Origin of the sequence: Streptomyces viridiviolaceus (assembly GCF_014650995.1) — a bacterium.
Lineage (GTDB): Bacteria > Actinomycetota > Actinomycetes > Streptomycetales > Streptomycetaceae > Streptomyces > Streptomyces viridiviolaceus.
Genome location: NZ_BMWA01000005.1, coordinates 314,681 through 363,599, shown reverse-complemented (window position 1 = coordinate 363,599; position 48,919 = coordinate 314,681). Strand labels below are relative to the sequence as shown.

Annotated in this window: 45 protein-coding genes and 1 pseudogene (1 of these 46 only partly in view); 28 read left to right on the top strand and 18 right to left on the bottom strand. The window is 72.9% G+C overall.

Translation table 11 applies throughout. The features are described 5' to 3' along the window. From IE260_RS09430 to IE260_RS09420, 3 genes and pseudogenes are all read right to left on the bottom strand, one after another. Positions 1-530, bottom strand: a 530-nt coding sequence (locus IE260_RS09430; protein ID WP_189870034.1) for an electron transfer flavoprotein subunit beta/FixA family protein, incomplete at its 3' end; no start/stop codon positions are given. Between the two features lie 220 nt (positions 531-750). Then, complete coding sequence (locus IE260_RS09425; protein ID WP_189870033.1) at positions 751-1,260, bottom strand: flavin reductase family protein; 510 nt, start codon at positions 1,258-1,260, stop codon at positions 751-753. A 144-nt stretch (positions 1,261-1,404) separates the two neighbouring features. Next, positions 1,405-1,763: pseudogene (locus tag IE260_RS09420) on the bottom strand (thioredoxin family protein). Positions 1,764-2,030: 267 nt separating this feature from the next. Between IE260_RS09420 and IE260_RS09415 the strand changes: the two are divergent. Beyond that, a complete protein-coding gene (locus IE260_RS09415) occupies positions 2,031-2,759 on the top strand; it encodes a lysophospholipid acyltransferase family protein (protein ID WP_189870032.1) in 729 nt (242 codons plus the stop codon). A 249-nt stretch (positions 2,760-3,008) separates the two neighbouring features. On the opposite strand, the gene IE260_RS09410 is transcribed toward IE260_RS09415, so the two are convergent. The 4 genes from IE260_RS09410 to IE260_RS09395 all read right to left on the bottom strand — a co-directional run bounded on the left by IE260_RS09410 (position 3,009) and on the right by IE260_RS09395 (position 6,920). Then, positions 3,009-3,581 carry a transglutaminase domain-containing protein gene (locus tag IE260_RS09410; protein ID WP_189870031.1) on the bottom strand — a complete coding sequence of 191 codons (573 nt, stop codon included), beginning with the start codon at positions 3,579-3,581 and terminating at the stop codon, positions 3,009-3,011. A gap of 83 nt (positions 3,582-3,664) precedes the next feature. After that, entirely contained in the window at positions 3,665-4,735 is a 1,071-nt protein-coding gene (locus IE260_RS09405) for a threonine aldolase family protein (protein WP_189870030.1), read from the bottom strand. Continuing rightward, a complete protein-coding gene (locus tag IE260_RS09400) occupies positions 4,732-5,478 on the bottom strand; it encodes an SDR family NAD(P)-dependent oxidoreductase (protein ID WP_189870060.1) in 747 nt (248 codons plus the stop codon). Before IE260_RS09400 ends, IE260_RS09405 begins: the two co-directional genes overlap by 4 nt. Positions 5,479-5,522: 44 nt before the next feature. After that, positions 5,523-6,920, bottom strand: coding sequence for a DUF6421 family protein (locus IE260_RS09395; RefSeq protein WP_189870029.1), 1,398 nt, complete (start codon positions 6,918-6,920; stop codon positions 5,523-5,525). Positions 6,921-7,181: 261 nt separating this feature from the next. Here IE260_RS09395 and IE260_RS09390 point away from each other — a divergent pair, with 261 nt between their 5' ends. Beyond that, on the top strand, positions 7,182-7,865 hold the full coding sequence (locus IE260_RS09390) for a glycerophosphodiester phosphodiesterase (protein ID WP_189870028.1): 684 nt from the start codon (positions 7,182-7,184) through the stop codon (positions 7,863-7,865). A gap of 3 nt (positions 7,866-7,868) precedes the next feature. On the opposite strand, the gene IE260_RS09385 is transcribed toward IE260_RS09390, so the two are convergent. Continuing rightward, positions 7,869-8,405 carry a GNAT family N-acetyltransferase gene (locus IE260_RS09385; protein ID WP_189870027.1) on the bottom strand — a complete coding sequence of 179 codons (537 nt, stop codon included), beginning with the start codon at positions 8,403-8,405 and terminating at the stop codon, positions 7,869-7,871. A gap of 78 nt (positions 8,406-8,483) precedes the next feature. Here IE260_RS09385 and IE260_RS09380 point away from each other — a divergent pair, with 78 nt between their 5' ends. Beyond that, entirely contained in the window at positions 8,484-8,876 is a 393-nt protein-coding gene (locus tag IE260_RS09380; RefSeq protein ID WP_189870026.1) for a VOC family protein, read from the top strand. A gap of 276 nt (positions 8,877-9,152) precedes the next feature. After that, on the top strand, positions 9,153-9,917 hold the full coding sequence (locus IE260_RS09375; protein ID WP_189870025.1) for a VOC family protein: 765 nt from the start codon (positions 9,153-9,155) through the stop codon (positions 9,915-9,917). 21 nt (positions 9,918-9,938) lie between these two features. On the opposite strand, the gene IE260_RS09370 is transcribed toward IE260_RS09375, so the two are convergent. Then, positions 9,939-10,496, bottom strand: a complete 558-nt coding sequence (locus tag IE260_RS09370; RefSeq protein WP_189870024.1) for a MarR family winged helix-turn-helix transcriptional regulator — start codon at positions 10,494-10,496, stop codon at positions 9,939-9,941. Then, entirely contained in the window at positions 10,493-12,196 is a 1,704-nt protein-coding gene (locus tag IE260_RS09365; RefSeq protein ID WP_189870023.1) for an FUSC family protein, read from the bottom strand. The genes IE260_RS09370 and IE260_RS09365 overlap by 4 nt, the downstream gene beginning before the upstream one ends. A 180-nt stretch (positions 12,197-12,376) precedes the next feature. On the opposite strand from IE260_RS09365, the gene IE260_RS09360 reads away from it, so the two are divergent. From IE260_RS09360 to IE260_RS09340, 5 genes are all read left to right on the top strand, one after another. Beyond that, positions 12,377-12,925, top strand: a complete 549-nt coding sequence (locus IE260_RS09360; protein ID WP_189870022.1) for a DUF5134 domain-containing protein — start codon at positions 12,377-12,379, stop codon at positions 12,923-12,925. A 103-nt stretch (positions 12,926-13,028) separates the two neighbouring features. Next, positions 13,029-13,964, top strand: a complete 936-nt coding sequence (locus IE260_RS09355) for a M56 family metallopeptidase (protein WP_189870021.1) — start codon at positions 13,029-13,031, stop codon at positions 13,962-13,964. A gap of 66 nt (positions 13,965-14,030) precedes the next feature. Next, positions 14,031-14,702 carry a phosphatase PAP2 family protein gene (locus IE260_RS09350; protein ID WP_189870020.1) on the top strand — a complete coding sequence of 224 codons (672 nt, stop codon included), beginning with the start codon at positions 14,031-14,033 and terminating at the stop codon, positions 14,700-14,702. Between the two features lie 104 nt (positions 14,703-14,806). Further along, positions 14,807-15,535 (top strand): HAD family hydrolase, encoded by a 729-nt coding sequence (locus IE260_RS09345; RefSeq protein ID WP_189870019.1) that lies wholly within the window; start codon positions 14,807-14,809, stop codon positions 15,533-15,535. A 147-nt stretch (positions 15,536-15,682) separates the two neighbouring features. Further along, positions 15,683-16,387 carry a TetR/AcrR family transcriptional regulator gene (locus tag IE260_RS09340; protein WP_189870018.1) on the top strand — a complete coding sequence of 235 codons (705 nt, stop codon included), beginning with the start codon at positions 15,683-15,685 and terminating at the stop codon, positions 16,385-16,387. Here IE260_RS09340 and IE260_RS09335 read toward each other — a convergent pair. Continuing rightward, positions 16,375-17,877 (bottom strand): LVIVD repeat-containing protein, encoded by a 1,503-nt coding sequence (locus tag IE260_RS09335; RefSeq protein WP_189870017.1) that lies wholly within the window; start codon positions 17,875-17,877, stop codon positions 16,375-16,377. The genes IE260_RS09340 and IE260_RS09335 overlap by 13 nt on opposite strands. A gap of 192 nt (positions 17,878-18,069) precedes the next feature. On the opposite strand from IE260_RS09335, the gene IE260_RS09330 reads away from it, so the two are divergent. Then, a complete protein-coding gene (locus tag IE260_RS09330; RefSeq protein WP_189870016.1) occupies positions 18,070-18,723 on the top strand; it encodes a DUF305 domain-containing protein in 654 nt (217 codons plus the stop codon). Positions 18,724-18,762: 39 nt separating this feature from the next. Here IE260_RS09330 and IE260_RS09325 read toward each other — a convergent pair whose 3' ends face one another. Then, positions 18,763-19,236: a DUF6214 family protein gene (locus IE260_RS09325; RefSeq protein ID WP_189870059.1), complete on the bottom strand. Its 474-nt coding sequence runs from the start codon at positions 19,234-19,236 to the stop codon at positions 18,763-18,765. A 222-nt stretch (positions 19,237-19,458) separates the two neighbouring features. Here IE260_RS09325 and IE260_RS09320 point away from each other — a divergent pair, with 222 nt between their 5' ends. Continuing rightward, positions 19,459-20,802: an FAD-dependent oxidoreductase gene (locus IE260_RS09320; protein WP_189870015.1), complete on the top strand. Its 1,344-nt coding sequence runs from the start codon at positions 19,459-19,461 to the stop codon at positions 20,800-20,802. Positions 20,803-20,841: 39 nt separating this feature from the next. On the opposite strand, the gene IE260_RS09315 is transcribed toward IE260_RS09320, so the two are convergent. After that, on the bottom strand, positions 20,842-21,204 hold the full coding sequence (locus IE260_RS09315; protein WP_189870014.1) for an ArsR/SmtB family transcription factor: 363 nt from the start codon (positions 21,202-21,204) through the stop codon (positions 20,842-20,844). 120 nt (positions 21,205-21,324) lie between these two features. Here IE260_RS09315 and IE260_RS09310 point away from each other — a divergent pair, with 120 nt between their 5' ends. After that, a complete protein-coding gene (locus IE260_RS09310; protein ID WP_189870013.1) occupies positions 21,325-22,404 on the top strand; it encodes an NADH:flavin oxidoreductase/NADH oxidase in 1,080 nt (359 codons plus the stop codon). Positions 22,405-22,701: 297 nt separating this feature from the next. On the opposite strand, the gene IE260_RS09305 is transcribed toward IE260_RS09310, so the two are convergent. Beyond that, positions 22,702-23,460 (bottom strand): PaaX family transcriptional regulator C-terminal domain-containing protein, encoded by a 759-nt coding sequence (locus IE260_RS09305; protein ID WP_189870012.1) that lies wholly within the window; start codon positions 23,458-23,460, stop codon positions 22,702-22,704. A gap of 74 nt (positions 23,461-23,534) precedes the next feature. Between IE260_RS09305 and IE260_RS09300 the strand changes: the two genes are divergently transcribed. From IE260_RS09300 to IE260_RS09270, 7 genes are all read left to right on the top strand, one after another. Then, a complete protein-coding gene (locus IE260_RS09300; protein ID WP_189870011.1) occupies positions 23,535-25,217 on the top strand; it encodes a DNA alkylation response protein in 1,683 nt (560 codons plus the stop codon). Positions 25,218-25,558: 341 nt separating this feature from the next. Continuing rightward, complete coding sequence (locus IE260_RS09295) at positions 25,559-26,713, top strand: WD40/YVTN/BNR-like repeat-containing protein (RefSeq protein WP_189870010.1); 1,155 nt, start codon at positions 25,559-25,561, stop codon at positions 26,711-26,713. 286 nt (positions 26,714-26,999) lie between these two features. After that, on the top strand, positions 27,000-28,157 hold the full coding sequence (locus IE260_RS09290; RefSeq protein WP_189870009.1) for an acyl-CoA dehydrogenase family protein: 1,158 nt from the start codon (positions 27,000-27,002) through the stop codon (positions 28,155-28,157). After that, entirely contained in the window at positions 28,157-29,854 is a 1,698-nt protein-coding gene (locus IE260_RS09285; protein ID WP_189870008.1) for a 5-guanidino-2-oxopentanoate decarboxylase, read from the top strand. The genes IE260_RS09290 and IE260_RS09285 overlap by 1 nt, the downstream gene beginning before the upstream one ends. Next, positions 29,851-31,032: a glutamate dehydrogenase gene (locus tag IE260_RS09280; RefSeq protein WP_189870007.1), complete on the top strand. Its 1,182-nt coding sequence runs from the start codon at positions 29,851-29,853 to the stop codon at positions 31,030-31,032. The genes IE260_RS09285 and IE260_RS09280 overlap by 4 nt, the downstream gene beginning before the upstream one ends. Then, positions 31,029-33,125: an acetate--CoA ligase family protein gene (locus IE260_RS09275; RefSeq protein WP_189870006.1), complete on the top strand. Its 2,097-nt coding sequence runs from the start codon at positions 31,029-31,031 to the stop codon at positions 33,123-33,125. Before IE260_RS09280 ends, IE260_RS09275 begins: the two co-directional genes overlap by 4 nt. After that, positions 33,122-33,919: a glucose 1-dehydrogenase gene (locus IE260_RS09270; RefSeq protein WP_189870005.1), complete on the top strand. Its 798-nt coding sequence runs from the start codon at positions 33,122-33,124 to the stop codon at positions 33,917-33,919. Before IE260_RS09275 ends, IE260_RS09270 begins: the two co-directional genes overlap by 4 nt. Before the next feature lie 135 nt (positions 33,920-34,054). Here IE260_RS09270 and IE260_RS09265 read toward each other — a convergent pair whose 3' ends face one another. Next, positions 34,055-35,614, bottom strand: a complete 1,560-nt coding sequence (locus IE260_RS09265) for an APC family permease (protein ID WP_229880577.1) — start codon at positions 35,612-35,614, stop codon at positions 34,055-34,057. Positions 35,615-35,746: 132 nt separating this feature from the next. On the opposite strand from IE260_RS09265, the gene IE260_RS09260 reads away from it, so the two are divergent. The 4 genes from IE260_RS09260 (at position 35,747) to IE260_RS09245 (ending at position 40,751) form a co-directional block, all read left to right on the top strand. Then, positions 35,747-36,367, top strand: coding sequence for a TetR/AcrR family transcriptional regulator (locus IE260_RS09260; RefSeq protein WP_189870003.1), 621 nt, complete (start codon positions 35,747-35,749; stop codon positions 36,365-36,367). A gap of 76 nt (positions 36,368-36,443) precedes the next feature. Beyond that, positions 36,444-37,838: a flavin monoamine oxidase family protein gene (locus tag IE260_RS09255; protein ID WP_189870002.1), complete on the top strand. Its 1,395-nt coding sequence runs from the start codon at positions 36,444-36,446 to the stop codon at positions 37,836-37,838. 5 nt (positions 37,839-37,843) lie between these two features. After that, on the top strand, positions 37,844-38,707 hold the full coding sequence (locus IE260_RS09250; RefSeq protein WP_229880582.1) for a TetR family transcriptional regulator C-terminal domain-containing protein: 864 nt from the start codon (positions 37,844-37,846) through the stop codon (positions 38,705-38,707). 76 nt (positions 38,708-38,783) lie between these two features. After that, positions 38,784-40,751 carry an oxidoreductase gene (locus IE260_RS09245; protein ID WP_189870000.1) on the top strand — a complete coding sequence of 656 codons (1,968 nt, stop codon included), beginning with the start codon at positions 38,784-38,786 and terminating at the stop codon, positions 40,749-40,751. Positions 40,752-40,893: 142 nt separating this feature from the next. On the opposite strand, the gene IE260_RS09240 is transcribed toward IE260_RS09245, so the two are convergent. Then, positions 40,894-41,571, bottom strand: a complete 678-nt coding sequence (locus tag IE260_RS09240) for a uracil-DNA glycosylase (RefSeq protein WP_189869999.1) — start codon at positions 41,569-41,571, stop codon at positions 40,894-40,896. 212 nt (positions 41,572-41,783) lie between these two features. Between IE260_RS09240 and IE260_RS09235 the strand changes: the two genes are divergently transcribed. Together IE260_RS09235 and IE260_RS09230 are read left to right on the top strand one after the other, a co-directional pair. Further along, a complete protein-coding gene (locus IE260_RS09235) occupies positions 41,784-42,803 on the top strand; it encodes an N-acetylglucosamine kinase (protein WP_373303326.1) in 1,020 nt (339 codons plus the stop codon). Positions 42,804-42,985: 182 nt separating this feature from the next. Continuing rightward, complete coding sequence (locus IE260_RS09230) at positions 42,986-43,909, top strand: sirohydrochlorin chelatase (RefSeq protein ID WP_189869998.1); 924 nt, start codon at positions 42,986-42,988, stop codon at positions 43,907-43,909. 114 nt (positions 43,910-44,023) lie between these two features. Here the strand turns inward: IE260_RS09230 and IE260_RS09225 are convergent, their stop codons facing one another. Both IE260_RS09225 and IE260_RS09220 read right to left on the bottom strand, forming a co-directional pair. Beyond that, on the bottom strand, positions 44,024-45,055 hold the full coding sequence (locus IE260_RS09225; RefSeq protein ID WP_189869997.1) for a lactonase family protein: 1,032 nt from the start codon (positions 45,053-45,055) through the stop codon (positions 44,024-44,026). A 113-nt stretch (positions 45,056-45,168) separates the two neighbouring features. Further along, positions 45,169-46,659 carry an FUSC family protein gene (locus IE260_RS09220; protein WP_189869996.1) on the bottom strand — a complete coding sequence of 497 codons (1,491 nt, stop codon included), beginning with the start codon at positions 46,657-46,659 and terminating at the stop codon, positions 45,169-45,171. Positions 46,660-46,872: 213 nt separating this feature from the next. Here IE260_RS09220 and IE260_RS09215 point away from each other — a divergent pair, with 213 nt between their 5' ends. From IE260_RS09215 to IE260_RS09205, 3 genes are all read left to right on the top strand, one after another. Continuing rightward, positions 46,873-47,349 carry an Lrp/AsnC family transcriptional regulator gene (locus IE260_RS09215; protein WP_189869995.1) on the top strand — a complete coding sequence of 159 codons (477 nt, stop codon included), beginning with the start codon at positions 46,873-46,875 and terminating at the stop codon, positions 47,347-47,349. Positions 47,350-47,368: 19 nt separating this feature from the next. Next, a complete protein-coding gene (locus IE260_RS09210; protein ID WP_189869994.1) occupies positions 47,369-48,064 on the top strand; it encodes an HAD family hydrolase in 696 nt (231 codons plus the stop codon). 373 nt (positions 48,065-48,437) lie between these two features. Then, positions 48,438-48,919: the 5' portion of a DUF4142 domain-containing protein gene (locus tag IE260_RS09205; RefSeq protein ID WP_189869993.1), read on the top strand. 259 nt of this gene lie beyond the right edge of the window; the window shows 482 of its 741 coding nt (coding positions 1-482); its start codon is at positions 48,438-48,440; the stop codon falls past the right edge of the window.

Here is a 48,919-nt window from a genome sequence, read left to right as displayed (position 1 = left end):
ACGGCCGGCAGCGACGCCTCGAGCTGCTCGGAGGCGGCGTCGCCGTCGCGACGGCCCTTGACCGTGCCGTCCTCGACGGACACCTCGGACAGCAGGGTCACCTGCGGCACACCGAGGCGCTCGGCCAGCAGCGCGGGGACGACGCCCATGGTGCCGTCGGTGGAGGCCATACCGGAGATCACCAGGTCGTAGCCGGCCTTCTCGATCGCCTTGGCCAGGACCAGGGAGGTGCCGATGGCGTCCGTGCCGTGCAGATCGTCGTCCTCGACGTGGATCGCCTTGTCCGCACCCATGGACAGCGCCTTGCGCAGCGCGTCCTTGGCGTCCTCCGGGCCCACCGTCAGGACGGTGATCTCCACGTCGTCGTCGGAGTTCTCCGAGATCTGCAGCGCCTGCTCGACCGCGTACTCGTCCAGCTCGGAGAGCAGACCGTCCACGTCGTCACGGTCGACGGTCAGGTCATCGGCGAAGTGCCGGTCGCCAGTGGCGTCGGGCACGTACTTCACAGTGACAACGATCCTCAAGCTCACGCCGGCTCTCCTACTGCATCGTCTTTTTCAGTGCTGCCTGCTTGCAGGCAGCATAGGCGCCCCAAGCGGCCGATCCCGGTCGGGGCGGCCTGCGCTCCGCCCGGAATATTACTCGTCAGTACACCCAGTTCATTCCCGCTAAGCAAGCGCTTTGAACTGTGACCTTTGCAACGCAGCGTAACCGGAACTCGACGGCTTCGCAGGAGGGGCCCGGCGGCGGTCAGTCCCGCAGGCCGTTGAACCGGCCCTGGTGGTACAGCAGAGGCCGGCCGGTGCCCGCGGGGTCCCCGAGAAGGACCTCGGCCAGCACGATGCGGTGGTCTCCGGCGGGGACGCGGCCGACGACCCGGCACACGAGCCAGGCGAGGACGCCGTCCAGGACGGGCACCCCCCGCGGACCCTCGTGCCAGGCCGTGGGCGGGCCGAACCGGTCGGCGCCGCTGCGGGCGAACCTCGCGGCCAGGCCCTCCTGGTGGTCACCGAGTATGTGCACTCCGACGTACTCGGCCGCGGACACCGTGGGCCAACTGGAGGAACCGGTACCGATGCCGAAGGAGAGCAGCGGCGGCTCGGCCGACACGGAGGTGAGGGAGGTGGCGGTGAAGCCGACCGGACCGGCGTCGCCGCGGGCGGTGATCACGGCGACCCCTGCCGCGTGCCGCCGGAAGACGGACCGCAGCAGGTCGGCGGTGGCGAGCCGGGGCGCGCCGAGGTCGGGCGTGGCCGTCATGCGGGTGTCCTTCTGCGTTGCGCCTCCGCCCTGGGGGAAGGGGCCGAAGGCAGGGGTGGGGCCGACGACAGGTGGTACGCACAGTCAACTACGTCCGGTGAGCCGGAAGATGTGGCAAATGCCTCACGGGCGGCGTGGCGGCGGTCACACGGCCTCCCCCAGTGCGGCGATCACGTCCGCCTTGCGCGGCTGTCCGACGGCGCGTCGCACGACCCGGCCGTCGGCGTCGAGGACGAGCACGGTGGGGGTCTTGAGGATGTCCAGTTCCCGGACGAGGCCCAGATGCGCCTCGGCGTCGATCTCGACGTGGGCGACGCCGGGGACCAGCCCGGCCACTTCGCCGAGGATCCGCCGGGTGGCCCGGCAAGGGGCGCAGAAGGCACTGGAGAACTGCACGAGCGTTGCGCGTGCGCCGAGTTCGGTGCCCAGATCGGACGCGCCGAGCCGCTTGCCGTCATCCCGCCCGCGCACTCGCACACCCCGCTCCGCCGCCACCGCGGCACTCCATCGGCGCACTTCGACACGCGCGCCGCCACTTCGGTCGTTCTTTTCTGCAGCGTCCACGAGACGGCGGAGATTCCCGGCTCACCGTGCTGTTTTGGCCACGGCGTGGCCGAAGACGTGATGAGGATCTCGCCTCAGGCGGGCACGAGGGCTGGTTCCCCGGCCGTTATTGGGGCACGATCTGCGACATGCCGTAAACCTACGGCTGCGTAGCTTTCGACTGGGAGTCCCCTTCCCAGGCAGAGCAGGAAGGGTCCGACCCGCCCATGGCAGAACTCGTCTACCGCCCGGTCATCGGTCTCGCCCGCACCATGTTCAAGGTGTGGGATCTCAAGATCGACTGCCGGGGGTCGGAGAACATCCCGCGCTCGGGCGGCGCCGTGCTGGTGAGCAATCACATCAGCTACCTGGACTTCATCTTCAACGGCCTGGCCGCGCTCCCGCAGAAGCGGCTCGTCCGCTTCATGGCGAAGGAGTCGGTCTTCCGGCACCGGATCTCCGGTCCGCTGATGCGCGGGATGAAGCACATCCCGGTCGACCGCAAGCAGGGCGAGGCGGCATACGCGCACGCCCTGGACTCGCTGAGGTCCGGTGAGGTCATCGGGGTCTTCCCGGAGGCCACGATCTCCGAGTCGTTCACACTCAAGAGCTTCAAGTCCGGTGCGGCGCGCCTTGCCCAGGAAGCAGGCGTGCCCCTGGTGCCGATGGCGGTGTGGGGCACGCAGCGGCTGTGGACCAAGGGTCATCCCCGCAACTTCAAGCGCAGCCACACCCCCATCACCATCCGCGTCGGCGAGGCGATGGAGGCTCCCCGCGAGCAGTACGCGGGCGCCATCACCCGCCGGCTGCGCGAGCGCGTCCAGGAGCTTCTGGAGGCCGCGCAGCGCGCCTACCCGGTGCGGCCCAGGAGTGCCGACGACACCTGGTGGATGCCGGCCCACCTCGGGGGCACGGCCCCCACTCCCGAGCAGGTCCGCACGGCCGAGGCGCACTGAGCCCGGCCGGGTCGGGAGCGTGCACGGTGATGCGCGCTCCCGGACTGAACCTCTCCGGCGGCTCGGCCGGTTCGTGTGCCTCCGCCTCGATGTCGGCGATGGGCACCGGCATCTGACTGCCCGGCAGGGAGACGACGGGGGCCGTCTCGTCGCCGGTCCGGGTGCACGAGCCCTGACGCCGGTTCCGGCGGCGGCAGCTCACCCCCGCGTCGCCGCACCGCCTCGCCCGCCTCGGCCTCGTCGCCGGCCTCAGAGGGCGGTGGGGAGCGTCCTCCACAGGTGCGGCCGGTCCGTGGCCGCTTTCAGCGCCTCGATCACGGCCGGGTGCGGTTCGGCATACAGGACCGGGTGGTCCATCTCGTGGGCCCGGGGGTCCGGCGTGAAGGCCAACTGCTCGCCCTCCAGCGAGAACTGGGCGTTCACGCCCGGCTTGTTGCCACGGGGGTCCTGCCGGTGCCAGGCCCCGTTGAACCGTACGGCGACCAGGCCGTGCACCACGTCGAAGCGCTGGTAGCACAGCGCGGTCGGAATGTCCTCGGCCCGCAGCAGCGCGGCCAGGGCGTGGGCCTTGGCGTAGCAGATGCCGGTGCGCTGCTCCAGGACGTCCGAGGCCCGCCAGGTGACGCGCGGATCGCCGGAATCCTGCGAGTGCGGGATGGTGTCGCGCACGAACTCGTAGGCCAGTCGCGCATAGGCATACGAGTCGTCCGCCTCCTTCGCGAGCCGGGCGGCCGTCTCCCGCACACGGGGATTGTCATGGTCGATGACCTCGTCGGCCGCCAGGTAGGCGGACAGGTCGGGCGTGTTCTGGATCAGCTCCATGCCCGCAGAGCATAGGAACGCGATCACCTGGAGTCAATGACTTTTCAGGTGACCGCATACCTATGCAGACTCTCGACGGCTCGCTAGCGCGCCATCTCCTCCTTCAGCGCCGCCACGAACGTGTCCACGTCGTCCTCGGTCGTGTCGAACGCGCACATCCACCGCACGTCCCCCGCGGCCTCGTCCCAGAAGTAGAAGCGGAACCGCTTCTGCAGTCGCTCGCTCACCTCGTGCGGCAGGCGGGCGAAGACCGCGTTGGCCTGCACCGGGTAGAGGATCTCCACCCCGTGCACCGCACGCACGCCCTCGGCCAGGCGCTGGGCCATCTCGTTGCTGTGCCGGGCGTTGCGCAGCCACAGGTCCTTGGCGAGCAGCGCCTCCAACTGCACCGACACGAAGCGCATCTTGGACGCCAGCTGCATCGACAGCTTGCGCAGGTGCTTCATGTGGCGCACCGCGTCCTGGTTGAGGACCACGACCGCCTCGCCGAACAGGGCACCGTTCTTGGTACCGCCGAGGGAGAGGAGGTCCACGCCGACCGCGTTGGTGAACGTCCGCATGGGCACGTCCAGGGAGGCGGCGGCATTGGCTATCCGGGAGCCGTCCAGGTGCACCTTCATGCCGTGCGCGTGGGCGTGCTCGCAGATGGCGCGGATCTCGTCGGGCGTGTAGAGGGTGCCCAGTTCGGTGCTCTGGGTGATCGAGACGACCTGCGGCATGGCACGGTGCTCGTCGTCCCAGCCGTACGCCTGCCGGTCGATGAGCTCGGGGGTGAGCTTGCCGTCGGGCGTGGGTACGGTCAGCAGCTTCAGGCCGCCCATGCGCTCCGGGGCGCCGCCCTCGTCGACGTTGATGTGCGCGCTCTCGGCGCAGATCACCGCTCCCCAGCGGTCGGTGACCGCCTGGAGCGCGACGACGTTGGCGCCGGTGCCGTTGAAGACCGGGAACGCCTCGGCCGTGGGTCCGAAGTGGCTGCGGATCACGCGCTGGAGGTTCTCGGTGTAGACGTCCTCGCCGTACGCGACCTGGTGACCGCCGTTGGCCAGCGCCAGGGCGGCGAGCACCTCCGGATGCGCCCCGGCGTAGTTGTCACTGGCGAAACCGCGGACCTCGGGGTCGTGATGGCGACGCGCGTCGGTCTTCGGGGGGTTCACGGCTTCTCGGTCAGCCACAGACGTTTTCCGTTCACTTCCGCGGCGGGCTTCTCCCAGACTCCGGCGACGGCCTCGGCGAGGTCACGCACGTCCGTGAAGCCCGCGAACTTCGCGTTGGGGCGCTCGGCGCGCATCGCGTCGTGCACCAACGCCTTGACCACCAGGATCGCAGCCGCGGACGTCGGCTCCTGCCCGGCCCCCGCCTTGCGGAAGTAGTCGGCCATGGCCAGCGTCCAGGCCTCGGCGGCGGCCTTGGCGGCCGAGTAGGCGGCGTTTCCCGCGGTGGGCCTGCTCGCGCCCGCCGCGCTGATCAGCACGTAGCGCCCGCGATCACTGCGCTGCAGCGCCTCGTGGAAGGCGAGGGTGGTGTGCTGGACGGTGCGGATCAGCAGCAGTTCCAGCAGGTCCCAGTCGTCGAGGTTGGTCTTGGTGAAGGTCTCGCTGCCCCGCCAGCCGCCGACGAGGTGGACCAGGCCGTCGACCCGGCCGAACTCCTTCTCGATACGGCCGGCCCAGTCCCGGGTGGAGTCCAGGTCGAGCAGGTCGACGGTCTCGCCGACCACCGTTGCCCCGCCGTGCGCGTAGCGCGCCGCGTCCACGGCCTCCGCCAGCCGCTGCGGGTCGTTGTCCGCGCCGACGACGACCGCGCCGGCCTCGGCGAGCCGCAGCAGCGCGGCCCGGCCGGCGGGTCCGCCCGCGCCGGCCACCGCTACCACCGCACCGTTGAGCGCCCCGTTCCCCATGGTCCTCGCCTCCCGAGCCTGTGCCTGGTTGTCGGTGCCGTCGCTCACGCGGCGGCCCGCTCGGCGCCGTCCGCCGTGATGCCCTTGGTGGAGGCGATCACGTTCTTCAGCTTCTTGGACAGTGCCTCGTAGAACATGCTCAGCGGAAACTCGTCCGGAAGCACGTCATCGACGAGTTTGCGCGGCGGCAGGGTCAGGTCCAGGGCGTCGGGGCCCTTGGCCCACTTCGAGCCCGGGTGCGGGGCGAGGTAGGTGGAGACCAGTTCGTACCCGGCGAACCAGTGGACGAGCTTGGGCCGGTCGATGCCGTCCCGGTAGAGCTTCTCGATCTCGGCGCACAGCTGGTTGGTGACCTGCGGAGCACGCTGCCAGTCGATGAAGAGCTTGTTGTCGGTCCAGCGGACGACGTCGTGCTTGTGCAGGTAGGCGAAGAGGAGCTGGCCGCCGAGGCCGTCGTAGTTGCGGACCCGCTCGCCGGTGACCGGGAAGCGGAACATGCGGTCGAAGAGCACCGCGTACTGCACGTCGCGGGCCTGCGGGACGCCGTCGGCCTCCAGCTTCACGGCCTCCTTGAAGGCGGTGAGGTCGCAGCGCAGCTCCTCCAGGCCGTACATCCAGAACGGCTGGCGCTGCTTGATCATGAACGGGTCGAACGGCAGGTCGCCGTGGCTGTGGGTGCGGTCGTGGACCATGTCCCACAGGACGAACGCCTCCTCGCACCGCTTCTGGTCGTGGACCATGGCGGCGACGTCCTCGGGCAGTTCCAGGCCCAGCAGGCCGACGGCGGCGTCGGTGACCCGGCGGAAGCGGGCGGCCTCGCGGTCGCAGAAGATGCCGCCCCAGCTGAACCGCTCGGGCGCTTCCCGCACGGCGATGGTCTCGGGGAAGAGGACGGCGGAGTTGGTGTCGTAGCCGGCCGTGAAGTCCTCGAAGGTGATGCCGCAGAACAGCGGGTTGTCGTAGCGGGTGCGCTCCAGCTCGGCCAGCCACTCGGGCCAGACCATGCGCAGCACGACCGCTTCGAGGTTGCGGTCCGGGTTGCCGTTCTGCGTGTACATCGGGAAGACGACCAGGTGCTGGAGGCCGTCCTGCCGGTTCGCGGCCGGCTGGAAGGCCAGCAGCGAGTCGAGGAAGTCGGGCACCTGGAAACCGCCGTCGGCCCAGCGGACGAGGTCCGTCACGAGGGCCTCGTGGTAGGCGCGGTCGTGCGGGAGCAGCGGGGACAGCTCCTGGACGGACTCGACGACGCGGCGCACGGCGTCCTCGGCCGCGGCGCGCTCCGGGGCGCCCTCGGCGTCGAAGTCGATCGACCCGTCCTTGGACTGCCATGGCCGGATCCGCTCCACGGCATCCTTGAGCACGGGCCACGCCGGGTGCTCCACCACCCTGCCGACCGGAGAAACCTTCTCCTCCGAACCCACTTGCACAAGAATTTCCGTCATGTCCCATCCTCCACGGGAGAACCTCGCGTCAGGACACCGTATGCGCATGAGGTTCCTCCCAGCAAGGGGCACCTCCGGAAATTATCCTGCCACCCCCCGCCCTTCACCGCATTTTTTCCTGCCTGACCCCAACGGATGGGGTACGCGCCGAAGCGGGATCGGTCAGATCCGTATACCGAGCGCGGCACGGGGGAAACGCTTCCGCAGGGCCGTTAGGCTGCCGCCCTGCCATCGCCGCCGTCGACGGAAGCGAGTCGAGCCTTGAACTTCCTCACCATCGGTCACCGCGGAGTGATGGGTGTCGAACCCGAGAACACCCTGCGTTCCTTCGTCGCCGCCGAGCAGGCCGGCCTCGACGTCGTCGAACTGGACCTGCACCTGAGCAAGGACGGCGCGCTCGTCGTCATGCACGACGCGGACGTGGACCGCACGACCGACGGCTCCGGCGCCATCGCCGAGAAGACGCTCGCCGAGCTGCGTGCCCTGGACGCGGGGCGCGGGGAGCGGGTCCCGGTCTTCGAGGAGGTGCTGGACGCCGTGTCGGTGCCGCTGCAGGCCGAGATCAAGGACGCGGCGGCGGCCCGGACGCTGGCCGAGGTGATGCTCCGGCGGGACGTGGTGGGCCGGGTGGAGGTGATCTCCTTCCACGACGAGGCGATCGTCGAGATCGCCCGCCTGGTGCCGGGGGTGCGCACCGCCCTGGTCGCGCAGTACTACGGCACCGACGTCGTGGACCGGGCGGTCGAGGCCGGCGCGGGCACGCTCTGCCTGGACATCAACCGGATCACCCTGGAGATCGTGGAGCGGGCGCGCAAGGCCGGTCTGCGGGTCTTCTCCTGGGTGGTGAACACCCAGGACCACCTGCGGCTGGTGCGCGCTCTCGGGCTGGACGGCGCGACGACCGACTACCCGGAGATCAAACGCACCGGCCGCTTCACCGCGTGAGCCTCACGCCAGCGGCTTGACCAGCAGCTCGAACTGCAGGTCGTCGCGCTGCGGGATGCCGAAGCGCTCGTCGCCGTACGGGAACGGGGTCGTCCGTCCCGTACGGCGGTAGCCGCGGCGCTCGTACCAGGCGATGAGGTCCTCGCGCACGGAGATCACCGTCATGTGCATCTCCGTCGCGCCCCAGGTCTCGCGCGCCTGCCGTTCCGCCTCCGCGAGGACGGTCTTGCCCAGCCCTGCGCCCTGGAGCGCCGGGCTGACGGCGAACATGCCGAAGTAGGCGTGCTCGCCGCGGTGTTCCAGCTGGCAGCAGGCGACGATCCGTCCCTCCCGCTCGACGGTCAGCAGCCTGCTGTCCGCGGACTTGATGACCTCCAGCACGCCCTCGGGGTCCGTCCGCTGCCCGTGGAGGATGTCCGCCTCGGTGGTCCAGCCGGCCCGGCTGGAGTCCCCCCGGTACGCGGACTCGATGAGTGCGACGAGGTCGTCCACATCGGTGTCGGTGGCGTCGCGGAAGGTCGGGCGGGCGGCGGTGTCCATGGGTGACGTCTCCGGTTCTCGTTCTCGGGCGCGGCGCGGGCACCGACGAGAGTAGCGCTGCCGTTAGGCTCCGGGTGCATGGTGCATGTACTCAGCAGCCGCGTCCTGCTCCGCCCCACCGACCCCGAACGCTCCCGCGCCTTCTACGGCGGACAGCTCGGACTCGCCGTCCACCGCGAGTTCGGCACGGGGCCGGAGCGCGGCACCGTCTACTTCCTCGGCGGCGGCTTCCTGGAGGTGTCGGGCCGCTCCGACGGCCCGCTGGACCCGGCGCTCAGGCTCTGGGTGCAGGTCGAGGACGTGGCGGCCGCCCACGAGGAGCTGCGGGAGAAGGACGTCGAGATCGTCCGGCCGCCGGTGAAGGAGCCGTGGGGCCTGGTGGAGATGTGGATCGCCGACCCGGACGGCACACCGATCGTGCTGGTGGAGGTGCCCGCGGACCATCCGCTGCGCTACCGGCCGGGAATCTGATCCTCCGCAGCGGTGCTCCCGGCCTCGCTCGGTGCGGGTCGGCTCCCGTCAGCCGGTGCCGGTCGGCGCCCGCGACCGCCGAGCGCCGTAGGGTCGGTGTCCGTCCCGTGGGCGTGGGCACGGGGACTTCCGGACGAGCGGTGGAAGGGGCGCCCACGCGAGGCCGCGTCGGCGGGCGCGGCGCACCGCCGGTTCTCCGCCGGATGGCCTGGGCGCCGCCCCGGGCTTAGCGTGCTGGAGGGGGACGGACGCGCTGCGGAAGGAACGCCCCACACCATGAAGCTCGACGCACCGGTGACCGGCGGGCCCTGCTGGGCCGAACTGGGGACCACCGACCTGGAGGCGGCCGAGCGGTTCTACGCGCGGCTGTTCGGCTGGCGGCCCGAGGCGGACCCGCGCGAGCAGGCCGGCGGCTACACGATCGCCCGTCTCGGCGACGCGGCGGTCGCCGCACTGACGCCGCTGTACCAGCAGGAGCAGCCGGTCGCGTGGAACGTGTCGTTCGCCGTGAGCGACGTGGACACCGCCGTGGGGCAGGTGACGGCGGCCGGCGGGGCGGTGCCGCTGGGCCCGCTGGACGTGTTCGACGCGGGGCGGTTCGCGGTGGCCGTGGATCCGGCCGGCGCGGTGTTCCAACTGTGGCAGGCCCGTGCGTTCCCGGGCGCCGGGGTGTTCAACGCACCCGGCGCGCTGGGCTGGGTGGAGCTGCTGACCCGCGAGCCGGAGCGGGCCGTGGACTTCTACACCACCGTGTTCGGCTGGAGCGTCACCGACTCGGACCGCTATCCGCAGTGGCGCGTCGGCGGCGCCGACTTCGGCGGCATGGTGACCATGGACGACAAGTTCCCGCACGAGGTGCCGGCGCACTGGCTGCCGTACTTCGCGGTCGCGGACGTGGACGCCGCCGCGGCCGACGCGACCGGCGGGGGCGGCACCGTGCTGATGGTGCCGACGTCCCTGCCGGACGGACCGCGCATCGCCGTGCTGCGGGATCCGCAGGGGGCGATGTTCGGCGTGTACCGGGCGGGGGACGAGGACTGAGCCACCGGACGGCACGGCGGCTCAGACCCGCAGCGCGTCGAGGCGGCCCTCCAGCTGGCCGAGCAGTTCCCCGAGGAGTGCGGCCAGCTCGCCCCGATCCGGGGCCCGGACACCGGACAGGACCGCGGCCTCGTACGCGAGCTGCTCGGGCAGGAGGCCGTCGACGAGATCGCGTCCGGCGTCCGTGAGGCGCAGGTGCGCGACGCGTCGGTCCCGGGTGTCGCCGCGGCGTTCCACCAGGCCGCGCTCGGTGAGCTGCTTGAGGCGCTTGGTGACGGCGGCGCCCGAGGAGAAGGTCTCGCGGGCCAGCTCGCCGGGGGTCAACTCGTGTCCGGTGCGGCGCAGCGCGCCGAGCAGGTCGAACTCGGGGCGGCTCAGGCCCGCCCGGCGCAGCGGAGCGTCCTCGGCCTGCTGGAGGAGGGCGGCGCAGCGGTTGATGCGGCCGATGATCTCCATGGGGCCGGTGTCGAGGTCGGGGTGGACGGCCCGCCACTGGCGGACGACCGCCGAGACGGTGTCCCCCCTCGCGGCGCCCGTCGCCCCGCTCCCGGTCGCCGAACGCCCGTCGCTTGCGGTCATGGCCGTACGTCCTCCGTCCTCGTGTCCGTGTCCCGGTCCACGCGCGCTGCCTGGCGCCGCACCGTAGCGGCGAGGGTACGGTGCCCTGACTGCTCGGCGAGCACGACCCTCTCCTGGGGCAGGGCCCGCTGCCACCATTCTCCGGCCGCGGCGTCCGCGGTGGCCCGCAGGTCGGCCAGCGCGGCGGCCAGACCGCGGCGGGCGGCCTCCAGGGCGCCGGGGGCCGGCTCGGGCTCCGCCAGGAGGCGGGCGGCACGCTCCCGGGCGCGGTCGGCGGCGGTCACCGCCTGCTCGACACGGTCGCCGGCGCGCCGGTTGGTGACGGCGACGGCGGCCAGGAAGCCGACCAGGGCTCCCACGAGGGTGTCCACGACGCGCTCGGTGATCAGCTCGCCGGACTCCTGGTACCCGGCGAACTCGGTGATCAGCAGCGCCATCGGGGTCACGCAGACGCTGCCGAGCCAGTAGTTGCGGGTGATGAGCGCCTCGGCGCCGAAGTTGAAGGCGAGGCAGAACAGGACGAGGGCGGCCTGCCCGAGGTGGGCGAGCGGCGCGATGGCGGCGAAGAGCAGCACCCCGGCGAGGTTGCCGACGACCCGCTGGACGGTCCGGCTCCAGGTCAGGGTCAGGTTCGCCTGGTAGAGCGCGGCGGCGGTGACCAGCGCCCAGTAGGGGCGGCCGATGCCGAGGGCGAGGGAGGCGTAGCCGGCGAGCGCGCAGCCGAGCGCGGTGCGCACGGCGATCGGGGTCAGCGGGCCGAGCCGCCGCCACAGCGGCGCGGGCCGGGCGTCGAGTTCGGCGTCCACGCCGAGGAGTTCGTCGGCGACGGCACCGGTGGCGTCGGTGTGCGGGTCGCCGGCCCGGGGGACGGTGCCGGTGCCGCGCAGGGCCCGGGCCCAGGCGCGCAGGCGCTCCGGATCGCTGTCGGCGGGCGCGGCGAGGGCCACCTCGGCGCGGACGACGAGCCGTTCCAGGGCCTGCCGGGTGGCGGCCCGGGCACCGCACGCGGGCAGGGACAGCAGCGTCTGCCAGGCGGCCTGTACGGCGGCGTACCCGGCGGCGCGGGTGCGGGCGTGACCGTCGCCGGTGCCGCGGGTGTCGGCGTACGCGGCGGCGGCGTGCAGGGCCTGGGCGGTGGCGCGGCGTTCCGGGCCGTGCGGGCGGACCAGGGCGGGTGCCATGCCGACGAGCCAGGCGAAGGCGCCGGCGGCCGCGGCCAGCGCGAGGTGGCCGGGGATCTGGCCGAGGGTCTGCGGCGTGAACAGGGCGGCGGAACTGACGAAGGTCAGGATCACGTTGCCGGGCGGACCGATGCGGGTGGCGTCGCACAGCGCCTTCTGCACGGCGGCGAGCAGGGCGCCGACGGTCACCAGCACGACCGCGTCGCGGGTGAGCGACGCGGCGACCAGGGAGACGGCGACGCCGCCGAGCATGCCGAGCACCACCCAGGCGAGGGTGCGGGCGCGGGCGGCGTACGGGCGGTTGTGGGCGTAGAGCGCGCACAGGGACCCGGCCATCGTGTACATCGCCAGGTCGAGCCGGCCGAGGGCCAGCAGGATCAGGTTGGGCGGGGCCACGGCGACCACCACGCTCAGCGCGGGCTTGAACCAGATCTCGGAGGGACGCCGTAGGCGGAGCACGCCGGCCAGCGACAGACGTCGGCCGAGCGAGGTGCCGGAGGTGGGGGTCGCACTGCTCATACGAACAACTTTAGCAGGTGTTTTACCTGTAAATGAAATCCCGCGTGCTGTCGCACGCCCGCGCTGAGCAGGGTCTGCGCGCCGTGCTCCGTCGAATGCCCCCCGTGTACTCCCTTGCGCTCGCGTGCGCGCCGCACGCGGCGGGCATCCCTTGACCGACCGCCGAACGGGGAGGTGCGCGTGCACGGACCGGGGTCGTCCGGCTGGCTGCTGGTCGCGCTGTGCGCGGCGACCGGCGCCTACTGCCTGCTGCGCATGCGCAGCAGCGTCGAGGAGCAGCGCCACGCCGCGGGCGGCGAGGCAGTCATGGGTTTCGGCATGGCCGCCATGGCCGTGCCCGCGGCGGTGTTCACCCCGCCGTCCTGGTCCTGGCCCGTCTACGTCGTGGTGTTCGGCGCCACCGGGCTGCGCTCCCTGTGGGCGGCGCGCGCCGGCGGGCACCACCTGCACCATCTCGTCGGTGCCGCGGCCATGGTCTACATGGCGGTGGTGATGGCATCCGCCCCGGCCCACGCGCACGGGCACGGCGGATCGGGCGTCCCCCTGCTGACCGGGGCGCTGCTGCTCTACTTCACCGGGTACGTGCTGCTGACCGGCGTACGCCTGATACCCGTCGCCGCCGTGGCCGGCGGCGGTCCGCCCGCGGGCTGGGGCGACCGGCCGGAGCTGGCGCGGGCGTGCCGGCTCTCCATGGGCATCGCGATGCTCGCCATGCTGCTGACGCTGTGACGAGGGGTGCCCGCCGGTGCCGTACGCCCTCCGCAACCGTTGCCTGCGTCACTTTGCCGCGGCGAGCGGTGTCCCGGCCGCACGGCGCTCATAGGCTGCCCTCATGATCCTCCCCGCGGCCCTGCTGCTGCTCGGCGCCCTGACCGCCGTCGTCGCCCCCCGGCTGCTCGCCCGGGCCGACTGGCCGGACCGGGAACCGGTGGTCGCGCTGTGGGTGTGGCAGTGCGTGGTGGCGGCCGTGCTGCTGTGCTGCGCGCTGTCGATGACGCTCAGCGCGGCGGCCGCCTGGTCGGTTGTGGGCGGTCACGTGTTCGCGACGGCCCCGCGGGCGGTGGTCGAGGCGTACGCCCTCGGCACGGCCGGCCCCTGGGCGGCGACGACCGCGCTCGCGCTGGCCTGCGGCGGTCTGTGGAGCGCGGCGATGCTGGTCCGCGAGGTCGCACGCGCCCGGTCCCGGCGCCGGCTGCGCCGGGCGGAACTCCTCCACCGGGCCCCGCTGCTGCCGGGCGAAGTGCCCGGTTCGGGGAGGGTCGTCGTCCTGGAGGGAGAGCGGCCCGACGCCTGGTGGCTGCCCGGCACTCCCCCGCAACTCGTCGTCACCACCGCCGCGCTGCGGCGTCTGAAGGGCCGGCAGCTGGACGCGGTGCTCGCCCACGAGCAGGAACACGCGCAGGCACGGCACGACTGGCTGCTGCACTGCTCGGCCGCGCTGGCGGACGCCTTCCCGCAGGTGCCGGTGTTCGCCGCGTTCCGCGACGAGATGCACCGCCTGGTCGAACTCGCCGCCGACGACACGGCCTCGCGCCGGTTCGGACGGCTGACCACCGCTCTGGCACTGGTGGAGCTCAACGAGGACAGGGGGGTTTTCGGACCCTGCCCGGCGGCGCAGGCCCACGTCCCGCAACGGGTGCACCGGCTGCTCACGCCGCCGAACCGGCTGACGGCCGCCCGTCGGCTCCGGCTGACGGCGGCGGCCTCGCTGGTGCCGGTCGTTCCGGTGCTGTTGGCGTTCGTACCGGGACTGCGGGCCCTGGGATGACCGTCCCGGCCGGCCCGCTGCCACGGGGATTGGCACCGAGCCCCCCGGGTCGGTGAGTATCGCAGCATGCAGACGCCGCCCGTCGACTCCCCGCCCCGTACCTCTCCGCCGCGTACAGCCCTGCGCGTCACCTGGGTCCTGGCCCTGTGCTCCGCGCTGCTGCTGAGCCTGGTCGCCGCCGAGTGGCGTCCGTTGATCGGCCTGGACGACGACATCTCCACGACCACGCACCGCTGGGCGGTCGACGAACCGGGCATCACGCACGCCATGCGCCTGCTGACCGACTGGGTGTGGGACACCTGGACGATGCGCCTGCTGTGCGCTGTGGTGGTGCTGTGGCTGTGGTGGCGCAAGGCCGACCGGTGGACGGCCGCGTGGCTGGCGGTGGCCTGCATCCTGGGCAGCCTGGTCCAGCAGGGCCTGAAGGCGGCGGTGGGCCGGGCCCGTCCGGTGTGGCCCGACCCCGTGGACTCCGCGCACTACGCGGCCTTCCCCTCGGGCCACTCCATGACCGCCATGTTCGTGTGCGGCCTGCTGGTGTGGCTGCTCCACCACTACGGCGCCGCCCTCGCCGTGCGCCTGACCGCTCTCGCGGCGGCGGTGGTCTCGGTGGCCGGCGTCGGTGTGACCCGGGTGTGGCTGGGCGTCCACTGGACGACGGACGTCGTCGGCGGCTGGCTCCTGGGGGCGTTGGTGGTGGCGCTGGCGGTACTGGCCCACCGGCGCTGGACGCCGTGATCCGGGACGACGCCCACGGCCGGCCCGTGCCGTGAACGGTTCTGGGCCCGCGGCCACTCCCCCGATCGCTGCCGGAGCGGAACGTGGACCCGTAGGATCCGCCCATGGCCGCCGTCCTGTTCGACTTCTCCGGGACCCTTTTCCGTATCGAATCCACCGACGCCTGGCTGAACGCCGTGCTCGCCGCCGCCGGACTCACGCTGCCCGGTCCGGAGCTGGCCGAGACCGCACGGGCGCTGCAGTACGCGGGGGCGCAGCCGGGCGGTGCGCTCCCCCAGAGCGTGCCGGACGACCTCGCCGACGTCTGGGAGCTCCGCGACCGGAGCTCCGCACTGCACCGGGCGGCGTACACCGGGCTCTCCCGCCGGATCCCGCTGCCCGACCCCGGGCTGCACGACGCGCTGTACGAACGGCACATGACACCAGCCGCGTGGAGCCCCTATCCCGACGCCGCCGAGGTGCTGCGGACGCTGCGCGAACGCGGGATCGCGATCGGTGTGGTCAGCAACATCGGCTGGGACCTGCGTCCGGTCTTCCGCGAGCACGGCCTCGACCGGTACGTGGACGCGTACGTGCTCTCGTACGAGCACGGCATCCACAAGCCCGACCCGCGGCTGTTCGCCACCGCCTGCTCGGCGCTCGGGGCCGATCCGCGGCTGACGCTGATGGTGGGCGACGACCGGAAGGCGGACGGCGGCGCGGCGGCGCTGGGATGCGGCGTGCATTTCGTGGACCATCTGCCGGTGACCGAGCGCCCGGACGGGCTGCGTCCGGTACTGGACCTCATCGGCCGGAGCGGGGCGCCGGTGGCACCGGAACGCGAAAGGCAGTAGCCCGAAGCAACCACCAGGCCGTTCACGTCCGCCTCGGACGATCCCCCGTGTCGCCCGAGGCAGACGTTGGGCGGGCCGGGCCCAAGGGGCCCGTCCGCACGCGCTGAGTATAGTTGGCTGCCAACCAGTCAACGCAGGAGTTACAGGATGTCCCCGCGCAGCGCCTCGGTCAATGAAGAGCTGCGAAGGCGTTCGAAGGAACGGCTCCTGCAGGCCGCGGTGGAACTGGTGGGCGAGCGCGGTTACGACGCGACCACGCTCGGCGACATAGCCGACCGGGCCGGCTCGGCCCGTGGCCTGGCCTCGTACTACTTCCCCGGCAAGCGCCAGTTGGTGCAGTCCGCCGTGCACCGGCTGATGCACCGGACGCTGGAGGAGGCCCTGGAGCGGGAGCCGCGCACCGCCGACGGGGCGGAGCGGATGGCACGGGCCATAGACGCGATCCTGGGCCTGGCCCGCGACCGTCCGGTCCTCATGCGCCAGCACATGGCGGGCCTGCTCCAGGCGGAGGGCTTCGTACCGTGCCCCGAGCAGCGGCGCCTGGCCGAGCTGCTGCGGGACACCGTGGCCCGGCACGGCTCCCAGGACGTCGACACCGACTACCCGATGCTGCGCGCGCTGCTGATGGGCGCCGTCTACACCGCGCTGATGCCGGGGGCGCCGATGCCCGTGCCGGTGCTGCGCGCCGAGCTGTTCAAGCGCTACCGGCTGGACTGGGGGCTCGGGGTCCCGCCGGACGCCGAGGCGTCCGGCGGGAGGTGCGACGCGGATCTGTCACGGTTCTTCGCGACAGGCGTGCCGGGTCGACCGGATCGGAGCGACCGGAGGGATCGGTCCGATCAGTCGAAGTAGTCCGGCTGGGTCTGCACGTTGAGCTCGTGCAGGCGGATCCGCTCGGCCGGGTCCGTGCGCCGGTCCTCGAGCTTCAGGACGTCGAAGCCCTTGGCGATGTCGTTCGAGTAGATGTAGCCGTTGTAGTAGTACGCGGACCAGGAACCGCCGGTGACGATCCGGTCGGTGGTCAGCGGGCCGCGCTCGAAGTAGGCGATCTCCTTCGGGCTGGAGGAGTCGGTGAAGTCCCAGACGGAGACGCCGCCCTGGTACCAGGCCTGGACCATCAGGTCCTTGCCCTTGACCGGGATCAGCGAGCCGTTGTGGGCCACGCAGTTCTCGGTGTCCGCCTGGTGGCGGGGGATCTTGAAGTAGCTGCGGAAGACGAGCTTGCGCTTGTCGCCCTTGCCCACGACGTCGTAGATGCCGTCCGCGCCGCGGTTCGGGCCGATGGCCGCGTTGCAGGTGGCCGCGCCGCCGCCGCCCAGCTCGTCGGTGAAGACGACCTTGTTGGCCTTCTGGTTGAAGGTCGCCGAGTGCCAGAAGGCGAAGTTGACGTTGTCCTGCACCCGGTCGATCACCTTCGGACGCTCGGGGTCCTCGATGGAGAACAGGATGCCGTCACCCATGCAGGCGCCCGCCGCCAGGTCCTGCGAGGGCAGGACGGTGATGTCGTGGCAGCCGGTGGTCTTGGACACGCCCGGGTTGGTGGGCGCACCCGGGTTGCCGCCGCCGTCGGGGCCCTCGCCGGGGAACAGCACCGGGAAGCCCACGAGCGCCGCCTTCTCGGGGGCGTTGCGCGGCACCTTGATGACCGAGATGCCGTCGTGCGGCGGCTGGCAGTCGGGGTAGGCGGCGTTCGGCGAGTACGAGGAGACGTAGACGTAGACGTTCTTGCGCTCGGGCACCAGCGTGTGGGTGTGCGAGCCGCAGGCGGTCTCGACGGCGGCGACGTACTTCGGGTTCCGCTTGTCGCTGATGTCGAAGACCTTCATGCCCTCCCACGAGGACTTCTCGGTCGCCGGCTGCGTGGTGCTGTTGCAACTGCTGTCGCTGCGCGAGGAGTCGGTGGACAGGAACAGCAGGTCGCCGGAGACGGAGATGTCGTTCTGCGAGCCGGGACACAGCACCTGCGCGACCGTCTTCGGCGCCTTCGGGTCGCTGATGTCGAAGATGCGGAAGCCGTCGTAGTTGCCGGCGAAGGCGTACTTCCCCTGGAAGGCCAGGTCCGAGTTGGTGCCCGGCAGGGTGTCCTTGGGGATGTTGACGAGGTGTTCGATGTTGGCCGAATGGACGATCTCGTCCTGGCCGGGTATCTCGCCGTCGGCGATGGCGTCGCGCACCTGCGCACGGGCGCTGCCCGACACCTCCTTCGCGGCGGCCGGGCCGTCTCCCGGGTCGGGCGTCGCCGCGGCCGGGATGGCGGTGAGCAGCGCGGACAGGAGTCCGGCGGCGGCTGCCGCAACTCCCAGGCGTCTGCGTCGTGTTCTGGGGCCGTTCAACAGGATCACTGTCTTCCTCCCTGGTTCCGTTCACGTGGGAACGGTTGATGCACCCCCGCAGTATCGTCTTCGCCATGCTCATACCAACAGGGGTCAACAAAGATGCAATGAAGTTTTTTGATCAGTGACGCGCGTAAGCGTGCTAGGACGTTCATGACACTCAAGAGGTGTCCCGCCACCCGCCTGCCACAGGAGGTCGTTGTGCCCTTCCGCTCCGTGCCCCGTGCGTCGCTCGTCACGGCCTCGCTCACCGCCCTGGCCGTGCTCGGACTGGGGGCCTGCGACTCCGGTGCGGACCCGAAGCCGGCCGCGGCGACCGGGCCGTCGGTGATCGCACCGGGCAAGCCGGGCGAGGGGAACCGGACCCTGTCCGCCGAGGAGGCCGAAGCGCGGCGCGCCGACGACGACTCCCCCAACTCCGCGGACGTCTCCTACGCGCGGATGATGATCCAGCACCACGCCCAGGCCCTGGAGATGACCGAACTGGTCCCGGACCAGGCCGAGTCGGCGAAGGTGAAGGCGCTCGCCGACCGGATCTCCGCGGCCCAGGGACCGGAGATCACGGCCATGAAGGGCTGGCTGAAGACGCACGGCAAGAAGGAGACGGCCGGCGGGCACGACCACTCCGCGATGCCCGGGATGGCGACCGAGGCCCAGTTGAAGAAGCTGCGCGCGGCGAAGGGGGCGGCGTTCGACCAGCTCTTCCTCACCCTGATGATCACCCATCACGAGGGCGCGATAGCGATGGCCACGGACGTCAAGGCCCAGGGCAACAACGTGCAGATCGAGGAGATGGCCGACGACGTGGTCGCGCAGCAGACGAGCGAGATCACACGGATGCGGGGGATGCTGTGACGCCGTGACGGACCGCCCGTCACGGCGGTTCCGCGGCTTTCAGCAGGTCTCGGTGGTGCGACGCCGCGCGCGACGCGGCGTCAGGAACCCTTCGTCGCGTGCCTGCCCGATCATCCTGAGCGCCTTCCGGCGGCTGTGCCCGGTCGCACGCATGACCGCGAGAACGGCGTCGGCGCCCTCCTCCTGGGCGGCGCGGTACTCCCGTGCGACGAGCCGGCTCCCCTCCCTGCCGCGCGGCCAGGCCGGGCGGGCCCGTCGCGGCGAAGCCGGTGAGCCGCGGCCCGACGCCGGAACGCACGCCTCGAAGAGCGGGTCCTCCAGCCACTCGGCGAGCACCGCCAGGTCGTCGAGGGAGAGCGCGGGCTCGGCCCGCACGTCCTCGACCCGGACGCCGTCCCCGCAGAACACGGCGAGCGCGTCGACCCGCGCGCCGTCCGCGAACGTCAGCCGGACGTCGAACCACGAGGTGGTGCCGCCGCCCTCCCGCACGGCCCACTTCTGCCGCACGGACACCTCGCCGTCGTCCGGGCAGCGGTCGGAAAGCCGAAGAGAACGATGTACGAAGGATGCTCCGAGCACGCACGCAACGTAACCGCATGATCACACTCCATACGAACGAACACGCCCCCACTGCCGCGCGCGGCACCCTGTCAGCGGAGCGGAAGCGGTGCCATGCTGGAGACCACCAGCGATCTCCTCCGATCCCCCGGGGATCCCCGGACAAGGAGTTCCGCCGTGCTGCGTGTCGCCGTCGTCGGCTCGGGCCCCAGCGGGTGCTACACCGCCCAGAGCCTCGTCCAGCTCAGTCCAGATGCGCACGTCGACGTCCTGGACCGCCTGCCGTGCCCGTACGGGCTGGTGCGGTACGGCGTGGCGCCGGACCACGAAAAGATCAAGTCGTTGCAGAACAACCTGCGGACGGTCCTGGAGCACGAGCGGGTGCGATTCCTCGGCGGCGTCCCGGTCGGCCCCGCGGGAGTTTCGCCCGCGCGGCTGCGTGAGCTGTACGACGCGGTCGTGTACTGCGTCGGCGCCGCCACCGACCGGCGGCTGGGGATTCCCGGTGAGGATCTGCCCGGGAGCTGGTCGGCGACCGAGTTCGTGTCCTGGTACAGCGCCCATCCGGACGCCGTCGACGACGGGTTCCTGCGCGGGGCGCGGTCGGCGGTGGTGATCGGCGTGGGCAACGTCGCCGTGGACGTCACGCGGATGCTGGTGCGCGGCGCGGCGGAGCTGACCGGCACCGACATGCCGCAGGCAGCGCTCGACGCGCTCGCCGCCGGCCGGGTGACCGACGTCCACATGGTGGGCCGGCGGGGTCCCTCGCAGGCCCGCTTCACCACCAAGGAGCTGCGCGAACTGGGCTCCCTGCCGGACACCGCCGTCGTGGTGGATCCCGCGGAACTCGCGCTGGATGCGGCGTACCGGGACCCCTCGGGGCTGCCCGCCCCGCAGCGCCGCAACGTGGAGGTGCTGCGCGGCTGGGCCGAGGGTCCCGCACGGAACGCCGCACGCCGGATCCGGCTGCGCTTCTTCCTGCGCCCGGTCGAACTGCTCGCCGACGGCGCGCGGGTGGGCGCCGTGCGCTTCGAGCGGACGGCTCCGGACGAGCACGGGGGCGTGACGGGCACCGGCCGGTACGAGGAGATCGCGGCCCAGCTGGTGCTGCGCTCGGTGGGTTACCGGGGGGTGCCGCTGGAGGGGCTGCCGTTCGACGCGTCGAGCGGTACCGTGCCGCATCTGGCCGGGCGCGTCCTGCGCGACGGCGTCGTCGCCCCCGGCGAGTACGTGGCCGGCTGGATCAAGCGGGGCCCCACCGGGGTGATCGGCACCAACCGCCCGTGCGCCAAGGAGACGGTCACCTCACTGCTGGCGGACGCCGCCGTCCTCGCACGCGGCGACGCCTCCGCCGATCCCCTCACCGCCCTGCGCGCCGCGGGGATCGAGCCGGTCGAGTGGGCGGGGTGGCGGGCCATCGAGCGGGCCGAGGCGGAGCTGGGCGTCTCGCTGGGGCGAAGCGTGGTGAAGCTGCCGGACTGGGCGTCGCTGCTGACGGCGGCGCGCACAGCGGGTTCCTGAGCGCGAAGCGGCGGCCGCGGTCGGGGCCGCGGTCCGCCGTCAGTCGTTGGCCGGGCGGGCGGCCTGGCGGGTGGCGGCGGCCAGGAGGGCGTCGAGGAGTCCCGGGAAGAGGGCGTCCAGGTCGTCCCTGCGCAGCCCGTTCATCTTGGCCGTGCCCCGGTAGACCTGCCGGATCACACCGCTCTCGCGCAGCACGCGGAAGTGGTGCGTGGTGGTGGACTTGGTGACGGGCAGATCGAAGTACGAGCAGGAGAAGAGCTCGTCGCTGTCGGCGGCGAGAACTCGCACGATGCGCAGCCGCACCGGGTCGGAGAGCGCGTGCAGCACGCCTTCCAGCCGGATCTCCTCGCGCGCCGGGTGCGGCAGGTCACGGCTGCTCCGAGCGGTGGCGGCGGGGGTCACGGTGGCTCCAGTTCGTCCGGGAGGGCTTCATTGTACGAGGGCTGCCGTAGTTTGACACTCGCCGTACTACGATGTCTATCGTACGAGTCGTCCAACGGTCATGCCACGAACGGAGCACCCGTGAGCGCCCTCTTCCAGCCCCTCCGCCTGCGCGAGGTCACCGTCCCGAACCGCGTGTGGATGCCGCCGATGTGCCAGTACTCGGCCGAACCGGAGGGCCCCTCGGCCGGTGTTCCCAGCGACTGGCATTTCGCCCACTACGCCGCGCGCGCGGCCGGCGGCACCGGCCTGATCATCGTCGAGGCCACGGGCGTGTCGCCGGAGGGCCGGATCTCCCCGCGGGACCTCGGACTGTGGAACGACACCCAGGTCGAGGCCTTCCGCCGGATCACGAGCTTCCTCCGCACCCAGGGCACGGTGCCGGCCGTCCAGCTCGCGCACGCGGGCCGCAAGGCGTCGACCGACCGGCCCTGGAAGGGCGGGGCGCCCGTCGGGCCGGACGCCCACGGCTGGCAGCCGGTGGGGCCCAGCGCGCTCGCGTTCGACGCACGGCACCCGGTGCCGACCGAACTGACGGCAGCGCAGATCCGGGAGATTGTGGGGCAGTTCGCCGACGCCGCGCGCCGGGCCCTGGACGCCGGTTTCGAGATCATCGAGATCCACGGCGCCCACGGTTACCTGATCCACGAGTTCCTGTCCCCGCACTCCAACCAGCGCACGGACGCCTACGGCGGCTCGTACGAGAACCGCAGCCGCTTCGCCCTCGAAGTCGTCGACGCCGTGCGGGAGGTGTGGCCCGACGACAAGCCGCTGTTCTTCCGCGTCTCGGCGACCGACTGGCTGGACGAGGGCGGCTGGACGCCCGACGACACCGTCCGCTTCGCCCGCGACCTCCAGGCGCACGGCGTCGACCTCCTCGACGTCTCCACGGGCGGTAACGCCTCCGGCGTCCGCATCCCGACCGGGCCCGGCTACCAGGTCCCCTTCGCCGCACGCGTGAAGGCGGAGACCACGCTGCCGGTCGCCGCCGTCGGCCTGATCACCGACGCCGAGCACGCCGAGAAGATCCTGGCCAACGGGGAGGCGGACGCGGTCCTGCTCGGCCGCGAGCTGCTGCGCAACCCGTCCTGGGCGCAGGCGGCGGCACGCGAGCTGGACGGCGCGGTGCGTATACCGGACCAGTACGCCTGGAGCATATAGCCGAGGTCGTCGACCGACACCCACGAGCGGCCCCGTTGTGCGCGAACGCGCCCGGGGCCGCACTGTCGTGTCCGACCGGGCACATGGCGCGCGGGGCCGTTGACCAGAAAGCGCTCGCACACTACGTTCCGTTCAGAAGTGTGACCCGCCGGCCTGACCAACCCGGACAAGCGCACCGACGGCACCCACTGCAAGTACGCGGCGTCCGACATCACCTACAAGTGACGCTCCCCCGACACCCCCACGGTGAGGGCGGCCGTACGCGGCGACGGGACGCCGCGTACGGCCGTGGTCGCCTCACGCCGGGGCGTCGTGCTCCCGGAGCCGCTCGGCCTGCTCGCTCCGGTAGTCCCGGTAGGCGTCGCGCAGAGCCGCGCCCGGCCAGTCCGCCGGAAGGAGTTCCCCCGGCAGGACGGGGTCGGCGAGCAGATGGCGGACGACGGCCGCGAAGGCCGTGAGGCGGTCGGCCGGCCGCCGGGCGTCGCCCACGTGGGCGAGCAAGGCCCTCGCCGTGGCGGACCAGGCGTCCAGCGGCCACAGGCTCGCGGCCAGCTCACGGTCCGGCAGGCCGGGCCGCGCGGTGTACCGCTGGGCCACCCCGTCGAGGTCGCCGGGCAGCGGGCGGCGCAGATTGGCCGGGCGCAGCCAGACGCCCTCGCGGAGTTCGGCCAGCCGCAGAGCGGTCAGCCGGGCGCGCAGGTCGGCGCGTTCGGCCGGGCCGCGCCCGGTCGCGGTGATCACGACCATCTCCCAGTCGCCGTCCCACGCGCGCGTGTGCGGACGTACGGCCTCGTCCTGGCGCCGCTGGCGCTCCAGCAGCCGCTCGCTGAGGCGGTAGCCGGTGTCCGTGCGCCGCAGGTCGCCGGCGGCCGCCATCCGGCTGAGCGCCGCCCGCACGGCGGAACCGCCGACACCGAAGCGCTCCACGAGCCGCACCAGCTCCTTCACCGGCAGCTCGGGAGGGTGCGCGCCCAGCAGCAGGCTCAGGACGACCGACCGCGCCGACAGCGGGCGCAGCGCCGGCGCGCCGGGGGGCACGGAGTCGTTCATCGGCATGAGCACGTACTGTACGTGCGCCGTGTGTGTTGCACCATTGATGCGGTCGCAGGAATAGTGCAACACTCGTCGTCATGACGACACGCGCGCATGAGCGGTACGAGGAATCCGGGGGCCGCCCCGAGGGCCACGCCACGCACGACGTGACCAACCAGCCCCCTCCCCTGGCCCCGTACGACGCGTCCGAGGACACGGCCCTCCTGGAGGGGCTGCGGCGGGAGGGCGCCGGGTGGGCCGAGGAGGATCTGCGGCGGCTCGGCCGGCGGGCGGGCAGTGCGCAGGCCCAGGAGTGGGGAGACCTCGCCAACCGTCACGAGCCCGTGCTGCGCACGCACGACCGGTACGGCAACCGCGTCGACGAGGTCGAGTACCACCCCAGCTGGCACCACCTCATGCGCGTCGCGGTCGGCGAGGGCCTGGCCGCCGCTCCCTGGGCGGACGACCGGCCAGGCGCCCATGTCGCACGCACCGCGGGCGGGCTGGTGTGGGGGCACACCGAGGCGGGGCACGGCTGTCCGACGTCGATGACGTACGCGGCCGTCCCGGTGCTGCGCAGGCAACCGGAGCTGGCGAAGGTGTACGAGCCCCTGCTCACCAGCCGGGACTACGACCCGGGGCTGCGGACACCCGCCGAGAAGCGCGGAATGCTGGCCGGGATGGGGATGACCGAGAAGCAGGGCGGCTCGGACGTCCGCACGAACACCACGGTGGCGACGCCCACCGGGGAGGCGGGCGTGTACACGCTGCGCGGGCACAAGTGGTTCACGTCGGCGCCGATGTGCGACGTGTTCCTGGTGCTGGCCCAGGCTCCCGGGGGACTGTCCTGCTTCCTGGTCCCCCGTGTGCTGCCCGACGGCAGCCGCAACGCCTTCCGCATCCAGCGGCTGAAGGACAAGCTCGGCAACCGGTCCAACGCCTCCTCGGAGCCCGAGTTCGACGGCACGGTGGCCTGGCTGGTCGGGCCCGAGGGGCAGGGCGTCAAGACGATCATCGAGATGGTCAACTGCACGCGGCTGGACTGCGTGATGTCCTCGGCGACGCTGATGCGCAAGACGCTGGTGGAGGCGGGGCACCATGCGCGGCACCGCAGCGCGTTCGGTGCCCGGCTGGTCGACCAGCCGCTGATGCGCAACGTCCTGGCCGATCTCGCGCTGGAGTCCGAGGCAGCGACGACGCTCACGCTGCGGCTGGCCGGCGCGGCGGACCGCGCGGTGCGCGGGGACGCCGGGGAGGCGGCGTTCCGGCGGATCGCCACGGCCGTCGGCAAGTACTGGGTGACCAAGCGGGGGCCGGCGTTCACCGCGGAGGCTTTGGAGTGCCTGGGCGGCAACGGCTACGTGGAGGAGTCGGGCATGCCCCGGTACTACCGCGAGGCCCCGCTGCTGTCGATCTGGGAGGGCTCGGGCAACGTCAACGCCCTCGACGTGCTGCGGGCGCTCGGCCGTGAGCCCGCCACCGCCCACGCCCTGTTCGACGAACTCGCCCTCGCGCGCGGTGCGGACGCCCGGCTGGACGCGGCCGTTTCCCGGCTGGAGAGCCGGCTGGCCGAGGGGTCGCAGGCAGGTGCCCGCCGGCTGGTGGAGCTGATGGCCCTCACTCTCCAGGGGTCCCTCCTGGTCCGGCACGCCCCGCCCGCGGTCGCCGACGCCTTCTGCGCGACCCGGCTCGGCGGCGACTGGGGGCACGCCTTCGGCACGCTGCCGGACGACGCCGGCCTCGACGGCATCCTGGAGCGCGCGCTCCCGGCCGGGGGCTGAGCGGACGACGGAACCGAGCGCACGGCGAGGTCCGGCGCGAAGGGCGCGGCGCGAGGGCACGGGCGCCGCGCCCGCCGTGGGCGGCCGTCGCCGGTTGCCCACGGGGCCGTTCGGCGCGCCGACTGCCGTGTCGTTCGCGCGGTCGCCGGGCGTCGCTCGGTCGGGTGGAGCCGGCGAGGGCCGATCCGGCCGGGTGTGACGCCGTGTTCCCGACCGGTGCCGCCGCCGCACCACCGGCGGGGAACGCCGCTTCCACGCCGTCCTGGTCCGGCGCGTGCCGGTCCGCGGACCCGCATCACCGCTGCGACCTGCGAGGACGCCCTTTCCGGAGGTGACTGTCAGTGCCGGGGTGCACACTGGCCGGTGTCCGAGACGAAGGCGTCGACGAGGACGCCGCGGAGGTGATCGGCATGACCGAGGTACTGCTCGCCGTGGGCACCCGCAAGGGCCTGTTCATCGGGCGCCGGCGGGGTGGCACCTGGGAGTTCGACGAGAGTCCCTACTTCAACGCGCAGGCCGTGTACTCGGTCGCCCTCGACACGCGCCGCGACACCCCGCGGCTGCTGGCCGGCGGCGACAGCTCGCACTGGGGACCGTCGGTGTTCCACTCCGACGACCTGGGCCGGACCTGGACCGAACCGGCCCGGCCCGCCGTCAAGTTCCCCAAGGACACGGGGGCTTCGCTGGAGCGGGTGTGGCAGCTGCACCCGGCCGCCGCCGAGCCGGACGTGGTGTACGCGGGCACGGAACCGGCCGCGCTCTACCGCTCGGAGGACCGCGGGGAGAGCTTCGAACTGGTCCGCCCCCTCTGGGAGCACCCGACGCGGTCGCAGTGGGTGCCCGGTGGCGGCGGCGAGGGGCTGCACACCGTCATCACCGACAAGCGGGACCCGCAGGCCGTGACGGTCGCCGTCTCTACCGCGGGCGTGTTCCGCACGTCCGACGGCGGCGCGAGCTGGGCACCGTCCAACTCCGGTGTGTCCGCGGTGTTCCTGCCGGATCCCGACCCCGAGTTCGGCCAGTGCGTCCACAAGGTCGCGCAGGACTCGGCGACCCCGGACCGGCTGTACCTGCAGAACCACTGGGGTGTGTACCGCAGCGACGACGCGGGCGCGCACTGGGTGGACATCGGCGAGGGCCTGCCGTCCACGTTCGGGTTCGCGGCGGCGGCCCACCCCCACCGCGGCGACACGGCGTACGTGTTCCCGATCAACGCCGACTCGGACCGGGTGCCGGCGGGCCGGCGATGTCGCGTCTTCCGCACGGCGGACGCGGGCAAGAGCTGGGAGCCGCTCACGGCGGGGCTGCCGCAGGAGGACCACTACGGCACGGTGTTGCGCGACGCGCTGTGCACCGACGACGCGGAGCGGGCGGGCGTCTACTTCGGCAACCGCAACGGCGAGGTGTTCGCCTCGGCCGACGACGGCGACAGCTGGCGGCAGTTGGCCTCCCACCTGCCCGACGTGCTGTGTGTGCGGGCCGCGGTCGTCGGATGAGGCGGACGGGGGGACCTGCCTCGGCCACCGGCTGATCTCCGTCACCCGTACGGCAGTACGGGTGACGGAAGCCCTCGGCGAGCAGCTCGGTGGCCCGGTCCCCCTCCATGAAGGCCACCGTGCCGTCATCCGCGGCGGGCCGCGGCGGCTTCGTCCGCGGCGCCCCGGTGCTCGGTCCCGTTTCTCGGAGTATCGAACCAACTCGTTGACAGCGCTGCTCACGCCTCCGGATACTGACTGATGGTTCAGTCAGTACCCGCTGCAGCCGACCGCATCTGGAGGCACCATGTCCGACCTCCCCACCGAGCTGGTTCCGTTCACTCCCGAGCAGCGTGACATCGTCGAGCTCGCCCGGGCCTTCGCCCGCGAGGAGATCCGCCCCCGGGCGCGAGCCGTGGACGAGGCCGATGTCGAGACGCCCTGGGACCTGTGGCACAAGGCCGCGAAGGTCGGCATCACCGGCTTCATGCTTCCCGAGGAGTACGGAGGCGGCGGGTTCACCGACGTCTTCACGCAGTGCCTGGTGCAGGAGGAGCTGTGCGTCGGCGACCTCGGCATCGGCAATCTGCTCTGCTCCAACGGCTTCTTCGCCGACCCGCTGCTCGAACTCGGCACCGAGGCGCAGAGACGGACCTGGCTCACCCCGCTCACCGGCCCCGAGACCCCGATGACGGCCCTGGCCACCACGGAACCCGGCGCGGGCTCCGACGCCGCGTCCATCGTGACGACGGCGACCCGCACCGACGGGGGATATCTGCTCAACGGCCAGAAGGCATGGATCTCCAACGCCGGGGAGGCCGAGCAGTACGTCGTCTTCGCCAAGACCGACCCGACGCAGCGCTCCCGGGGCGTGACCGCCTTCCTCCTGCGCAAGGACACCCCCGGGGTGACCTTCGGTGAGCCCATGCGGAAGATGGGCCAGCGTGCCATCGTCTGCCGGGAGATCTTCTTCACCGACGCCCCCGTGCCCGAGGAGAACCGGCTCGGTGCGGAGGGGCAGGGCTTCCACGGGCTCATGCGGACCTTCGACATCTCACGTGTCGTCCTGGGCGCGGCGGCGACCGGCGTGGCGAGAGCGGCATACGAGTACGCCCGCGACTACGCGCGGACACGGCAGCAGTTCGGGAAGCCGGTCATCGAGCACCAGGCCGTGGCGTTCCGGCTGGCCGACATGCGGACCCGCGTCGAGCAGGCCCGGCTGATGACCTGGCGCGCGGCCAAGCGCCTCGACGCGGGCCTGAGCGCGACGACCGAGGCCGCCATGGCCAAGCTGACGGCCTCCGAGACGGCCGCGTACTGCACCTGGGCGGCGGTGCAGACGCTCGGAGGCTGGGGCTACTCGCGCGAGTACCCGGTGGAGCAGTGGATGCGGGACGCCAAGCTGGAGGAGATCGAGGAGGGCACCTCGGACATCATGCGGCTCGTCATCTCCAGGGGCCTGTGATGGCGGCGGCTCTCACCGGCCGCGAGGCATTCGCCGGGGCTGGGACCCTCACCGGCGGCGAGGCGGTCGTCCGCGCGTTGGCCGCGCACGGCGTCACCGATGCCTTCGGCATCCCCGGCACCCACAACCTGGAGCTCTACCGGCACCTCCGGCCCTACGGCATCCGGCACACGACGCCCCGTCACGAACAAGGGGCGGGGTACGCGGCCGACGGGTACGCCCGGGTGAGCGGCCGGCCGGGTGTGGTGGTCACCACCACAGGGCCCGCACTGCTGAACATCGCGGCGGCCGTGGGTCAGGCCTACTCCGACAGCGTGCCGCTGCTCGTCGTCTCACCCGGTATGCCGCTGCGTCACCCCCGGCAGTCCACCGGACTCCTGCACGAGATGCGCAGCCAGACGGAGGCGCTGCGCGGCGTCGCGGCCTTCAGCCACCGGGTGGCGTCGGTCGACGAGATCGGCGCGGCGGTGGCACGGGCGTTCACCCTCTTCCGCACGCAACGCCCGCGACCGGTGCACGTCGAGGTGCCGCTGGATCTGATGGAGGCCGCGGAGCCGGTGGGCGCGGTACGGCTCGCGCCACCTGTCGGGCCCGCGGTTCCGGAGCCGGCGGCGTTGGGGGCGGCGGCCGAAGCGCTGTGGGGAGCGCGCCGCCCGGCGCTGATCCTCGGCGGAGGGGCACGGGCGGCCTCGGCCGCCTGCCTGGCCCTGGCCGAGGAACTGGGGGCGCCGGTGGTGACCACCGCCAACGGCAAGGGCGTGGTCGATGAGCGCCACCCGCTCTCGCTGGGCGTGTCGCTGCACCTCCCGGCCGTGCAGAAGTCGCTGGCGGATGCCGACGTGATCCTCGCCGTCGGCACGGAGCTGGCCGAGTCCGACGTCTGGGGACCGCTGCCGGCCCTGACGGGCACCCTGATCCGGGTCGACCTGGACCCCGCCCAGATGTACGCGGGGCTGCCCGCGGACGTGGCCCTGGTGGGCGACGCGGGCCCCCTGCTGGAGGCGCTCCTCACCGCGTACCGGGAAGGCACCGCACGCCAGGGCGGACCGGGGCGCGCAGGACCGGGACGTGCAGATCTGCCGCAAGACGGCCCGCGGCGAGGAGCCGACCCCGCCGACGTCACCGCCCTTCGCACCGCACGCGACAACGAGACCCGTGCCCAGGACGCACACCGGCTGCCCTACCTGCGGGCGATGCGCCGTGTCCTCGCCGAGGACGCCGTCATCACCTCGGACAGCGCCCAGTGCTGCTACTACGGGGCCCTCCCCCATCTGCCCCTCGGCCCAGAGGGCCGCTATCTGCACCCCAGCGGCTTCGGCACCCTCGGTTACGCCCTGCCCGCCGCGATCGGCGCGAAGACCGCGTGCCCCGAGCGGCAGGTCGTCGGGTTGAGCGGCGACGGCGGTCTGCAGTTCTCCGTCCAGGAGCTCGCCACCGCCGCGCAGCTCCCCCTCCCGATCCCCGTCGTGGTCTTCGACAACGGCGGCTACGGGGAGATCCGCGAGCAGATGGCGGCCCGCGGAGACACCCCCGCGGCCGTGGACCTGCCGTCCGTCGACCTGTCCGCGCTCGCCCGCGCCTACGGCGGGCACGGCACGACGGTCCGCTCGCCCGAGGAACTCGCCGACGCCCTGAGCGAGGCCCTGAACACCTCCGGCCCCACTCTCATCACCGTTCCCGAGGAGAACCCCCGATGACGACCACCCCTCTCGTCTCCCTCACATGGACGGACCATGTCACCGGCCGCCAGGGCCACCTGGTGATCGACCGGCTCGTACGCGGCGTGTCCAGCGGCGGGCTGCGGATGCGCGAGGGCTGCACCCTCGACGAGGTCGCCGGGCTCGCCCGGGGCATGACGATGAAGGAGGCCCTGCACTACAACCCCGAGGGCCGGTACATCCCGCTCGGCGGCGCCAAGGGCGGAATCGACTGCGACCCGTGCGACCCGGGGGCGTACGGGCTGCTGGTGCGCTACCTGCGGGCGATGCGTCCGTACATCGAGCGCTTCTGGACCACCGGCGAGGACCTCGGCCTCACCCAGGACGTCGTCGACAGGGCGGCGGCCGAGGCCGGTCTGGTCTCCTCGATCCAGGCCGTGTACCCACTTCTGGAGGACGAGGCGGAGGCCCGGCGTCGCCTCGCGGACGCGTTCGCCCTGGACGTGGACGGCATCGGACTCGACGAACTGGCGGGCGGTTGCGGGGTCGCCGAGTCGGTGCTGACGGCGCTGGACCGGGCCGCCGTCCCGTACGAGGGCACGCGGGTCTCTGTCCAGGGGTTCGGGACGATGGGCGGCGCGACGGCCCGGTTCCTGGCACGTGCCGGTCTCAAGGTGGTCGCGGTGGCGGACGTCAAGGGGACGATCGCCAACCCCGAGGGCCTGGACGTCGAGGCGCTGCTGGCCGCACGGGACCCGTACGGGACGGTGGACCGCACCGCCCTGCGGGTGGGCGACGCCGAACTGCCCGGCGACGCCTGGCTGGCGGCGGACGCCGAGGTACTGGTCCCGGCGGCCGTCTCGTACGCGATCGACGCCGAGAAGCAGGCCCGCATCAGGGCCCGCTGGATCGTGGAGGCGGCGAACATGCCGGTACTCGCGGAGGCCGAGGAGCTGTTGACGGCCCGGGGCGTCACCGTCCTGCCGGACGTCGTCGTCAACTCGGCCACGAACGCCTGGTGGTGGTGGACGCTGTTCGGTGACGTCGGCGCCGACGCGGACGAGGCGTTCGCCCACATCCGGCGCTCCATGCGCGCCCTGGTCGAACAGATGCTGACGCGGGCCGAGCGCGACGGGACCACGCCGCGGGTCGCCGCGCACGGCGTCGTGGCGGACCGGCTGCCGGTGATCGCCGAACGCTTCGGCTGGTACGCATGAGCCTGGACGCCCTCTTCGACCCGCGCTGCGTCGCCGTCGTCGGGGCCTCCGCCAACCCCGCCAAGTGGGGGTACTGGCTGGCCTCCGGTGCCCTCGCCGGACGTGCGCGGCGCACCGTCCATCTGGTCAACCAGCGGGGCGGCGGCCTCGACGGCGTGCCCTTCGTCCCCGGCCTCGGCTGCCTGCCGACCGTCCCCGAGCAGGTCGTGGTCGCGGTGCCCCCGAGCCAGGTACGGGGTGTGGTCGTCGAAGGACTCGCGGCCGGCGCCCGGTGCTTCACCGTGATCACGTCCGGCGGGGCCGGTCCCGAGGAGGAACGGGAACTCGCCGACCTCGTCACCGCGCACGGCGGGAGGTTGCTCGGCCCCAACTGCATGGGCGTCGTCGACACCACCACCGAGCTCAGGCTCAGCTGGGGCGACTTCCCGGCCGGCTCCGTGGGACTCGTCTCGCAGAGCGGCAACCTCGCCCTCGAGATCGGCAGACTCCTGGCGCGGGCCGGACAGGGCTTCTCCCGCTTCGTCTCGCTCGGCAACCAGCGCGACATCGACGCGGCGGACGCCCTCGACGCGCTGATCGCACACGACGCGACACGCGTCGTCGCCGCCTATGTCGAGGACTTCCGGGACGGGCGGCGCCTGGCCCGCACCCTGGCCGCCGCCCGCGTCGCGGGCAAACCCGTCCTGATGCTGGCGCTCGGCCGCAGCGATGCCTCCGGCCGCGCGGCGGCCTCCCACACGGGCGCGCTGGTCAGCGCCCGGTCCGTGGTGGAAGCAGTGTGCCGCGACGCAGGGGCACTGCTGCTGGACTCGGCCGGCGAACTGGTGGACACGGCGGTGCTGCTGACCGCGGCGGGCAACCGTATCGGGCGGATCCGCAGGGACGCCGCCCGGGCCACGGGATCCGGTGCGGCAGAGACCGGTGGGCCAAGGCCCCTGCGTGTCGCCGCCGTCGGCGACAGCGGCGGGCAGGGCGCGCTGGCCGCTGACACGCTCGCCGCCCGCGGGCTCGACGTGCCCGTACTGAGCGAGGCCACCCGGGCCGCCGTCGCCGCGCACCTGCCCGGTCACGGGAGCTGCGGCAACCCCGTCGACCTCGCGGGCGCCGGGGAGGCCGACCTTCGCAGCTACGCCCGTGTCGTCCGGGCGCTGCTCGACGGGGGCGACACCGACGCCACCGTCCTCACCGGCTACTTCGGCGACTACGCCACCGCCAACCCTGACCAGGCCCGTCAGGAGTGCGAGGTCGCCCGGGAGCTCGGGGAGGCCGCACGACGCTCCGGTCGGCTGCTCGTCGTCCACACCATGGCCCGGGACACCCCGGCCCTCACGGTGCTCCGCGAGCACGGCGTGCCCGTCTACGAGCGCATCGAGCAGGCCGCAACGGCCCTGGCGCACGCGACGCGGCACGTCGGGACACCACGGACTGCGCCCCCGCTGCCGCCCCGTACACCCGCCGGACCACTCCCGGACGGGAGCTACGAGACCGTCCGCGCGCTCCTCGCGCAGCGCGGACTCGCCTTCCCGGCCGCCGAGTTCGTCACCACGGCCGAGGAGGCGGCCGCCGCGGCCCGCCGTACCGGATATCCGCTCGTCCTCAAGGCGATGGGCCTGGCCCACAAGACGGAGGCGGGCGGGGTGGCCCTCGGCATCGCCGACGAGACCGCGCTGCGCACCGCCCTCACCCGCATGCGCGCATCCACCGGTGCCGGCCGGTACGCGGTGGAGGAGATGGTCGCTCACCCGCACTCCGTCGAGCTCATCGTCGGGGTGCGGCGCGACCCGGCGTTCGGGCCCGTCGCCATGGTCGGGCTCGGCGGAGTCACCGCCGAGTTGCTCGCCGACACCGCGCTCGCCCTCGCCCCCCTCACCCCGCGGCACGCCCGCGACCTGCTGCTCTCGCTGCGGCACGCCCCGCTGCTCACCGGCTGGCGGGGCGCCCCCACCGTCGATCTGGACGCCGCCGCGGACGCCCTGTGCGCACTGACGCGGGCCGCGGTCGAACACCCCGAGCTCACCGAGCTCGAAGTCAACCCGCTGCTCGTCCACCCGGGCGGCGCGGTCGCCCTCGACGCCCATGGAGTGCTGAGATGATCTCTGCGTCAGGCCGCTTCGCGGACCGTACCTACATCGTGACCGGCGGCGGCAGCGGTATCGGCCGCGCGATCGCGCTCGCGCTGAGCGAAGCGGGCGCGCGGGTCGCCGTCGCGGGCCGTACTCCCGAGCGGCTGGAGGAGACGGTCGCCCTCGTGGAGAAGGCCGGCGGCGACGCCCTCGCGGTGCCGACGGACGTACGGGATCCGGAGGCCGTGGACGCCCTGGTGACCGCGGCGACCGAGCGCTTCGGCCGACTGGACGGCCTGGTCAACAACGCGGCCGGAAACTTCGTCGTGCCGGGCATCGACCTGTCCCCGGGCGGCTGGCGGGCGGTCGTCGACATCGTCCTCAACGGCTCGTACTACTGCACCCGGGCCGTCGCGCGCAGGATGCGCGAGCAGGGCACGGGCGGCTCGATCCTGTCGGTGATCGCCACCTACGCCTGGCACGGCCACCCGGGAACCGTCCACTCGGCCGCCGCGAAGGCCGGCGTCCTGGCCATGACCCGGACCCTCGCGGTGGAACTGGCCCCGCTGGGCGTCCGCCTGAACTGCATCGCCCCCGGCCCGACGGAGACCGCGGGAGCCGGTGCGGCCCTGTGGGCCACCCGGGAGGCCCGCGAGGAGGTGCTCGCCACGGTCCCGGCGGGCCGGTTCGCCGGCCCGGTGGAGATCGCGGACGCGTCGCTGTTCCTGCTGAGCGACCAGGCGTCGTACGTGACGGGCGAGTGCCTGACGGTGGACGGCGGCCAGTGGCTGGGCAAGCAGGTGTACGGGCGCACGGCCGGGTAGCGTTCCGGGCGTGAAGCACGGCGAAGGGGAGCGGCGCGAGGCCGCTCCCCTTCGCCGTTGTCCGACGGGACGGCGGCCCCGGGCCGCTTCCGTCGGAGGCGGGGTGGCAGGAGCCCCGCCGCCCCGCCCGGCCGTTCAGCTCTTGGTGCGGCGGGTCTTCGCCCCCAGGGCGTAGAAGACGAGGCCGATCCCCGCGATGATCAGCAGGGGTACGACCTGGCTCAGGGTGTACGCGAGGCGCTGGCCGGCGAAGGCCTCGGGCAGCGAGTCGGCGGCGGAGCCCTCCGTGCCGAACCAGCCCACCCCGAAGCCCGGCCAGATCAGCACGACCACGGTGAAGGCGACCAGGCCGGTCGCGAGCGCGGTGACCGTCCAGGCGCCGAGGCGTCCGCCCGGCACGGCGTAGGGACGCGGGGTGTCCGGGTACTTGCGGCGCAGCACCAGCAGGCTCGGGAACGTGATGACGTACGAGATGAAGGTCGTGCAGATCGTCAGGCCCAGGCCCGCGGCGAAGTACTTCTCGCCGTCGCCCTCGGTGAGGTTGAGGGCGACGACGAGGAGGATGGACGCGAGGACCGCGGAGAGCAGGTTCACCCGTACCGGAGTGCCGTACTTCTCGGAGATCGTGCCGAGCCACACCGGCCCGGCGCCGTCGGCGCAGGCGACGGCCTGGGCGCGGTGCGCGCCCATCGCCCAGGTGACTCCGGAGGTGAGCAGGCCGATGATGAGGCCGGCGGCGGCGATGCCGCCGAAGACCGCGCCGGCACCGGTGAGGGTGACCGTGCCGTCGGCGGCGATGGACCCTCCGTAGACGGTGAAGACGGCCTTGCAGGCGTCGATGAAGCCGCCGAGGCTGCCGATCCTGTCGCCGGGCAGGACGAAGAGGATGCCGAGGATCGGGCCGCCGTAGAGCAGCAGCGCGGCGAAGCCGGAGCGGAGGATGGCGACCGGAATGTCACGGCGCGGATTGCGCATCTCCTCCGCGGCCGAGCTGGGCAGCTCGAAGCCGACGTAGTTGAAGATCAGGACGGGGACGAGCGCCACGAAACCGGCGTACGTCGGTGTGAACTCGCCCGCGGGCAGCGCGTGCACACCGTTCTGGACGGCGAAGACGACGACCGAGACGAGGAAGAAGGCGAGCAGCACGATACGGGCGAGGGCTCCGGCGATCGGCACCCACTTGCCGACCCGGACGGACTGGACGACGGCGAGCGCGCCACTCCAGATGAAGATCAGCCCGGCTGCGTACTTCCACAGACCGGGCAGCGGGGTGAAGAACTGCTCCCAGGTGGTGAGGGCGATGATGCACAGACTGCCGCCCACCCACACCGGGTTGGAGATCCAGTAGAGGATCTGGTTGAGGCCCGCGGTGAGCCGGCCGAAGGCGAGCCGGGTCCAGACGTACGGACCGCCCTGGACGGGGAAGGCGGAGCCCAGTTCGGCGACGAGGAGCCCGTAGGGGAGGAAGAAGAGGACCGCGAGGATGGCCATCCAGGTCAGTCCCTGCGGGCCCTGCGCCGCGACCGATCCGATGGTGTCGAGTCCGACGAGGGTGCATATGAGGAACAGGAGGACGTCGAAGCGGCGCAGCTCCTTGCGCAGCCGGCTGCGCTGCTCACCCCAGCCCTCGGAGAGGTCGGGAGTTTCGTGGGTGGGACCTTCGGCTCTGCCGGGGGTGGTGGGTGCATGGGTCACTGGGCGGACTCCTACGGCACGGGGGGAGGGGTCTCGTACAGGCGCGCACATCTTTTGACTGAACAGCCAGTCAGTAGCCAGCACTGTGAGTCCGGCCACACTGGGCTGTCAAGAGCTGTGTAGGGTGAAGGCGTGGCCAGAGTCCGGTTGAGCGTGGAGGAACGACGCGCGGAGATCCTGCGCGTCGCCGTCGAGCAGATCGAGGACCGCGGGGTGTCCAACGTGCGCATCGCGGACGTCGCCTCGGCACTGGGAGTCAGCAGCTCTCTGGTGCTCTACCACTTCTCCACCAAGGAGCTGCTCGTCGCCGAGGCCTTCGCGCACGCCGCGCAAGGAGACCTCGCCCATCTGCGGAAACTGCTGAGCAAACCGCGTACCAGTGCGACGCGCCGGCTGCGCTCGGCGGTGCGCTGGTACGCGCCGACCGGACAGGCCAAGGGCTGGCGGCTGTGGATCGAGGGCTGGGCGGCCGCGCTGCGCGAACCCGCCCTGAGGAAGGTCACCCACGACCTCGACGAGCAGTGGAAGGCGGCGATCGTCCAGGTCGTCGAGGAGGGCGTGGCGGCAGGCGAGTTCGTCTGCGACCGTCCGGCGGACGCGGTATGGCGCCTGACCGCGCAGTTGGACGGACTGGCCGTCCAGATGACGTCCTACAAGGTGCCGCTCAGCCGCGCCACGATGCTGGAGTGGGTGGACGACGCGCTCGTCCGGGAACTGGGCATCGCCCGCGAGGACCTGACGACTCGTCGATGAGTCCGGCGGGCCCCGTGCTCCGCACGGCTGTCGCAACCATTGACGGGCCCGTCAGTGTTGCCCCATCCTCTCGGGCATGGAGAGACCGAGCGCGGAACACCTGACCGAGACGGAGGTCGTCGTCGTGGGCGGCGGGTACGCCGGCCTGGCCGCGGCGCTCCGACTGCACGACAACGACGTCGACTTCACCCTGGTCGAGGCGGCCGATCGGATCGGCGGGCGCGTCCTGACGGAGACCCGTGCCGACGGCGTGACCGTCGATCACGGCGGCCAATGGGTGGGGCCCACGCAGACCCGCCTGGTGGAGCTCGCCGCGCGTTTCGGCTGCCGGACGTTCCCGACCTGGGAGACGGGCAGCCACATCGAGGTGTGGAACGACGGCGGCCGGGTCCCGTACACCGGTGCGGCACCCGCCGACGGGCCGGGCATCGCCGAGTACGTCCGCGTCACGAAGGTCCTGGACGAACTCGCCCGCGAAGTGGACACCGTCCGGCCGTGGCGCACTCCCCGCTGCACGGAGTGGGACGCCCGGACGGCAGGGTCGTTCTTCCGCTCCCGGACCGACGACGCGGACGCCCGGCGCCGGCTGGACCTCGCGGTGCAGGGGCTGTGGTGCGCGGAGCCGGACGAGATCTCGCTCTTCCACGTGCTGTTCTACATCGCCGCGGCCGGCGGTTTCGAGCAGCTGATGGAGACTCGCGGCTGCGCCCAGGACAGCCGGTTCACCACGGGTGCGGCCGGACCGGCCCGTGCCGTCGCGGCTCTGCTGAAGGAGCGCGTCCGCCTCGGCGAGCGGGTGCGCTCGATCGCACACGACACGCAGGGCGTGCACGTCCGCACGGAGTCCGCCGTGCTCCGGGCACGCCGGGCGATCGTGGCCGTGCCTCCGCACGCCGTACGCGCCATGGGTTTCACCCCTCCGCTTCCCGACAGCCGGACCGGCTGGCTCTCCCACAGTCCGATGGGACGCGTCGCCAAGATCCACGCCGTGTACGACACCCCGTTCTGGCGGGAGTCGGGACTGTCCGGCGTGGCGACCTTGTACGACGACGGGCCCGTCGGGGTCGTGTTCGACAACTCCCCGGAGGACGGCTCGTGCGGCGTCCTCGTCGGGTTCGTGTACGGCAGCCGTCTGGACCGCTTCAGCACCCTGGACGCGGGCAGTCGCCGGGCCGCCGTACTGCGCGGCCTCGTAACCGTGGCCGGACCGAGGGCCGGGGCACCCCGCGACTACACGGAGAAGATCTGGACCCAGGACCCGTTCGCCCGGGGCGGCTACGAGGCCTACACGACACCCGGCGGATGGAGCGGCTTCGGCGAACACGGCTGGCGGGAGCCGACCGGGGCGCTGCACTGGGCGGGGACGGAAACCGCGTCGGAGTGGAACGGCTACATCGACGGCGCCGTGTCGTCGGGCTACCGGGCCGCCGAGGAAGTTCTCGCAGCCCTCCGGACGGACGGGAGGCCGTGACGTCGATGGAGCGGGCGGACGATGCGCAGGCGGTGCTGGAGCGGGTGCGGCTGGTCGTGGGATCGGTGCCGGTCAGCCAGCGGCAGTTCGCCGATCGCATCGGCATGCACCCCACCGCGCTGTCCAAGGCCCTGAACGGCAGCCGCCGCTTCGCCGACCACGAGCTGGCCGCCGTCGCGAGGGTCGGCAAGGTGTCACTGCGCTACCTGCGGACCGGGCGGGGACGCCCGCCGGTCGCTGCCGGGGACCCGGCGGGGCCGGACACGCGCCGCCGCGCGAACGCCGTCGACGCGGAGGTCCGCAAGGCGCAGATCCTGGAGGCGACGGCACGCCTGATCGCCCGCCGCGGGTTCCACCGGGTCCGGGTCGCCGACATCGCCCGCGCGTGCGGCACCAGCACCGGCACGGTGCACTACCACTTCCCGACGAAGGGCGACGCCCTGCGAGCCGCTCTGCGCCACTACGCCGATCGTCTCCACGAACGTCTCGAAGCGGAGTTCCGGGAGACGGACAGCCCGACCGAGAGGCTGCGCCGGCTGATCGAGGTCCAGCTCATCATCGGTGAGGAGGACCGCGACGAGTGGTCGGTGTGGGTGCAGTCGTGGAACGAGGCGATCATCGACCCCGCCCTGCGGGACAGCCAGCGCGAGATCTATGCCAGGTGGCGGCAGACGGTGCTCGGCCTGGTGCAGGCCTGCCGGGACGAGGGCATGGCCGAGGACGCCGACGCGGAGGCGCTGACGAGCCGGTTCACCGGTCTGACGGACGGTCTCGCCATCCAGGTGCTGGCGGGGAACGGGGAGATGTCCGTGACACGGATGCGTGAGCTGCTGCTCGACGCGTTCGAACCGCACATCACCCTTCGCTGACGACCGGGGCCGGCCGTGGGCGGGCTGCACGGCAACCGTGCCCGGGTATGCGCCCAGGCGTGAGAGAGGACGTTCCATGACAGCACGGTTCCCGCACCTGTTCAGTCCGCTGCAGATAGGTGACGTGAGGCTGCGCAACCGCATACTGTCCTCGGGCCACGACACGGTTCTGGCCAGGGACGGCGCGGTCACCGAGGACCTGATCGCCTATCACGAGGCCCGCGCCGCGGGCGGTGCCGGCCTGATCGTGCTCCAGGTGTCCGGCGTGCACGAGTCCGCCCGCTACACCACTCATGTGCTGATGGCCACGCAGGACGAGTGTGTCCCCGGCTACGCCCGGCTCGCGCAGGCGGTGCATCGGCACGGGACGAAGGTCTTCGGCCAGCTGTTCCACCCCGGGCGGGAGATTCTGGAGTCCGGGGACGGCAGCGCACCGGTGGCCTGGGCTCCCTCGGCCACCCCGAGCGAGCGCTTCCACGTGATGCCGCGCGCCATGACCGAGCCGGAGATCCACGAGGTCGTGGAGGGCTACGGCCAGGCGGCCCGCCGGCTGCGCGAGGCCGGCCTCGACGGCGTGGAGATCGTCGCCAGCCACGGCTACCTGCCGGCGCAGTTCCTCAGTCCCCATGTCAACGTCCGTACCGACGGCTGGGGCGGCGATCTGCAGGGCCGGCTGCGGTTCCTGCGCGAGGCACTGCGCAGTGCTCGGGCACAGGCCCGGCCCGGCTTCGCCGTCGGCCTGCGCATCTCGGGCGACGAACTGAGCCACGACGGCCTGGACACCGAGCTGGTACTGGAGTCCGTCGCCCGACTCGATGCCGAGGGACTGCTCGACTACGTCTCGGTGTGCGCGGGCAGCTCGTCCAGCCTGTCCGGGGCCGAGCACATCGCCCCGCCCATGTACCGGCCCGCCGGTTACACCGCCCCGCTGGCCGCCGAGGTGCGCGCCGTGGTCGGCGTCCCAGTGATGGTGGCCGGCCGGATCAACCAGCCGCAGGAGGCCGAGCAGATCATCGCGGACGGTCGGGCCGACGCCTGCGCGATGACCCGGGCCCTGATCTGCGACCCGGACCTGCCGGTCAAGGCCGCGCGGGGCCGGGCCGAGGACATCCGCGCCTGCGTCGGCTGCAACCAGGCGTGCATCGGCCACTTCCAGCTCGGTCACCCCATCTCCTGCATCCAGCATCCGGAGACCGGCCGGGAACGCCGCTTCGCGGTACTGCCGGCCGTCACACGACGCAAGAAGGTACTGGTCGTGGGCGGCGGCCCGGCCGGCCTGAAGGCCGCGGCCGTGGCGGCGGAACGCGGCCACGAGGTGGAACTGCACGAAGCGGGCCGACGTGTCGGCGGTCAGGTTCTGCTCGCCGAACGGCTGCCCGGACGCGCCGAGTTCGGAGGCGTGATCACCAACCTCGAGGCCGAGGCGCGCCGCGCGGGAGCCCGCATCCTGACGAACTCCCGGGTCGATGCCCAGGTGCTCGCCGCCTCGGCACCGGACGCGGTGGTGCTCGCGACGGGAGCGCTGCCCCGGCGCCCCCGGCTGGAGCTCATGGACGACCCGGTGGTACTGGACGCCTGGTCGGTGATCCGCGGCGCCGAGGTGCCGCGTGGACGGATCGTGGTGGCGGACTGGCGCGGTGACTGGATCGGCCTGGGCGTCGCCCTCCAGCTCGCCGGCCTGCACAGGAAGGTGACGCTCTGTGTGACCGGCTTCGCGGCCGGCGAGCATCTGCAGCAGTACGTGCGTGCCGCCATGGTGGCCCAGGCGGTGCGGGCGCGGATCGACATCGTGCCCAACGTGAGGCTCTGCGGCGTGGACAGCGACACCGGCTACCTCCAGCACACTCTGACCGAGGACCCGGTACTGCTCGAAGACGTCGCCGGTGTGGTGCTCGCCCAGGGCCACGCCCCGCTCGCCGACCTCGACCCGGTCGGCTCCGGCGTCGTCCCGGCCGACCACGTCTTCCCGGTCGGCGACCGTGTCACCCCGCGCACCGTCGAGGAAGCAGTGCTCGACGGCTTGACCGTGGCGTCCGGCCTCTAAGGCCTGTCGACCCTCCCCGTCGTCGCCCGGAGGGCGGCCCGGCTGCGTCGGTTGCGTGCGCCGGGCCCCCGGCCGGAGGCTGGGGGGGGAGTGCCGGGCGCGGGCGGTGCACCGGCCGGAAGCCGCCGGACTCAGGGGCGTCCTACGGCAGTCGCCAGTCCACCGGCTCGGCTCCCTGCCGCACGAGGAGGTCGTTGGCCCGGCTGAAGGGGCGCGAGCCGAAGAAGCCGCGGTCCGCCGACATCGGCGAGGGATGCGCCGACTCGATGGACGGGAGATCCCCGAGGAGCGGACGCAGATTGCGCGCGTCCCGCCCCCACAGGATCGACACCAACGGCCGGCCCCGCGTGGCGAGGGCGCGGATGGCCTGCTCGGTGACCTCCTCCCAGCCCTTGCCCCGGTGCGCCCCCGGCTTGCGCGGGGCCGTGGTCAGAGCCCTGTTCAGCAGCAGCACGCCCTGGCGGGTCCATGGGGTCAGATCGCCGTTGGAGGGCCTGGGCAGACCCAGGTCCGTGTTCAGCTCCCGGTAGATGTTCTCCAGGCTGCCCGGCAGCGACCGCACCTCCGGCGAGACCGCGAAACTCAGTCCGATCGCCATCCCCGGCGTCGGGTAGGGGTCCTGACCGACGATCAGGACCCTCACATCGTCGAAGGGCTGCTGGAACGCCCGCAGGACGTTCGCGCCCGACGGGAGATAGGTCCGGCCGGCCGCCACCTCGGCGCGCAGGAAGTCGCCCATGCCCGCGATACGCTCGGCCACCGGCTCCAGGGCCTTCGCCCATCCGGCCTCAACAAGTTCATGCAACGGTCGTCGTGCCACGCCGCGTCACTCTACTGGCCCACTCCGACAGCCAGTGCCAGCAGACCGGCCCCCTGCGTACGAGCCGCCTGTCGGCGCTAGTCTTCCTCCTCGTCAAGGTCGTCGAGCCGGTCGAGGGGATCCCGCCCGGTCGCCGGGGAGGAGCGGAGACCGTTGCGTCCAGTGATCGAGCAGCCGCCCGTCTTCCGGTCTGCGTGCCGGCCGGTGGCCCGGTGTCTGCCGTGACCGGGGCCGGGGCACTGGGTTCGCCCGGTGCGGCGGCCGGTGCGGGCTACCTCGCCGTGGACTCCGGCGGCTCCGGCCTGCGCGTCGTCGTCGGCACCGCCGGGCGCGGCCCGCTGGGGCGGCGCGCGTCGCGGGAGCCGGTCCGCACCGGGGCGCGGGGCATCGACCCGGGGCACCTGATGGATCAGCTGGTGCCCATGGCCCGGGAGTTGACCGCCGAGGCCGGGCTGGACCGGCTCGGCACCGTCGTCGTCGGCGCCGCCGGGCTCGCCACCCTGGGCGACGCCCTGCGGGCAGAGCTGCCGGGCGCCCTGGCCCGGGAGCTGGGCGTGCGGTCCGTGGCGCTCGTCGCCGACGCCGTCACCGCCTACGTCGGGGCGCTCGGCCCGCGGCCCGGTGCCGTCGTCGCCGCCGGCACGGGTCTGATCGCGACCGGCACCGACCTGGTCCGGTGGCGACGCGCGGACGGCTGGGGCCACCTGCTCGGTGACTGCGGTGGCGGCGCCTGGATCGGGCGGGCCGGGCTGGAGGCGGCCCTGCGCGCCCACGACGGGCGGGACGGCGGCTCCATCCGGCTGCTGGCCGCCGCGGAGGAGCGGTTCGGCCCGGCGCCGGAGCTGCCGGGGAAGCTGTACCCGCGCCCGGACCGCCCCGCCGTCCTCGCCTCCTTCGCGCCCGAAGTGGCGGCCTGCGCGGCCGGCGACCCGGTCGCCGCGGACATCCTGCGCGCCGCCGCCCGGCACATGGCCGACTCCGCCGCCGCCGTCTGCCCGCCCGGCGGCGAGCCCCGCATCGCCGTCACCGGGGGCCTGCTGAAGATGGGCGACCCCCTCGTCGTACCGCTGGAGGAGGAGCTGGCGAAGCGGCTGCCGCACGCGCGGCGGGTGACCGCCGAGGGCGATCCGCTGCACGGCTCGGTACGCATCGCGACCGATCTGGCGACCGGCTCGCTCACGCTCCCGGGTGACGAGCGGATGCTGTACGTGGCGGGCACGGCACACGGCTGAGAACCATCGCTCGACGTGTCGACAAGTGGACTTTCTGGCCCTGCACGTTGTCACCCGTGCGAGGGAAATCGTGTCGATGTCATCCGATCCGTACGTAACTCATCAGACAAAACCGGACGGATACCGCTCACCTGCACCCTCCCCGAACAGGGGAGCCCAATAAGCCAGTAACATGCGGCGCCATGAGCTCCCCCACTGGGCCCGCGTCCGGCCTGCCAGTACGAATGCCGCGCCCCCGCCAGCCCGGACGGCACCGCCGTCCCGAACCCCTGGTGGCTCCCGAGGGCGCGCCCGCGCTCGTCCTCGCGGTGCCGGGCACGCCCAGTAGCGCCACCCGCGGCCTCGCCGAGGAGGTCGTGAGCATCGCCCGCTCCGAGCTGCCCGGTCTCGACGCCCGGATCGGGTACGTGGACGGGGACGACACCGAGTTCCTCTCGCTCTCGACCGTGCTCGTGCGCGCCGCGCAGGAGCGCACCGCCCGCTACGAGCAGGCGGTCGCCGCCGGGGCCGAGGTGAAGGAGCCCGAGGGCCCCGTCGCCGTCGTGGTGCCGCTGCTCGCCGGTCCGGACGGCGCGCTGCTGCGCCGGATCCGCCAGGCCGTCATGGACAGCCGGATCGCGGCCGAGCTGACCGACGTGCTCGGCCCGCACCCGCTGCTGGCGGAGGCTCTGCACGTCCGGCTCTCCGAGGCCGGTCTGGCCCGCGCCGACCGGGCCCGGCTGTTCACCGTGGCGACCGCCGCGGACGGCATCATCCTCGCCTCCGTGGGCGGGGACGAGGCCGTGCAGGCGGCCGGGATCACCGGCATGCTGCTCGCCGCGCGCCTCGCCGTGCCGGTGATGGCGGCGGCCCTGGACCAGGAGGGCTCGATCGCGTCCGTGGCCGAGCAGCTGCGCTCCTCGGGTTCGCAGCAGCTGGCCCTCGCGCCCTACCTGATCGGCCCCGAGATCGACGCGAGCCTGCTGGAGGAGGCGGCCAAGGAGGCGGACTGCTCCACGGCCGAGCCCCTCGGCCCGTACCCGGCCATCGGCAAGCTGGCGCTGGCGAAGTACACGACGGCGCTGGGAATCTCCCCGCAGCAGCCGCAGGGCGCGCCGGTCCGCTGACGCGCGCGGCGCCCGCACACGTCCGAAGGGCCCGCTCCTGCCGTACGGGAGCGGGCCCTTCGCCGTACCCACGTGCGGGACCGGGGCCGGGCGGCCTGGGCACCCGTCCTTCCGTCAGCCGAAGACCACACAGGACGCCGCCGGCACGGCGAGGGAGCCGGCGCGGCGCGGGACTCCGGTCCGGGGGTCGACCGCGAACCAGGTGACGTCTCCGGAGCGCTCGTTCGCCGCGTACAGGAAGCCGTCCGACTCGGCGATCGCCCGCGGCCAGTGCCCGCCGCAGGGCACCGTCCCCGTCAGCCGCAGTCCGTCCGGCTCGACGGCGAACGCGGACAGGACGTCCTCGCCGCGGGTCGCGGTCCACACGAAGCGGCCGTCGGGCGAGACGACGATGCCCGACGGATAGGCGTCGCCGGCCGGGGCCTGCGGGAGCACAGGCGTCTCACTGAGGGGTGTCAGCAGGCCGTCGGCGGCGTCCCAGCGGCAGACGGTGACGGTGGGCGCGAGCTCGCCGACGACGTAGGCGCGGGAGCCGTCCGGGTGGAAGGCCAGGTGCCGCGGACCGGTGCCGGGGCGCAGCGCGACCTCCCGGTGCACGGCCGGGGCGCCGTCCCTCAGGGTGCAGACGCGCACCGAGTCGGTGCCGAGGTCCACGCTCACCGCCCACCGTCCGCTCGGGTCGGGCTGCACCTGGTGGGCGTGCGGTGCCAGCTGGCGCGGTGCGTGCGGGCCCGAGCCGGTGTGGCGGAGCACGCCGGACGGGGCCCCGGCGAGGGTGCCGTCGCTGCGGAGGGGGACGGCGGTGACGCTGCCGGAGCCGTAGTTGGCGGTCAGGAGGTGCCCGGCGAACAGGCTCAGGTGCGTCGGTCCGTCGCCGTCGACGGCCACCGGGGGCCCGGTCCGCTCCGGCTTGTCGCCGGTCACGCGGTAGGCGGCCACCGCGCCCTCGGAGATCTCGCTGACCGCGTAGAGCATGCCGCCGTCGGGTGCCAGGGCCAGGTAGGACGGGTCGGGCACGCCGTCCACGCTGCTCAGGGCCGTCAGCGCGCCGGTGTCCGCGGCGACGGCCGCGGTGACGATCCCCGGGCCTCCCGCCGCCGTGAACGATCCGATGTACGCCCGCCGCCGCCTGCCGTCGTCTGCCACCGCTGGCCCCTCTCCTCGCGCGCCTCGTCCTGCCGGCCGGCCCGTCCCGCCCGGGCCGACGGTAGCAGTCGATCACGCAAGGTCTAGACCAAGTCGGAGGCGCGCCGGTCGGATCAGGCCCCGACCAGGGGCGAGCGTGACGGGGCCCGCAGGGGTGCGGCCAGTTCGGCCAGGGCGCGCTCCAGACCGTGGAGGTGGACCAGCGCGGGCTCGACGGCGTGCGGCCGCTCCGCGTGGGCGGGGACGGCCCCGCCGCCGGTGAGGGCCTCGACGGCGGCCTCCACCCGCCAGCAGGCGGCGGCCAGCCGGGCGTCGTGCGAGGCCTCCGGGTCGGCGGCGACGGCGACCAGGCCGCGGATCTCCCGGGCGCAGTCGTCGAGGAGCGCGAGCACGCGGCGGGCGCGGCGCTTGCGGCCGTACATCGGGTTGAGCGGGTGCACCAGCGGGGCGACGGACAGCCGCACCCGGCCGAGCAGCTGTTCCAGTTCGGCCACGCGGGGCGCCGGGTCGGCGCCCTCGGTTCCGGCGAGGCGGGCGGCGGCCTCGGCGGTGCAGGCGTGGACGCAGCGCAGGGCGCGCTGGATCCAGGCGTCGGTGACGGCGTGCGTGGTGACCGGCAGGACGAGCAGCACCGCGAGGGCGGCGCCGAGCGCTCCGACGCCGGTCTCGGCGAGCCGCACGGCGAGCAGGCCCGGGGTGAGGACGCCAAGGAGCCCGTAGAGAAGTTCGGCGAGCAGCGTCACGCTGAGCATCATCCAGGTGTAGGACACCGCGGCCGTGTAGAAGATGCCGAAGACACTGGCGGCGGCGAGCACGACCGTGGGCACCACCGCCCCGTCCAAGGGGACGGCGATCAGCAGGCCGAGGCCGATGCCGATGACCGTGCCGAGGACCCGCCTGAAGCCGCGGACGAGGGTCTCGCCGCGCGAGGTGGTGTTGACGAAGACCCACCAGGTGGCACCGACGGCCCAGTACCAGCGGTCCCCCGACACCAGATGGCCCACGACGAGGGCGAAGCCGGCCCCCGCGGTGGCCTGGACGGCCTGGCGGGTGGTGATGCGGGCGAGGCCGGTACCGCCGGGCGGGGCGGGCACGGCGGCAGCGGGCAGGCGGCGCTCGTAGCACCAGAGTCCGAAACGGACCGTCGCGGCGGCGGCCACGGAGAGCAGGACGGCGGCGTACAGCTCGGGCAGCCGGTCGGTGGTGGCGTGCAGGAACTGCGCCACGAAGAAGGTCATGAAGGCGAACACACCGAGGCTGTGTCCGCGCGGGCCCCAGCGGCGGGCGTAGACGCCCGTGCCGACCACGGCGAGGAAGGTGAGGTCGCGCGCCACCGGATGGTCGTGCAGGACGGCGGCGGCGGTGAGCACGGGCAGCCCGACGGCCGGCAGCAGCGCGGTGGTGACCGCCTGCCCGCGCACGGTCGCGTCGGTGACGGTGAACAGGGCGAGCAGCGCGGCGAGCCCGCCGGTGACCGCGCCCACGAGGGAGTGTCCGGCCAGGCCGCAGACGAGGACGGCCAGCCCGATGCCGAGAACGGCCCGGGCGGCGAAACGCAGTCGCGTACGCCCCGGATCCGGAGCCGCGAACACCCTCTTCAGCACTGATTACCGCCCCCTTCGCGAACCGGTCGTCGCCTGCAGACTCATCGGCATGAAAAAGGCGCCGCGGGATCCGCAGCGCCATCGACGCATCCATATCAACATCTCTCCCGCCAGTGGCTCAACTGCTGCCTCGCGGAGTGTGCCATTGGTACAGTGATCTCGGCTTCCCTACGGCCACCGAAGAGCCAATGGCCGACGAGGAGACCGAGCCCCATGGCCGTGGACGAGCTCGACACCCGCATCCTGCGACTGCTGCTGGACCAGCCGCGCACCAGCGTGCGCGAGTACGCCCGCATCCTCGGCGTGGCCCGCGGAACGCTTCAGGCCCGCCTGGACCGCCTGGAGCGGGACGGTGTGATCACCGGCACCGGACCGGCCCTCTCCCCCGCCGCGCTCGGCCACCCGGTGCTGGCCTTCGTGCACATCGAGGTCACCCAGGGCCATCTGGACGAGGTCGGCGACGCGCTCGCGGCCGTACCGGAGATCGTCGAGGCCTTCTCCATCACGGGCGGCGGGGACCTGCTGACCCGGGTCGTGGCGCGCGACAACGCACACCTGGAGGACGTGATCCAGAAGCTGATCAGCCTGCCGGGCGTGGTCCGCACCCGCACGGAGGTGGCCCTGCGCGAGCGGGTGGCGCACCGGCTGCTGCCCCTGGTGGAGTCGATCGGGCGGACGGCGAGGAAATGAGCCCTGACATCCTTGCCCCATGAACACTCTCGACGGCATCTCGGTCATCTTCGACCTCGACGGCACCCTGGTGGACAGCGAGCCGAACTACTACGAAGCGGGCCGCCGAACCCTCGCCGAGTACGGCGTCCCGGACTTCACCTGGGCCGACCACGAGGGGTACGTCGGTATCAGCACGCAGGAGACGGTCTCCGACTGGAAGCGGCGGTACGGCCTGCGGGCCCCGGTGGAGGAGTTGGTCGCCGCCAAGAACCGCCGCTACCTGGAACTGGCCCGCACCTCCACGCGCGCGTACCCCGAGATGCGGAAGTTCGTCGAGTTGCTGGCCGGCGAGGGCGTACCGATGGCCGTGGCCTCGGGGTCGTCGCCCGAGGCCATCGAGGCGATCCTTTCCTGCACCGGGCTGGACGCGTATCTGGGCACCCTCGTCTCGGCCGACGAGGTCGCGCGGGGCAAGCCGGCCCCCGACGTCTTCCTGGAGGCCGCCCGCAGGCTCGGGGCGGCCCCCGCCGACTGCGTGGTCCTGGAGGACGCCGTCCCCGGTGCCGCCGCGGCGCACGCCGCCGGGATGCGCTGCATCGCGATTCCCTACGTCGCCGCACAGGCCGACGCCGCGGAGTTCGCCACCGCGGGCCTGCTGCTGCGCGGCGGCCAGCGGGAGTTCACGGCGCGGGCGGCGTACGACTGGCTGACCGGCTCGGCGCGGCCCTCCTGACCGTACTCGTCGGTGCCGTGGACGCTCCTGTGCCCCTTGCCCATCTCCTGGGCGACATTCTCGAACGTCGATCGATATGTCGAACAGAACAGGCCTCACGAGGACCCCTAGTAACGAGGGGCACATGGCAGCGCCCCTCTCCCGGCGGACCCTCCTGCCGGCTGCGGCCGTCACCGCGGGAACGCCCGGGCCGTCGTATCCGGCGAGCGGCCGGGCCACCGGCGCGCCGCAGGCCCCGGCGGCCTGGACCGCACGGCCGCGGCGCGGAACACCGGCAGGTTTTGCCCGGGACGGTGATCGGTTCGCCGCTCGGATCCGTATCTCCTGGTGTCCGAGCCCGCTCACCGAGCCTGTCTTCGCCCCTGGAGGCACGATGCGCATCACGCGCACCACGGCAGGGACCGCCTTCGTGGGCGGTGCCCTGGTCCTCACCCTCACCGCGTTGGCCTACCCCACCATGCTCGGGGTGCAGAACACGGCCGGTGGTCAGGACCGCGTCATCGCCGACACACGGTACGGACCACTCACCGAGGCGGACCGGGACTTCGTGGTGAAGGTCCGCGCCGCCGGGCTGTGGGAGCACCCGCTCGGGCTGATGGCCATGGAACGGGGCACGACACCGGAGATGAAGGAGGCCGGCGAGCACCTGGTCGTCGGGCATGCCCGGCTCGACGCGACCTGCCGGAGGATCGCGCCCGAGCTGGGCATCACGCTGCCCAACCTGGCGTCACCGCAGCAGCAGCAGTTCGTGTCGACCGCCGACGGGACCACGGGCAAGCAGTTCGACACCACCGCGGTGAACATCATGCGGATCACCCACGGGCAGATCTTCCCCGTCGTCGCCAAGATCCGCGC

What these genes read in the sequence shown, in the direction of transcription:
- IE260_RS09425 (WP_189870033.1), bottom strand. Translation starts at nt 1,260, where the DNA reads ATGACGGCCACGCCCGACCTCGGCGCGCCCCGGCTCGCCACCGCCGAC.
- IE260_RS09415 (WP_189870032.1), top strand. Translation starts at nt 2,031, where the DNA reads ATGGCAGAACTCGTCTACCGCCCGGTCATCGGTCTCGCCCGCACCATG.
- IE260_RS09410 (WP_189870031.1), bottom strand. Translation starts at nt 3,581, where the DNA reads ATGGAGCTGATCCAGAACACGCCCGACCTGTCCGCCTACCTGGCGGCC.
- IE260_RS09400 (WP_189870060.1), bottom strand. Translation starts at nt 5,478, where the DNA reads ATGGGGAACGGGGCGCTCAACGGTGCGGTGGTAGCGGTGGCCGGCGCG.
- IE260_RS09395 (WP_189870029.1), bottom strand. Translation starts at nt 6,920, where the DNA reads ATGACGGAAATTCTTGTGCAAGTGGGTTCGGAGGAGAAGGTTTCTCCG.
- IE260_RS09385 (WP_189870027.1), bottom strand. Translation starts at nt 8,405, where the DNA reads ATGGACACCGCCGCCCGCCCGACCTTCCGCGACGCCACCGACACCGAT.
- IE260_RS09380 (WP_189870026.1), top strand. Translation starts at nt 8,484, where the DNA reads ATGGTGCATGTACTCAGCAGCCGCGTCCTGCTCCGCCCCACCGACCCC.
- IE260_RS09375 (WP_189870025.1), top strand. Translation starts at nt 9,153, where the DNA reads ATGAAGCTCGACGCACCGGTGACCGGCGGGCCCTGCTGGGCCGAACTG.
- IE260_RS09370 (WP_189870024.1), bottom strand. Translation starts at nt 10,496, where the DNA reads ATGACCGCAAGCGACGGGCGTTCGGCGACCGGGAGCGGGGCGACGGGC.
- IE260_RS09365 (WP_189870023.1), bottom strand. Translation starts at nt 12,196, where the DNA reads ATGAGCAGTGCGACCCCCACCTCCGGCACCTCGCTCGGCCGACGTCTG.
- IE260_RS09355 (WP_189870021.1), top strand. Translation starts at nt 13,029, where the DNA reads ATGATCCTCCCCGCGGCCCTGCTGCTGCTCGGCGCCCTGACCGCCGTC.
- IE260_RS09350 (WP_189870020.1), top strand. Translation starts at nt 14,031, where the DNA reads ATGCAGACGCCGCCCGTCGACTCCCCGCCCCGTACCTCTCCGCCGCGT.
- IE260_RS09345 (WP_189870019.1), top strand. Translation starts at nt 14,807, where the DNA reads ATGGCCGCCGTCCTGTTCGACTTCTCCGGGACCCTTTTCCGTATCGAA.
- IE260_RS09340 (WP_189870018.1), top strand. Translation starts at nt 15,683, where the DNA reads ATGTCCCCGCGCAGCGCCTCGGTCAATGAAGAGCTGCGAAGGCGTTCG.
- IE260_RS09305 (WP_189870012.1), bottom strand. Translation starts at nt 23,460, where the DNA reads ATGCCGATGAACGACTCCGTGCCCCCCGGCGCGCCGGCGCTGCGCCCG.
- IE260_RS09300 (WP_189870011.1), top strand. Translation starts at nt 23,535, where the DNA reads ATGACGACACGCGCGCATGAGCGGTACGAGGAATCCGGGGGCCGCCCC.
- IE260_RS09290 (WP_189870009.1), top strand. Translation starts at nt 27,000, where the DNA reads ATGTCCGACCTCCCCACCGAGCTGGTTCCGTTCACTCCCGAGCAGCGT.
- IE260_RS09285 (WP_189870008.1), top strand. Translation starts at nt 28,157, where the DNA reads ATGGCGGCGGCTCTCACCGGCCGCGAGGCATTCGCCGGGGCTGGGACC.
- IE260_RS09280 (WP_189870007.1), top strand. Translation starts at nt 29,851, where the DNA reads ATGACGACCACCCCTCTCGTCTCCCTCACATGGACGGACCATGTCACC.
- IE260_RS09275 (WP_189870006.1), top strand. Translation starts at nt 31,029, where the DNA reads ATGAGCCTGGACGCCCTCTTCGACCCGCGCTGCGTCGCCGTCGTCGGG.
- IE260_RS09270 (WP_189870005.1), top strand. Translation starts at nt 33,122, where the DNA reads ATGATCTCTGCGTCAGGCCGCTTCGCGGACCGTACCTACATCGTGACC.
- IE260_RS09255 (WP_189870002.1), top strand. Translation starts at nt 36,444, where the DNA reads ATGGAGAGACCGAGCGCGGAACACCTGACCGAGACGGAGGTCGTCGTC.
- IE260_RS09250 (WP_229880582.1), top strand. Translation starts at nt 37,844, where the DNA reads ATGGAGCGGGCGGACGATGCGCAGGCGGTGCTGGAGCGGGTGCGGCTG.
- IE260_RS09245 (WP_189870000.1), top strand. Translation starts at nt 38,784, where the DNA reads ATGACAGCACGGTTCCCGCACCTGTTCAGTCCGCTGCAGATAGGTGAC.
- IE260_RS09230 (WP_189869998.1), top strand. Translation starts at nt 42,986, where the DNA reads ATGAGCTCCCCCACTGGGCCCGCGTCCGGCCTGCCAGTACGAATGCCG.
- IE260_RS09215 (WP_189869995.1), top strand. Translation starts at nt 46,873, where the DNA reads ATGGCCGTGGACGAGCTCGACACCCGCATCCTGCGACTGCTGCTGGAC.
- IE260_RS09210 (WP_189869994.1), top strand. Translation starts at nt 47,369, where the DNA reads ATGAACACTCTCGACGGCATCTCGGTCATCTTCGACCTCGACGGCACC.